Source organism: Methylobacterium sp. SyP6R, from assembly GCF_019216885.1.
In the GTDB taxonomy this organism is placed as follows: Bacteria; Pseudomonadota; Alphaproteobacteria; order Rhizobiales; family Beijerinckiaceae; genus Methylobacterium.
Window position 1 is genome coordinate 2364310 of sequence record NZ_JAAQRC020000001.1, and the last position, 56101, is coordinate 2420410.

57 protein-coding genes (2 of these 57 running past the window's edge) are annotated in these 56101 nt (G+C 69.1%); 17 read left to right on the plus strand and 40 right to left on the minus strand.

From position 1 onward, the window contains the following. Window positions 1–713 carry the 5' portion of an FAD-dependent monooxygenase gene (locus HBB12_RS10915; RefSeq protein WP_236989371.1) on the minus strand. 568 nt of this gene lie to the left of the window's left edge, so only the first 713 of its 1281 coding nucleotides appear in the window; it begins with the start codon at window positions 711–713; its stop codon lies beyond the left edge, outside the window. Window positions 714–839: 126 nt separating this feature from the next. Between HBB12_RS10915 and tesB the strand changes: the two genes are divergently transcribed. From tesB to pyrE, 4 genes are all read left to right on the plus strand, one after another. Further along, window positions 840–1718: an acyl-CoA thioesterase II gene (gene tesB / locus HBB12_RS10920; RefSeq protein WP_236989372.1), complete on the plus strand. Its 879-nt coding sequence runs from the start codon at window positions 840–842 to the stop codon at window positions 1716–1718. A gap of 254 nt (window positions 1719–1972) precedes the next feature. After that, window positions 1973–2311, plus strand: a complete 339-nt coding sequence (locus HBB12_RS10925) for a P-II family nitrogen regulator (RefSeq protein ID WP_048450383.1) — start codon at window positions 1973–1975, stop codon at window positions 2309–2311. Between the two features lie 177 nt (window positions 2312–2488). Then, window positions 2489–4003, plus strand: coding sequence for an ammonium transporter (locus tag HBB12_RS10930; protein WP_236989373.1), 1515 nt, complete (start codon window positions 2489–2491; stop codon window positions 4001–4003). 190 nt (window positions 4004–4193) lie between these two features. Then, complete coding sequence (gene pyrE, locus HBB12_RS10935; protein WP_236989374.1) at window positions 4194–4784, plus strand: orotate phosphoribosyltransferase; 591 nt, start codon at window positions 4194–4196, stop codon at window positions 4782–4784. A 10-nt stretch (window positions 4785–4794) separates the two neighbouring features. Here the strand turns inward: pyrE and HBB12_RS10940 are convergent, their stop codons facing one another. The 3 genes from HBB12_RS10940 to HBB12_RS10950 all read right to left on the minus strand — a co-directional run bounded on the left by HBB12_RS10940 (window position 4795) and on the right by HBB12_RS10950 (window position 6878). Then, window positions 4795–5343: a biotin transporter BioY gene (locus HBB12_RS10940; protein ID WP_236989375.1), complete on the minus strand. Its 549-nt coding sequence runs from the start codon at window positions 5341–5343 to the stop codon at window positions 4795–4797. Between the two features lie 255 nt (window positions 5344–5598). Beyond that, complete coding sequence (locus HBB12_RS10945) at window positions 5599–6207, minus strand: energy-coupling factor transporter transmembrane component T family protein (protein ID WP_236989376.1); 609 nt, start codon at window positions 6205–6207, stop codon at window positions 5599–5601. Next, window positions 6204–6878, minus strand: a complete 675-nt coding sequence (locus tag HBB12_RS10950; protein WP_236989377.1) for an energy-coupling factor ABC transporter ATP-binding protein — start codon at window positions 6876–6878, stop codon at window positions 6204–6206. The genes HBB12_RS10945 and HBB12_RS10950 overlap by 4 nt, the downstream gene beginning before the upstream one ends. A gap of 228 nt (window positions 6879–7106) precedes the next feature. On the opposite strand from HBB12_RS10950, the gene HBB12_RS10955 reads away from it, so the two are divergent. The 13 genes from HBB12_RS10955 to HBB12_RS11015 all read left to right on the plus strand — a co-directional run bounded on the left by HBB12_RS10955 (window position 7107) and on the right by HBB12_RS11015 (window position 25549). Next, window positions 7107–7598 carry a chemotaxis protein CheW gene (locus HBB12_RS10955; RefSeq protein WP_236989378.1) on the plus strand — a complete coding sequence of 164 codons (492 nt, stop codon included), beginning with the start codon at window positions 7107–7109 and terminating at the stop codon, window positions 7596–7598. A 7-nt stretch (window positions 7599–7605) separates the two neighbouring features. After that, on the plus strand, window positions 7606–9024 hold the full coding sequence (locus HBB12_RS10960; RefSeq protein WP_236989379.1) for a CheR family methyltransferase: 1419 nt from the start codon (window positions 7606–7608) through the stop codon (window positions 9022–9024). Then, complete coding sequence (locus tag HBB12_RS10965) at window positions 9024–9617, plus strand: chemotaxis protein CheW (RefSeq protein WP_236989380.1); 594 nt, start codon at window positions 9024–9026, stop codon at window positions 9615–9617. Before HBB12_RS10960 ends, HBB12_RS10965 begins: the two co-directional genes overlap by 1 nt. A 31-nt stretch (window positions 9618–9648) precedes the next feature. Beyond that, entirely contained in the window at window positions 9649–11325 is a 1677-nt protein-coding gene (locus tag HBB12_RS10970; RefSeq protein ID WP_236989381.1) for a methyl-accepting chemotaxis protein, read from the plus strand. Between the two features lie 25 nt (window positions 11326–11350). Then, window positions 11351–13618 (plus strand): hybrid sensor histidine kinase/response regulator, encoded by a 2268-nt coding sequence (locus tag HBB12_RS10975; RefSeq protein ID WP_236989382.1) that lies wholly within the window; start codon window positions 11351–11353, stop codon window positions 13616–13618. A 17-nt stretch (window positions 13619–13635) separates the two neighbouring features. Then, complete coding sequence (gene cheB / locus HBB12_RS10980; RefSeq protein ID WP_236992746.1) at window positions 13636–14688, plus strand: chemotaxis-specific protein-glutamate methyltransferase CheB; 1053 nt, start codon at window positions 13636–13638, stop codon at window positions 14686–14688. After that, window positions 14685–16424 carry a response regulator gene (locus HBB12_RS10985; RefSeq protein ID WP_236989383.1) on the plus strand — a complete coding sequence of 580 codons (1740 nt, stop codon included), beginning with the start codon at window positions 14685–14687 and terminating at the stop codon, window positions 16422–16424. The genes cheB and HBB12_RS10985 overlap by 4 nt, the downstream gene beginning before the upstream one ends. Window positions 16425–16432: 8 nt before the next feature. Then, a complete protein-coding gene (locus tag HBB12_RS10990; RefSeq protein ID WP_236989384.1) occupies window positions 16433–18355 on the plus strand; it encodes a response regulator in 1923 nt (640 codons plus the stop codon). 574 nt (window positions 18356–18929) lie between these two features. Beyond that, window positions 18930–20144, plus strand: coding sequence for an efflux RND transporter periplasmic adaptor subunit (locus tag HBB12_RS10995; RefSeq protein WP_236989385.1), 1215 nt, complete (start codon window positions 18930–18932; stop codon window positions 20142–20144). Between the two features lie 43 nt (window positions 20145–20187). Beyond that, window positions 20188–23355 (plus strand): efflux RND transporter permease subunit, encoded by a 3168-nt coding sequence (locus tag HBB12_RS11000; protein ID WP_236989386.1) that lies wholly within the window; start codon window positions 20188–20190, stop codon window positions 23353–23355. A 463-nt stretch (window positions 23356–23818) separates the two neighbouring features. Continuing rightward, window positions 23819–24757, plus strand: a complete 939-nt coding sequence (locus HBB12_RS11005; protein WP_236989387.1) for a helix-turn-helix domain-containing protein — start codon at window positions 23819–23821, stop codon at window positions 24755–24757. A 130-nt stretch (window positions 24758–24887) separates the two neighbouring features. Further along, window positions 24888–25148 (plus strand): prevent-host-death protein, encoded by a 261-nt coding sequence (locus tag HBB12_RS11010; RefSeq protein ID WP_236989388.1) that lies wholly within the window; start codon window positions 24888–24890, stop codon window positions 25146–25148. Further along, window positions 25145–25549, plus strand: coding sequence for a type II toxin-antitoxin system VapC family toxin (locus HBB12_RS11015; RefSeq protein WP_236989389.1), 405 nt, complete (start codon window positions 25145–25147; stop codon window positions 25547–25549). The genes HBB12_RS11010 and HBB12_RS11015 overlap by 4 nt, the downstream gene beginning before the upstream one ends. A 60-nt stretch (window positions 25550–25609) precedes the next feature. On the opposite strand, the gene HBB12_RS11020 is transcribed toward HBB12_RS11015, so the two are convergent. From HBB12_RS11020 to rpoB, 36 genes are all read right to left on the minus strand, one after another. Further along, window positions 25610–26881: an aspartate aminotransferase type Ic gene (locus HBB12_RS11020; RefSeq protein ID WP_236989390.1), complete on the minus strand. Its 1272-nt coding sequence runs from the start codon at window positions 26879–26881 to the stop codon at window positions 25610–25612. 98 nt (window positions 26882–26979) lie between these two features. Next, window positions 26980–27243 (minus strand): PepSY domain-containing protein, encoded by a 264-nt coding sequence (locus tag HBB12_RS11025; protein ID WP_236989391.1) that lies wholly within the window; start codon window positions 27241–27243, stop codon window positions 26980–26982. Window positions 27244–27372: 129 nt separating this feature from the next. Continuing rightward, the gene (rplQ, locus tag HBB12_RS11030) at window positions 27373–27795 is read right to left on the minus strand and encodes a 50S ribosomal protein L17 (RefSeq protein WP_236989392.1); all 423 of its coding nucleotides are present in this window, start codon (window positions 27793–27795) and stop codon (window positions 27373–27375) included. 144 nt (window positions 27796–27939) lie between these two features. Beyond that, window positions 27940–28977: a DNA-directed RNA polymerase subunit alpha gene (locus HBB12_RS11035; RefSeq protein WP_206289816.1), complete on the minus strand. Its 1038-nt coding sequence runs from the start codon at window positions 28975–28977 to the stop codon at window positions 27940–27942. 101 nt (window positions 28978–29078) lie between these two features. Further along, entirely contained in the window at window positions 29079–29963 is an 885-nt protein-coding gene (locus HBB12_RS11040) for an MBL fold metallo-hydrolase (protein WP_236989393.1), read from the minus strand. A 63-nt stretch (window positions 29964–30026) separates the two neighbouring features. Next, the gene (gene rpsK, locus HBB12_RS11045) at window positions 30027–30416 is read right to left on the minus strand and encodes a 30S ribosomal protein S11 (RefSeq protein ID WP_015928609.1); all 390 of its coding nucleotides are present in this window, start codon (window positions 30414–30416) and stop codon (window positions 30027–30029) included. Between the two features lie 141 nt (window positions 30417–30557). Beyond that, window positions 30558–30926, minus strand: a complete 369-nt coding sequence (gene rpsM / locus HBB12_RS11050) for a 30S ribosomal protein S13 (protein WP_236989394.1) — start codon at window positions 30924–30926, stop codon at window positions 30558–30560. A 213-nt stretch (window positions 30927–31139) separates the two neighbouring features. Next, entirely contained in the window at window positions 31140–31739 is a 600-nt protein-coding gene (locus HBB12_RS11055) for an adenylate kinase (RefSeq protein ID WP_236989395.1), read from the minus strand. Between the two features lie 185 nt (window positions 31740–31924). Beyond that, on the minus strand, window positions 31925–33262 hold the full coding sequence (gene secY, locus HBB12_RS11060; RefSeq protein WP_236989396.1) for a preprotein translocase subunit SecY: 1338 nt from the start codon (window positions 33260–33262) through the stop codon (window positions 31925–31927). Window positions 33263–33394: 132 nt separating this feature from the next. Continuing rightward, window positions 33395–33883: a 50S ribosomal protein L15 gene (gene rplO / locus HBB12_RS11065; protein WP_236989397.1), complete on the minus strand. Its 489-nt coding sequence runs from the start codon at window positions 33881–33883 to the stop codon at window positions 33395–33397. A gap of 10 nt (window positions 33884–33893) precedes the next feature. Beyond that, window positions 33894–34085 (minus strand): 50S ribosomal protein L30, encoded by a 192-nt coding sequence (rpmD, locus tag HBB12_RS11070; RefSeq protein ID WP_048431924.1) that lies wholly within the window; start codon window positions 34083–34085, stop codon window positions 33894–33896. Between the two features lie 12 nt (window positions 34086–34097). Continuing rightward, a complete protein-coding gene (gene rpsE, locus HBB12_RS11075) occupies window positions 34098–34679 on the minus strand; it encodes a 30S ribosomal protein S5 (RefSeq protein WP_203157579.1) in 582 nt (193 codons plus the stop codon). 157 nt (window positions 34680–34836) lie between these two features. Continuing rightward, complete coding sequence (gene rplR / locus HBB12_RS11080) at window positions 34837–35199, minus strand: 50S ribosomal protein L18 (protein WP_048444838.1); 363 nt, start codon at window positions 35197–35199, stop codon at window positions 34837–34839. A 10-nt stretch (window positions 35200–35209) separates the two neighbouring features. After that, on the minus strand, window positions 35210–35743 hold the full coding sequence (rplF, locus tag HBB12_RS11085) for a 50S ribosomal protein L6 (RefSeq protein ID WP_236989398.1): 534 nt from the start codon (window positions 35741–35743) through the stop codon (window positions 35210–35212). A 36-nt stretch (window positions 35744–35779) separates the two neighbouring features. Further along, a complete protein-coding gene (rpsH, locus tag HBB12_RS11090) occupies window positions 35780–36175 on the minus strand; it encodes a 30S ribosomal protein S8 (protein WP_048425827.1) in 396 nt (131 codons plus the stop codon). 16 nt (window positions 36176–36191) lie between these two features. After that, entirely contained in the window at window positions 36192–36497 is a 306-nt protein-coding gene (gene rpsN / locus HBB12_RS11095) for a 30S ribosomal protein S14 (RefSeq protein WP_165085704.1), read from the minus strand. A 41-nt stretch (window positions 36498–36538) separates the two neighbouring features. Beyond that, window positions 36539–37105, minus strand: a complete 567-nt coding sequence (rplE, locus tag HBB12_RS11100) for a 50S ribosomal protein L5 (protein ID WP_139035990.1) — start codon at window positions 37103–37105, stop codon at window positions 36539–36541. Further along, entirely contained in the window at window positions 37098–37415 is a 318-nt protein-coding gene (gene rplX, locus HBB12_RS11105) for a 50S ribosomal protein L24 (RefSeq protein ID WP_236989399.1), read from the minus strand. Before rplX ends, rplE begins: the two co-directional genes overlap by 8 nt. After that, a complete protein-coding gene (gene rplN / locus HBB12_RS11110; RefSeq protein WP_048425823.1) occupies window positions 37415–37783 on the minus strand; it encodes a 50S ribosomal protein L14 in 369 nt (122 codons plus the stop codon). The genes rplX and rplN overlap by 1 nt, the downstream gene beginning before the upstream one ends. A gap of 288 nt (window positions 37784–38071) precedes the next feature. Further along, on the minus strand, window positions 38072–38326 hold the full coding sequence (gene rpsQ / locus HBB12_RS11115; protein ID WP_139035991.1) for a 30S ribosomal protein S17: 255 nt from the start codon (window positions 38324–38326) through the stop codon (window positions 38072–38074). A gap of 14 nt (window positions 38327–38340) precedes the next feature. Continuing rightward, on the minus strand, window positions 38341–38556 hold the full coding sequence (rpmC, locus tag HBB12_RS11120; RefSeq protein WP_236989400.1) for a 50S ribosomal protein L29: 216 nt from the start codon (window positions 38554–38556) through the stop codon (window positions 38341–38343). Window positions 38557–38570: 14 nt separating this feature from the next. Beyond that, the gene (rplP, locus tag HBB12_RS11125; protein ID WP_139035992.1) at window positions 38571–38984 is read right to left on the minus strand and encodes a 50S ribosomal protein L16; all 414 of its coding nucleotides are present in this window, start codon (window positions 38982–38984) and stop codon (window positions 38571–38573) included. Between the two features lie 40 nt (window positions 38985–39024). Next, on the minus strand, window positions 39025–39756 hold the full coding sequence (gene rpsC, locus HBB12_RS11130; RefSeq protein ID WP_048431917.1) for a 30S ribosomal protein S3: 732 nt from the start codon (window positions 39754–39756) through the stop codon (window positions 39025–39027). 10 nt (window positions 39757–39766) lie between these two features. After that, a complete protein-coding gene (gene rplV / locus HBB12_RS11135; RefSeq protein WP_048431916.1) occupies window positions 39767–40150 on the minus strand; it encodes a 50S ribosomal protein L22 in 384 nt (127 codons plus the stop codon). 1 nt (window position 40151) lies between these two features. Next, a complete protein-coding gene (gene rpsS / locus HBB12_RS11140) occupies window positions 40152–40430 on the minus strand; it encodes a 30S ribosomal protein S19 (protein ID WP_048425817.1) in 279 nt (92 codons plus the stop codon). Between the two features lie 12 nt (window positions 40431–40442). Then, on the minus strand, window positions 40443–41279 hold the full coding sequence (gene rplB, locus HBB12_RS11145; protein WP_203157577.1) for a 50S ribosomal protein L2: 837 nt from the start codon (window positions 41277–41279) through the stop codon (window positions 40443–40445). Between the two features lie 26 nt (window positions 41280–41305). After that, window positions 41306–41602, minus strand: a complete 297-nt coding sequence (locus HBB12_RS11150; RefSeq protein WP_236989401.1) for a 50S ribosomal protein L23 — start codon at window positions 41600–41602, stop codon at window positions 41306–41308. Next, window positions 41599–42219, minus strand: a complete 621-nt coding sequence (gene rplD, locus HBB12_RS11155) for a 50S ribosomal protein L4 (protein ID WP_236989402.1) — start codon at window positions 42217–42219, stop codon at window positions 41599–41601. The genes HBB12_RS11150 and rplD overlap by 4 nt, the downstream gene beginning before the upstream one ends. Continuing rightward, a complete protein-coding gene (gene rplC / locus HBB12_RS11160; protein ID WP_236989403.1) occupies window positions 42219–42971 on the minus strand; it encodes a 50S ribosomal protein L3 in 753 nt (250 codons plus the stop codon). Before rplC ends, rplD begins: the two co-directional genes overlap by 1 nt. Before the next feature lie 47 nt (window positions 42972–43018). Further along, the gene (gene rpsJ / locus HBB12_RS11165; RefSeq protein WP_048465591.1) at window positions 43019–43327 is read right to left on the minus strand and encodes a 30S ribosomal protein S10; all 309 of its coding nucleotides are present in this window, start codon (window positions 43325–43327) and stop codon (window positions 43019–43021) included. Between the two features lie 80 nt (window positions 43328–43407). Then, the gene (gene tuf / locus HBB12_RS11170; RefSeq protein ID WP_048437545.1) at window positions 43408–44598 is read right to left on the minus strand and encodes an elongation factor Tu; all 1191 of its coding nucleotides are present in this window, start codon (window positions 44596–44598) and stop codon (window positions 43408–43410) included. A gap of 102 nt (window positions 44599–44700) precedes the next feature. Next, the gene (gene fusA, locus HBB12_RS11175; protein WP_236989404.1) at window positions 44701–46776 is read right to left on the minus strand and encodes an elongation factor G; all 2076 of its coding nucleotides are present in this window, start codon (window positions 46774–46776) and stop codon (window positions 44701–44703) included. A 58-nt stretch (window positions 46777–46834) separates the two neighbouring features. Next, on the minus strand, window positions 46835–47305 hold the full coding sequence (gene rpsG, locus HBB12_RS11180; RefSeq protein WP_048429407.1) for a 30S ribosomal protein S7: 471 nt from the start codon (window positions 47303–47305) through the stop codon (window positions 46835–46837). Window positions 47306–47424: 119 nt separating this feature from the next. Then, on the minus strand, window positions 47425–47796 hold the full coding sequence (gene rpsL / locus HBB12_RS11185; RefSeq protein ID WP_048429408.1) for a 30S ribosomal protein S12: 372 nt from the start codon (window positions 47794–47796) through the stop codon (window positions 47425–47427). 436 nt (window positions 47797–48232) lie between these two features. Next, the gene (gene rpoC, locus HBB12_RS11190; RefSeq protein ID WP_236989405.1) at window positions 48233–52438 is read right to left on the minus strand and encodes a DNA-directed RNA polymerase subunit beta'; all 4206 of its coding nucleotides are present in this window, start codon (window positions 52436–52438) and stop codon (window positions 48233–48235) included. A 147-nt stretch (window positions 52439–52585) separates the two neighbouring features. Then, window positions 52586–56101: the 3' portion of a DNA-directed RNA polymerase subunit beta gene (rpoB, locus tag HBB12_RS11195; RefSeq protein ID WP_236989406.1), read on the minus strand. It continues 609 nt past the right edge of the window; only the last 3516 of its 4125 coding nucleotides appear in the window; its start codon lies beyond the right edge, outside the window; it ends in the stop codon at window positions 52586–52588.

Sequence of the window (56101 nt, forward strand, 5' to 3'; positions counted from 1 at the left end):
CCGCCAAGAGAGCCATTCTGCGGCAGCGGCAGCACCGCGAACGGGCCGGAGGGCAGGAAATGCTCGATCGCCCGTCCCTCGTGGTCGCGCTCATGCGCCACCGTGGCGACGATGCCCGATTGCGGATAGGACCAGCCGACCCAGCCGATGCCGGCGGCCTCGCGCAGGCGCGATCGGGCGCCGTCCGCCGCCACGACGAGATCGGCCCGGATCGTCCGACCGTCGGGCAGGCGCGCGCCGATTTTGTCGGTCTCCGGCACGGCCGCCGAGACGGGGCTCGCCTCCAGCACCACGCCGGCAGCGGCGGCGGCGTCGCGCAGGGCGCTCAGCAGGCCGCCGCCTTCGATCATGTGGGCGAAGGGCTCGCCCGCGGCGACCTCGCCCTCGAAGGTCAGGAAGGTCGGCCGCACCGGGTCGGCGAGGCGGCTGTCGGTGATGACCATCTCGCGGATCGGCTGGGCACCGGAAGCGACCGTGTCCCATACGCCGAGGCGTTCCAGCATCCGCCGGGCGGCGGCCGCCACCGCGTAGGCGCGCAGGTCCCGCGGGGTGCCCATTCGGCCGAAGGCCGGATCGCAGACCGTGACCCGCACGGCCTCGCCGAGGGCCTGGCGCAGGGCGAGGGCCAGGGCCAGACCCGGCAAGCCTCCGCCCGCGACCACGATCTCCCGCGCCGCTCCCCGCCGCCCGCTCACGCCCACACCCTGCGCCATCTCGCGTTCGCCCGCTGCTCGTCCGGTGGGCCGCCTCATAGCACAAGGCGAGCGCTTGGCGTCGCTTGACGGCGCGCATCGGCCTGCGTCAGCTACGCACCCCTCCACCAGCCCGGATACACGCCCTTGCACGCGGTCGCCGACCTCCTCGACATCCTCGACCTGGAGCCGCTGGAGCAGAACCTCTTCCGGGGCCGCTCGCCGAAGGATCGCTGGCAGCGGGTCTATGGCGGCCAGGTGATCGGCCAGGCCCTCGTCGCCGCGACCCGGACGGTGCCGCCCGAGCGCCGGCCGCACTCGCTGCATGCCTATTTCCTGCTCGGCGGCGATCCGAAGGTGCCGATCGTCTACGAGGTCGACCGCATCCGCGACGGCCGCAGCTTCACCACCCGCCGGGTGGTGGCGATCCAGCACGGACGGCCAATCTTCTCGATGTCGGCCTCCTACCACGTCGAGGAACCGGGCTTCGACCACCAGGCCGAGATGCCGGCGGTGCCGATGCCGGAGGATCTGCCGGGCGAAGGCGCGCTCAAGGCCTCGATGCTGCCGCGGATGCCCGAGCCGGTCCGGGCCTATTTCGAGCGCGAGCGGCCGATCGAACTGCGCCCGGTCGAGCTCGCCCGCTACGGCTCGCGCGAGCCGGGCCCGGCGCGGTTCCACGTCTGGATCCGCGCCACCTCGCCCCTGCCGGACGATCCGGCGATCCACCAGGCGGTGCTCGCCTACGCCTCGGACATGACGCTGCTCGACACCTCGCTGGCGCCCCACGGCCGCACGGTGTTCGAGAGCGAGATCCAGCCGGCGAGCCTCGACCACGCCCTGTGGTTCCACCGGCCGTTCCGGGCCGACGAGTGGCTGCTCTACGCCCAGGACAGCCCGAGTGCGTCGGGCGGCTGCGGCTTCTCCCGCGGGCTGATCTTCACCCGCGACGGTACCCTCGTGGCCTCGGTCGCGCAGGAGGGCATGATCCGCGAGAAGCGTGTGCACCCCGAGCCGGAAGCCTGATCTGCTACGCCCACGATTTGGGCAATTGCCGCTTCTTTCACCGGCATTGCCATCCGGAGCGGCTTCATTATCCGCAATCGGCCCAGGAACCGGGCAGCTTGTCCGTAGGACCGTCGCCCGATCGTGGCACGTTCCTTGATTGATGCCTTTCGAGACCGGCGCCTGGGGGCCAACGGGTTCGCCTCGAACGCCGGTTCACACGTCGCCCCGGTCCGCCCGGGCGTCAGACGCCAAATCGAAAGGGGGCTCGTCCCATGAAGATCGTCATGGCCATCATCAAGCCGTTCAAGCTGGAAGAGGTCCGCGACGCCCTCACCAGCATCGGCGTGCACGGCCTGACCGTGACCGAAGTGAAGGGCTACGGCCGGCAGAAGGGACATACCGAGATCTATCGCGGGGCCGAGTACGCCGTCAGCTTCCTGCCCAAGCTCAAGATCGAGGTGGCGGTCGCCGTCGACCTGGTTTCGAACGTCGTCGACACCATCGCGGCCGCCGCCCGCACCGGCCAGATCGGCGACGGCAAGATCTTCGTGATGCCGCTCGAGAAGGCCGTGCGCATCCGCACCGGCGAGACCGACGTCGACGCCCTCTAAGTCGCAATTGCCGAGGCGCCCACCGGTTCGGCGATGAACATGATGCGGAAACAATAAGACAATAGGCAGAGTTGCGAACCGCAAATCTGCCGAGATCGCTTTCCACGCGGGGCCGTTACGGTGTCCCGCGACTCCTTACACGCCATTGCCTTCGATTCCATCGGGAGTTCCTCTTCCATGAAGCTTCGCAACGTCCTGGCTCTGGGCCTGGGAGGCGCCGCGCTGGCGCTCCTCCTGGTGGAGCCGTCCCTGGCGCAGACGCCGACCGTCGAGGCGGCGACGGCAGCGCCGGCCGCCGCGGCCGCGGCGCCGTTGCCCAACAAGGGCGACACCGCCTGGATGCTGATCTCGTCCGCGCTGGTGCTGATGATGTCGGTGCCGGGCCTGGCGCTGTTCTACGGCGGCCTGGTGCGCACCAAGAACATGCTGTCGCTGCTGACCCAGGTCTTCGCCATCGTCTGCGTCGCCTGCATCGTCTGGGTGTTCTTCGGCTACAGCCTCGCCTTCACCAATGGCGGCGGCCTCAACGATTTCGTCGGCGGCTTCTCGAAGGCGTTCCTGCGCGGCGTCGACGCCAACTCGGTCGCAGCGACCTTCTCGAACGGCGTCGTCATCCCCGAATACGTCTATATCTGCTTCCAGATGACGTTCGCGATGATCACCCCGGCGCTGATCGTCGGCGCCTTCGCGGAGCGCATGAAGTTCTCGGCCCTGCTGCTGTTCAGCACGCTGTGGCTGATCTTCATCTACTTCCCGATGGCCCACATGGTCTGGTACTGGGGCGGCCCCGACGCGGTCGGCAACGCCGCCAAGGCGCTGGCGGCGGCCACCGACGAGGCCTCCAAGAAGGCGGCCCAGGACGCGCTCGACGCCGTCAACGCCGATGCCGGCCTGCTGTTCAAGTGGGGCGCCCTCGACTTCGCCGGCGGCACCGTGGTGCACATCAACGCGGGCATCGCCGGCATCGTCGGCTGCCTGATGCTCGGCAAGCGCATCGGCTACGGCCGCGACCTGCTCGCCCCGCACTCGCTCACCATGACGATGATCGGCGCCTCGCTGCTGTGGGTCGGCTGGTTCGGCTTCAACGCCGGCTCCAACCTGGAGGCCAACGGCTCGGCGGCGCTTGCCATGATCAACACCTTCGTGGCCACCGCCGCGGCCGGCCTGTCCTGGCTCCTCGTCGAGTGGGCCGCCAAGGGCAAGCCGTCGCTGCTGGGCATGCTGTCGGGCGCGGTCGCCGGCCTCGTCGCCGTCACCCCGGCCTGCGGCTTCGCCGGCCCGATGGGCTCGATCGTGCTGGGCCTCGTCGCCGGCGCCGTCTGCTTCGTGATGTGCTCGACCGTCAAAAACGCGCTCGGCTACGACGACTCCCTCGACGTCTTCGGCGTGCACTGCGTCGGCGGCATCCTGGGCGCGCTCGCCACCGGCATCCTGGTCAACCCGGCGCTCGGCGGCGTCGGCGCCCCCGACTACGCGACGAAGCCCGGCGAGCTGGTGGCCGCGGCCTACGAGTTCGGCCCGGCCTTCCTGTCCCAGGCCAAGGCGGTCGGCTTCACCATCCTGTGGTCGGGCATCGGCTCGGCGATCCTCTACAAGATCGTCGACGTGGTGGTCGGCCTGCGGGTGACGCAGGACGAAGAGCGCGAAGGCCTCGACCTCGCCGATCACGGCGAGCGGGCCTACAACTACTGAGGATCGGGCGGGCCGGGGCGGCGATCGCCCCGGCTCGCCTCGACGACGAAAGGAGCCCCGGTGCGGTCGCGCCGGGGCTTTTTTCATGGAGGCGCAGGCCCATCGCCGGCGCCCGACAGGATTGCACCCGGGCGGGCGCGCTGCCACAAGCCCCGATTCAGTGACGCCCCAACGACCACTGAAGGCCACCATGACCCCCGACGACGTCCTCGCCGAATTCCGCTCCGCCGGTGCCCTGCTGGAGGGGCATTTCGTGCTCTCCTCCGGGCTGCACAGCGCGGTGTTCCTGCAGAAGATGGCGATCTTCACCGATCCGGTGCGCACGGCGCGGGTCTGCGGCGCGCTGGCCGAGCGGATCGAGGAGCGCTACGGCCGGGTCGATTACGTCGTCTCGCCGGCGATCGGCGGCATCGTGCCGGGCTACGAGACCGCCCGGGCGCTCGGCGCCAAGGCGATCTTCGTCGAGCGCGATCCCGGCAAGCCGTTCGCCCTGCGCCGCGGCTTCCAGATCCCGAAGGGCGCCCGCGCGGTGATGGTCGAGGACATCGTCACCACCGGCCTGTCGTCGCGCGAATGCCTGTCGGCCCTGACCTCCGAGCCCGGCGAGGTGGTGGGCGCCGCCTGCCTGATCGACCGCTCGGGCGGCAAGGCCGATCTCGGCATGCCGCTGGTCGCTCTCGTCACCCTCGACATCCCGAACTACCCGGCCGACCAGCTGCCGCCGGAGCTCGCCGCGATTCCGGCGGTCAAGCCCGGCAGCCGCGCCCTGCCGGGCGCCTGACACACTCCTCTCACGCCCGCGGCGGGAGCGTCGGATAGGCCCGGCGCACCGCCCGGGCGATCAGCACCACGAGGACCACCTTCACGGCGTCGCCCGGCAGGAACCAGGCCGAGCCGATCGCCGCCTTGGCGAGATCGACCCGGGCGACGGCCGCGATCCACGGGATGCCGACCGCGTAGGGGAGGACGATTCCGCCGAGGACGAGGATCAGCGCCTCCTTCCACACCGTGAGGCTGCGGAGCGAGCGCTCGTACAGGAGCCCGATCACGAACGCGGCGACCGGCCACATCAGCACGAAGCCGCCGCCGGGGCCCATGACGATGCCGAGCCCGCCCCGCCCCCCGGCCATCAGCGGCAGCCCGGCGCAGACCAGGACGACGAACAGGGCGAGCGCCGCCCCGCCCCGGGTCGCACCCGCGATCGCGCCGGCCAGCATCGCGCCCATCGATTGCGCGGTGATCGGCACGCCGACGACCGGCAGGACGACGGGCGGGAACAGTCCGAGGGCCGCCGTGAGGGCAGCAAAGAGCGCGACGAAGACGATGTCCCGGGTCGACATGGGAGTCCTTGGTGCGAGGGGGGAAAGCGCGAGGCTTCGTCCGACGGCGGTGTGTGAGTGAAACCCACCCGCGACCTCATCCTGAGGTGCCGGCCGATCGAAGATCGGTTGGCCTCGAAGGAGGGCTCCGGATAGCGCCGAGACTTCTGGAGCCCTCCTTCGAGGTCAGTCGACTTTCGATCGACTAACACCTCAGGATGAGGTCGCGGATGGAATGGCGCGGATGTCGGTGACTCCGCGCCACTGGAACGAGTCTCATCCCCCAGCCCCGTCCGGGTCGTAGGAGCGCGCATCGATCGCCGCCGCGATGTCGTCGCTCATCTTGAGCATCCGCACGACGACCGGGACGGTGAGCGCCACGAGGCTGCGCTCCAGGCCGCGCGCCCGCTGCGCCTCGCGCACCTCGGCGGTGACGGTGGCCAGCACCGGGATGAAGCGCAAGGTGAGCGCGATGGCGAGCCCCACCTTGGCGGGATCGACGCCCAGGGGCCCGAGCCAGGACAGGCCGCGTTGCAGCGCCTCGATCAGGTCGGCGGTGCGCGTCGTGAGCGTCACGAGGCTGGCGAGCAGGACCAGGGCGGCGAGGCGGGCGGCCACCAGCAGGCCGGCGAGCCAGCCGTCGAGGGCGAGCTGGACCAGGATCAGCACGGCCAGCATCCAGGCCAACGGCCGCAGCTGCGCCAGAACGAGGCGGGCCGGGATGCCGGCGAGCCGGTAGAGCAGCCCGGTGACGACGAGCGCCGCGATGGCGAGATCGACCCGCGGGAGGGCGAACAGACAAGTGCCGGCGACGATCAGCGCGAGGATCTTCGCCCCCGACGGGACGCGATGGACAGGGCCCTCCCCCGGAACATAGGGAGTCACGACATCCTCGCGACATAGGCCGGGAGCGCCACCGCGGGGCGGCCGTCGACCACGACGCGGCCGTCCTCGAACACCAGCACCCGGTCGAAATGCTCCAGGAAGGCGAGGTCGTGCGAGACCACGATCGCCCGCTGGGAAAGCCCGTCGATGGCCTGCGCGATCCGGCGCTTGTTGCGCAGATCCAGCAGCGTCGTCGGCTCGTCGAACACGATCACGTCGGGTGCCATCGCCAGCACGCCGGCGAGCGCCAGGAGCTGCTTCTGGCCGCCGCTGAGCAGGTGGGCCGGGTGGTCGCGCAAGCCGAACAGGTCGTAGCGGCGCAGGGCCTCCTCGGTCCGCCGGGCGATCTCGTCCTTGGGCAGCCCGAGATTCTTCAGCCCGAAGGCGAGATCCTCCGCCACCACCGGCAGCACGATCTGGTTGTCGGGGTTCTGGAACACGAAGCCGACCTTGCGGCGCACCGCCCTGCCGTCGCGGCGCGTGTCGAGCCCGTCGACCCGCACGATCCCCTGCGAGGGCAGGAGCAGGCCGTTGAGCAGGCGCGCGAAGGTGCTCTTGCCGCTGCCGTTGCCGCCCACCACCGCGATGCGCCGTTCCGTCAGGTCGAGGGTGAGGTCGCGGAGCACCACGCGCTCGCCGAAAGCGTGGGTGACCTGCCGGATCTCGATCATGGCGACCTCTCGGTCATGGCGATCTTTCGGTCATGGCGATCTTTCGGTCATGGACGACGCTGCCCCCTCACGGGTCGGGACCCGGGGCCGGGCGGCGCCTCATAGCACCTCCGGCGCGGGCCGACAGGACGCAAGGCTCAGGCGATGCGGAGGCTCCCGGCGGTTTGGAAACCGTCCCCGCCTGCCCTATCTGACGCATGGGCGGATCGGCCCGCGGGGGTACACAGCATGACGACCGGGACGGCCTACCTCTTGGTCGCGATCGCCGGGACGGAGTGCGCCCTGCCGCGCGAGGCGGTGCGGGAGATCCTGCCCCTGCCCCGGCTGTGGCGCCCGCCGGGGGCGCCGGGGGCGCTCGCCGGCTTCCTCAACCTCGCCGGCAGCGCCGTGCCGGTGGTCGATCTCGCGGTCCTGTTCGGCCTCGGCCAGCCGGCGACGGCCCGGGCGGTGCTCTACCGCCACCTGATCCTGCTCAAGAGCGAGTCCCCCATGGCTCTGCTCGTCGACCGGGTCGCGGACGTCGTGCGGATCGAACAGACCCAGGTGCGGCCGGTCGCCGACGGGGCGACGCTGAACGGCTGCGTCTGCGCCGAGATCCGGACCGGCGAGCGGCTGGTGCACGGGCTCGCGGTCGACCGCATCCTCCTCGCCGAGGAGCGCGACCGCGTCGCGGCGCAGACCCGGGAGGCGCAGGCGCGGCTCGCCGAGTGGGCGGCCTGAACCGGACATGCGGCCCCTGAAGGGCGCGGCCCCGACCGGAGACCCGGCCTTCGCGGCACTCAAGAGCCGCCTCGTCGCCCGCACCGGCCACCATTACTACGCCGACAAGGACGACCTCCTGTGGGAGCGGGTCGGCCGGCGCATGCGCGCCCGGGGCGTGCCCGATCCGGCCGGCTACCTGGCGGTGCTGGAAGGATCGGAGGGCGAGTGGGCGGCGCTCGAATCCGAGATCACCATCGGCGAGACGTTCTTCTTCCGCTACGCCGAGCAATTCGCGGCCCTGCGCGGCACGATCCTGCCCGAGCGCATCGCCGCCCGGGGCGCCGAGCGGCGGCTCCGGATCTGGAGCGCGGGCTGCTCCACCGGGCCCGAGACCTACTCGGTCGGGATCGTGCTGCACGAACTCCTCGGCGAGCGCCTGCCCGACTGGCGCATCGGGCTGACCGGCACCGACATCAACCGCGACGTGCTCGGAGTCGCCCGGCGGGCGGTCTACGGCACCTGGGCCCTGCGGACCCTCGGGGCGGAGGAGCGCGAGCGCTATTTCCGGCCCGGCCCGCGAGAGGGCACCTTCGCGCTGCGCCCTGAGTTCCGCGGCCTCGCCCGGTTCGAGCCGCAGAACCTGATGAGCCTCCTGGACGGCACCGCCTCCCTGGCGCTGACCGATTACGACCTCATCCTGTGCCGCAACGTCCTGATCTACTTCCACCCGGACGTGGTGCAGGCCCTGGTGCGGGCCCTGGCGCAGCGCCTGCGGCCCGGCGGCTGGCTGCTGCTGGGCCATGCCGAGCCGAACCCGGCCTTCGCGGAGTTCCTGCAAGCCGTCTCGCTGCCGGGCACCGCCGCCTATCGCCGCCGGGAAGACGGGCGGGAGGACAGGATGGCGCCGGACATAGGCCCGCCCCTGCCCGCCTGGCCCGAGCCGGTCCCGGACGCGGCCTGGATGCCGCTCCTGCCCCCGACGGGGCCGGTCCCGGAGCCGGCCCGGTTCGTGCCGGCGATGCCCGCGCCCGCCCCGGTCGCCGTGCCGGAAGGCCCCGTCACGGTGGTCCGGGCGCTCGCCGATGCCGGCGACCTGGAGGCGAGCTGGCAGGCCTGCCGGGCAGCCCTCCTGCAGGACCCGACCGATCCGCGCCTGCGCTACTACGAAGGATTGCTGGCCCGCGCCCGCGCCCGGCCGGACGAGGCGGAACGTGCCTTCCGCGGCGCGCTCTATCTCGATAAAGGGTTCGTGATGGCGCATTACCACCTCGGCCTCACCCTGATCGCCGCCGGCCGCCGCGAGGCCGGGCGGCGCGCCGTGGCCAATGCCCTGCGGCTCGCAGCAACCCTGCCGGCCGAGGCGACCCTGCCCGAGGGCGACGGGCTCACGGCCGCCGACCTCTCCGGCGCCGCCCGGCCGCTCCTCGGCGACGAGGCCGCCTGATGCCGCAATCCGCCCTTCCCGCCGGGCCGGCTTTGCCCGGCGAGTCCGCCCTGACCGCCGCCCGGATCGAGGCGATCCTGGATTCGCGCACCCGCAGCCTCGCCGCCCGCGGGACGGCGCCGGAGGCGCGGCCGACCCGGTCGCTGCTCGTCTGCCGGGCCGGCGCCGAGACGATCGGCCTGCCCCTCGACGGCGTCGCCGAGGTGTTTCCGTTCCGGCCCTGCACGAAGGTGCCGGGAGCGCCGGCCGCGCTCGTCGGCCTCACCGGGCGGGGCGGGGTGCTGGTCAGCGTGGTCGATCTCGCGGTGGCGCTGGGGACCGCGCCGGCCTCCCCGGAGGGCGCCGCCGGCCACGTCGTGCTCCTGCGCCGCGACGGTCCCCGCATCGGCCTCAGGGTCGATCGCGTCCTGTCCATGGCCGAGGCCGTGGTCGAGACCTCGGCCGAAGGGCTGGGCAGGCGGGCGGTGGCGGGCTATGCCCGCGCCGCGCTGACCGCCGACGACCATGGTGCCGACGCATCCGGCTTCGCGGTGATCGACCTCGCCTCTCTCCTGGCGCCGCTCCTCGCGGCCGAGCCCCCCGGGCCGGCCTGACCCCGCCATCCAGCCAAAGAGACCCTCTCGCGTGTCGCTCTCGATCGGGAACCGCATCCTCCTCGGCTTTTCCGCCGTCGTCCTGGTGATCGTGGCGCTCGGCGTCTACGCGGTCGGGCAGATCGGCGAGGTGCGCAACGCCACCGACATCATCGTCACCCGCGACCTGACGGTGATGCACCAGCTCGAGAACATCCGCGAGGCACAGCGCCGGATGAGCGACCTGCGCGACGAGGCGGCCACCCGCTACTATCTCCGCGCGCTCGGCCGCGAGCTGACTTCCAAGGAGGAGCCGACGGTGACCTGGCGGCGCATCGCCGCCTCCGCCGAGACGGCGCTCGCCGGCGCCATCACCACCGCCAACGACTACCGGGCGCAGTCGCTCTCGGCCGACCGCGCCGCCGCCTGGCAGCGCATCGCCGAGCTGCTGGTCGCGGCCGGGGCCGAGCTGCGCACCACCCGCACCGCCACCGAGCGCCAGTTCGAGGCGCTCAACGCCAACGACGTCCCGGCCATCCAGGCGTCCGAGACCGCCCTCGACCAGTCCGGGGAGAATTTCGTGCGCACCATGGGGGCGGCGCGCGACGCCCTCGACGGGGCGATCACCGCCGGCCAGCGCCGGGTCGGGGCGATCTACGAGGAGAGCCGGCTCTCGACCTTGGTGGCGCTCGCGATCTGCGTCGTCATGGCGGTCGTCATCACGGTGCTGATCCGCCGCTCGGTGGTGCAGCCCCTCGACGCCGTGATGGTCTTCGTCGGCAAGGTCGGCAGCGGCGACCTCACCGGCCGCATCGCCGAAACCAGCCGCGACGAGCTCGGGCGCCTGGGGGGCGTGCTCAACCAGATGGTCGAGGGCCTGCGCCAGCTCGCCAGCCAGAACCGCGCCTCGACCTCGAACCTCAACGCGGCGGCGGCCGAGATCCGCGCCTCGGCCCAGGAGCAGGCGGCGAGCGTCGAGGAGCAGTTCGCCGCCGTGCAGGAGACCGCCGCCACCGTCGACGAGATCACCCATGCGGGCGCCCAGATCGGCAAGCGCGCGCAGGAAGTGATCGCGACCGCCCAGGCCACCGCCCAGACCTCGAGCGCCGGGCTTCGCGCCGTCGACGAGACGGCGAAGGCCATGGACGCGATCCGCGAGCAGAGCGAGGCGGTGGCCGAGAATATCGTCGCCTTGAGCGAGAAGACGCAGGCGATCGGCGAGATCATCGCGACCGTCAACGACGTCTCGGAGCGCACGCATCTGCTCGCGCTCAACGCCGCCATCGAGGCGGCGGCGGCCGGCGAGAGCGGGCGCAGCTTCGCCGTGGTGGCCTCCGAGATGAAGGCGCTCGCCGACCAGGCCAAGGAGGCGACCGGCCAGGTGCGGGCCATCCTCGGCGACATCCAGCGCGGCATCAACGCCTCGGTGATGCTGACGGAGGAGGCGGTCAAGCGCGTGGCGGTCGGCAAGGAGCGCACCGACACCACCCATGCGACGATCGAGGAGATCACCGCCCGGGTGCAGGAGAGCGTGCAGACTTTCCAGCAGATCGTCGCCTCGACCAACCAGCAGCAGCTCGGCATCGAGCAGGTGATGGGTGCACTCCAGAACATCCGCCAGGCGAGCCAGCAGACCGCCGCCGGCACCCGCCAGGTCGAGGCCGCCGCCGCCAACCTGAGCGAACTCGCGAGCGCCCTCCTGGCACTCGCCGAGCGCTACCGGCTCTGAGCGACGAAGACAGCGCCACGCCCCGATGGACGACATCCGCCAGCTCCTCCTCGCGGCCTTCGACGCCGAGCACCGCGAGCACCTCGCGGCGATCCGGGCGGCCCTCGCCGCGGCCGAAGCGGGCCGGCCGGCGGACTGGAACGACGTCTTCCGCCGCGCCCACAGCCTGAAGGGGGCGGCCCGCGCCGTCGACCTGCCGGCGGTGGAGGAGATCGCCCATCGGCTGGAGGCCCTGTTTGACCGGGTGGTGCAGGGCCGTACTGGCCTCGACCGGGCCACCGCCGGGGTGGTCGAGCTCGCCCTCGACCGGATCGAGGGGCTGGTCGCGGGCCTCGCCGAGACCCCTGAGCCGGCGGCCCCCGCCGATGCCATCGCGGCGCTCGATGCCTGCCTGTCCGGCGCGCCGGTCCCGTCCGCCGAGCCCGCATCCAGGCCCGAGCCGGAACCCAGGCCCGAGCCGAAGCCGGCACCCGAGCCCCATGACGGCGCGATCTCCTACCTGCGCATCGCCAGCGACCAAGTCGAGAGCCTGTCGAAGGCGGTGCACGACCTCACCGCCGTGCTCCAGGGCCAGGAGGCGATCGGTGGGGCGGTCACGGGGCTCGAATCCGGCGCGCGCGCCTTGCGCCGCAGCGTCGACACGGTGCAGGGGCGCACCGGCGAGATGGTGGCGCTCGCCCGCCGCCTGCGCGAGGCCGGCGACCCGGCGGGCATCGCGCTCGACGGCTTCGTCGACCGGGTGCGCCGCCTCGACGGCGACCTGAGGGCGGTGATCCGCGGCATCTCGGGCCTCGCCCGGGTGCAGAGCCGCAGCACCGGCGCGGTCGACACCGCCCTGCGGCGCCTGCGCGACGATGCCGACCGGCTGCTCCTGGTCCCGGCCGAGACGGTGTTCGGCGGCTACGGCCGGATGGTGCGGGAGATCGCCCGCGAGGCCGGATTGCCGATCGAGGTGCGGCTCAACGGCCTCGACCTCCAGGTCGATCGCGGGTTGCTGCAAGCGCTGAAGGATCCGGTGCTGCACGCCCTGCGCAACACGATCAGCCACGGAGCGGAAAGTCCCGAGGCGAGGCGGAAGGCGGGGAAGCCCGAGGCGTTGTCCGTCACCCTGTCGGTGGCCTCGAAGGGCAGCCAGCTCGTGGTGACGATCCGCGACGACGGCCGCGGCCCGGACCTCGCCCGCATCCTCGAGACCGGGCGGCGCCAGGGCCTGGTGGCGCCGGGACCTGAGCCCGGCCCGGACGAGATCCTCGACCTCGTCTTCGCCCCGGGCTTCTCCACCGCGACCGCCGTCGACCGGATCGCCGGGCGCGGCATGGGCCTGTCGGTGGTGGCGGAAGCCGCGCGGTCCCTGCGCGGCCGGGCCTCCTTACGGCCAGCGGAGCCCTCCGGCACCGACGTGGTCATCACCGTGCCGCTCTCCGCCGCGCGCCAGCCGGTGCTGCTCGTCGAGGCGGCCCTGAGGCCGGGCGAGGCGCCCCAGACCTTCGGCCTGCCGAGCGGCGCGGTCGCCGGCCTCCTGCGCCTCACCGAGCGCGACCTCGCGTCCGTCGCCGGCGAGCCGGCGGCACGGATCAAGCAGGGGGGACGGGACGTTGTCGTGCCTCTCGTCCCCCTCGCCTCGCTCCTCGGATCCGGTGTCGCTCCCCTCCCCCTCCGTGACGGCCTCGTCCGCGCCGTCCTCCTGCGCTGCGGCCCCGCGCTCAGTGCGGTCGCCGTCGACCGGCTCCTCGACGTGCGGGTGCTCCTCGTCGGCCCGGCCCCGCCCTTCGGCGGCGATCCGGCGCTGATGTCGGGCACCGTCATGCTCGCCGACGAGATGCCCGCCCTGGTGCTCGACGCGGAAGGCTTGTGCGCCCGGGCGCGAACCGGCGGGCTGGTGGCGGCCGCCCCCGCGAGCCTCCCTGAGCGCCGCGCGAAGCGCGTACCGACTGTGCTGGTGGTCGACGATTCGATCACCACCCGGACCCTGGAGAAGAGCATCCTGGAGGCCCACGGCTACCGGGTCTTCGTCTGCGTCGACGGGCAGGACGCCCTCGACCGCCTGCGCCGGGATGGGGCGGACGTCGACCTCGTGGTCGCCGACGTGGAGATGCCGCGCCTCGACGGGTTCGGCCTGCTCCAGGCGGTCAAGGCCGATCCGGGCTTGACGCGGCTGCCCGTGATCCTGATGACCTCTCGCGGCGATCCCGCCGACATCCGCCGGGGCCTCGATCTCGGGGCCGACGCCTACATCACCAAGCAGAAGTTCGACCAGCGCGAGCTTCTCGACACGATCGGTCAGCTGCTGTGAGCACCCCCGTCCGCGTCATGCTGGTGGAGGATTCGCTGGTGGTGCGCCAGCTCCTCGCCCACATCGTCAGCCGCGACCCGCGGCTCGCCCTCGTCGCCGCGGTCGATTCCGGCGAGGAGGCCCTGCGCGAGATCCACCGGGTCCAGCCCGACGTGATCTCGATGGACATCCGCCTGCCGGGCATCGACGGGCTGGAGACCACCCGGCGGATCATGGCCGAGCGCCCGACCCCGATCGTGGTCGTGGCCGACGCGGTCGAGGATTCCTCGCTCAAGATCTCGATGAACGCCCTGCGGGCGGGCGCGCTCAGCGTGGTCGAGAAGCCGGTCGGCACCGGCCACCGCGCCTACGAGGCGATCGCCGACCAGATCTGCACGCAATTGCGCATCATGAGCCAGGTGCCGGTGATCCGGCGCCGGCCGATCGGCGCGGAACGCCTCACCCGCGGCGATGCACCCCGGGAGGATTTTCGAGGCACGATACCCGCGACCCAGGCGCCGAGCGTGCTGGCGGTCGCCGCCTCGACGGGGGGACCGCCCGCCTTCGCCAGGCTGCTCGGCGGCCTGCCGGCGGATTTCCCGCTCCCCGTGCTTCTCGTCCAGCACATGGGCGCGGCCTTCATGGAGGGCTTCGCCGACTGGCTGAACGGCGTCGTGCCGCTCACCGTCGTCATCGCCACCGAGGGCGTGCGGCCGCAACCCGGCCACGTCTACGTCGCGCCCGGCGACCGGCACCTGGCGCTCGGGCCCGGCGGTCTCCTGACCCTCGTCGACGAACCGCCGGTCGGCGGCCAGCGTCCTTCGGCCACCGTGCTGTTCCGCTCCGTCGCCCGCTCGGCCGGACCGCGTGGCTTCGGGGTGCTGCTGACCGGCATGGGCGAGGACGGCGCCCAAGGCCTCCTCGACATGCATCTGGCGGGAGCGGCCACCATCGCCGAGCACGAGAGCTCGGCCGTGGTCTACGGGATGCCGGCGGCGGCGGTGCGCCTCAAGGCGGCGGGCAGCGTGCTCCCCCTCGACCTGATCGCCCCGCGGATCCTGCGGGCCGTCCAGCCGGGCTTCCCGGCGTGACGGGCTCGCCCGCTTCCTCGTCCCGCATCCTGCTGGTCGAGGATTCCGAGACCCAGGCCCTGCAATTGCGCCTCTTCCTGGAGCGCAACGGCTTTGCGGTGACGCGCCACGCCACGGCGGAAGCGGCGCTCGAGGCGATGAATCACGGCCTGCCCGATCTGGTGGTGGCCGATTACCACCTGCCCGGGATGAACGGCGACGAGCTGACGCGTCAGATGCGGCTCGCCATGCGCACCCGGGCGACGCCGGTGCTGATGCTGACCGAGGCGAGCGGGCGGGACATCGAGCGCCAGGGCCTGGAGAGCGGCGCCGACGCCTACGTGCCGAAATCCGCCGACCGCGACCTCCTGCTGCTGCGCATCCGGGCGCTGCTACGTGAGCGCGCCGCCGTGCCGGCGGACGAGCCGGGCCGGACGGCGAATTTCCGCCGCGCCCGCATTCTCGTCGTCGACGGCTCGGCGACCTTCCGGGCCTATCTCTCGGCGCTGCTCGGCCAGGAGGGGCACGAGGTCGTCGCCGCCGACGGGCCCGACCAGGCGATGGCGGCGCTCGAGGCGCCGGGCAAGCATTTCGACTGCGTCACCGTCGACCTCCTGGGCACGGGCTTCGACGCCATCGCGCTGTGCCGCCGGATCGACGCACTCCGCGTTGCCGCCACCGGCGCCGGGGCACCGGGCTTCTCCCTCGTCGGAATCGGCTCGGCCGCCTCCTCCAGCAAGGACCTCTTGGTCGAGGCGTTCTCGGCCGGCGCCGACGACGTGGTGACGAAGGACGTCTCGCCGCGGGGAGCCGATGCCGATCTCCTGGCGATCCGGGTGCGCACGCTGGTGCGCCGTAAGCTCCTGGAGGAGGACGATCGCCGGGTCGCCGACGAGGTGCGCCGCCACGCGCTCGCCGCCGAGCGTGCCAAGGCCGAGGCCACCGCGGCGGAGGCGAAGGCGGCTCTCGCCGGCGCCCTGGCGCAGGCCAACCACGACCTCGAACAGGCCAATCACCGCCTCAAGGACACCCAGGCCAAGCTCGTCCAGGCCGCCAAGATGGCCTCCCTCGGCGAGTTGGTCGCCGGCATCGCCCACGAGATCAACAATCCGCTGGCCTTCATCCTGGCCCATCAGGGCACGGTCGAGCGGCTGATCGGCGAGGTGGCGGGCGCGGTGCCGGAGGGCGATCCGTCGCGGCGCGCCCTCGACAAGGCCCGCGACCGGGTCGGGTCGATGCGCCTCGGCCTGTCCCGGATCCAGGATCTCGTCGTCAACCTGCGCAAGTTCTCGCGCCTCGACGAGGGCGAGATGCAGACCGTCAACGTGCCGGACGCGATCGAGAACGTGCTGGCGCTGATCCAGCACAAGCTCGGCACGCGCATCGCCGTGCGCAAGGAGTTCGCCGGCGCGCCCGAGATCCGGTGCTCGCCGGCCCTGCTCAACCAGGTGGTGATGAACATCCTCGGCAACGCCGCCGACGCGATTCCCCATGAGGGCACCATCACGATCGAGACCGCGATCCGCGACGACCACGACGTGATCCGGATCTGCGACACCGGCCCGGGCGTGCCGGAGGATCTGCGCGAGCGTATCTTCGAGCCGTTCTTCACCACGAAGCCGGTCGGATCCGGCACCGGGCTAGGTCTCGCCATTGCCTACAGCGTCGTGCAGGCGCATAGCGGACAATTATCCGTGGAATCGTCGCCCGAGGGAGGGGCCTGCTTCGTGATCAGCATTCCGAGGCGGGCCGCATGAGCGTAGGCATGACGACCAGCGCGACGAAGCCGACTTTGCGCGGCACCATCCTGGCGGTCGACGACGAGCCGGACATCCTGGTCGCCCTCGAGGACCTGTTCGAGGACGAGTACCGGGTCATCACCACCAGCCGGCCGGCCGAGGCCCTGGAGCTGATCGCCGCCGAGCCCGACATCGACGTCATTCTCTCCGACCAGCGCATGCCGGGCCTGACCGGCGACGCCCTGCTGGCCCGGGCCCGGGAGATCTCGGATGCGCAGTCGATCCTGCTCACGGGCTATGCCGACATCTCGGCGGTGGTCTCGGCGCTCAATCGCGGCGGCATCACCGGCTATATCACCAAGCCGTGGGACCCGGCGCTGCTGCGCAACGCGGTGCGCAGCGCCTATGAGCGCCACCGCCTCGCCCGGGAACTCGCGACCGAACGCGCCCTGCTGCGCGGCCTCCTGGATCATTCGGGCGATGCGATCGCCTTCAAGGACACCGACGGTCGCTTCCTGCGCCTCAACGCCCGCATGGCGGAACGCCTGGGAGCCCCCTCGATCGAGGCCTGCCTCGGCCGCACCGAGGCGGCGATCCTCGGCCCTGCCTTGAGCTCCGCGGCGGAGGCGGCCGAGGCCGCCGACCGGTCGGCGGTCGAAGCCGGCGCGCCGACCGAGATCGTGGTCAAGGGCGGCGGCCCGGAGGGTGCGTCGGCGCCGGCCCGGGAATCCTGGAACCAGGTGACGCGGGTGCCGATCCGCGATCCCGCCGGGGCGGTGGTCCATCTCGCGGTGATCGCGCGCGACATCACCGAGCAGCGCCTGCTGGAACGACGCCTGCGCCAGGCCGACAAGATGCAGGCGCTGGGCACGCTGGCCGGCGGCGTCGCGCACGATTTCAACAACCTGCTCACGGCGATCCTCGGCAGCCTCGAACTCGCCCTGCCGAAGGTGGCGGGGGATGCCCGCCTCACGCGGCTGATGACCAATGCCGCTCAAGCCGCGCAGCGCGGCGCGGCGCTGACCAAGCGCCTCCTCACCTTCAGCCACCGCCGCGACCTCCAGGCCCGCGTCGTCGACCTCAACGCGGTGATCCGCGGCATGGACGACCTGCTCGGGCGCAGCTTGGGGGGCTTCGTGCAGGTCGAGCACGCCTTGAGCGACGATCTGTGGCCGGTGAAGGTCGATCCCGACCAGCTCGAACTCGCGATCCTCAACCTCTGCATCAACGGCCGCGACGCGATGCCCGAGGGCGGGATCGTCGCCCTCTCGACCCGCAACGAGACGGTGCGGGCCAGTTCCGATCCGAACCTGAAGCCCGGCGACTACGCGGTGATCGCGATCCGCGATACCGGCACCGGCATCCCGCCGGAAATTTTAGGGAGAGTGTTCGAGCCGTTCTTCACCACCAAGGGCGTCGGCCAGGGCACGGGGCTCGGCCTTGCCATGGTGTTCGGCCTCGTCCAGCAATCCGGCGGTACGATCCGGATCGAGAGCGAGGTCGGGCACGGCACCACGGTGCTGCTCTACCTGCCGCGCTCCCACGAGGCGGTGGAGGCGGCCCCCATCGCGGCAAGCGCCCCGGTCCCGGCGCCGCGCCGGGCCAGGATCCTGGTGGTCGACGACGATCCCCAGGTCCGCCACGTCACGGCCTCGTTCCTCAACGGCTTCGGCTACGACGAGACCGCGGTGCCGAGCGGCGAGGCGGCGCTCGAACGGCTCGCGGCCGAGCGGTTCGATCTCGTCGTCGCCGACCTGGCGATGCCCGGCATGAGCGGCCTCGACCTCGCCGAGGCGGTGCGCCGGAACTGGCCCGCCCTGCCGTTCCTGCTCGTCACCGGCCACGCCGAGGCGGCGCGGATCCCGGCGGATTTCTCGGTGCTGGAAAAGCCCTTCCCCTCCGCCGACCTGGCGGCGCGGGTGGCAGGCCTGCTCGCGCCGGGGGGCTGACCCCTCGGGCCGGCGCCCGATCATGGTGTCGCACGGATGTACACGGCACCGGCGTGAAGCTCGCCGGCCCTGGAGTTCTCCCATCCTCCACCTCATCCCGAGGTATTGGCGATCGCAGATCGAGTGACCTCGAAGGAGGACTCCAGATAGCCCTGAAACTTCTGGTGCCCTCCTTCGAGGCTCGCTTCGCTCACACCTCAGGATGAGGTGGGGAATGGGAAGGGCCGGAGCCGCAAGCGAGCGATCCTGTCGCGCGCCCTGACGTTGTCATCGGCCGGCATCTCAAGTCTTTGATTTTGCCGCATTTTCTGAGACGACCCGGCATCCGCGTCGTCGGAGAATGCTTTAGCCGCCTCATCTTCTCTCGCACCTTCGATCTAGTACGGTCGAACTAATGCGGCCGAGTGTATCGCCGGCGGCACAGCAGGTCCGGAACTGTTCGGGCTTGCGATTCATTCACGCTTGCGTCAGCAACTTTTGCTAAGTGTTGCGTGCGCGTTGCCGAACGGTCATCCCCGCCGTGCCGCAGCCCTGAGCCCGCCGACGAAGAAGCGTGACGGACATGCCCCGGACCTTGAGACCGATCAGCCAAGTCGTGATCCTGGCCGTCCTGGCCGCCGGGGCGGTCGTCGCCTACCCTTACCTGCGCCCGAGTCACCGCCAGGAGCCGATCACCGCCTTCGCGGACGTGCCGGCCCGGCTGCCCGCCGGCAAGGCCTTCACCCTCACCGCGTCCCAGCTCGCCACGGTGTCGAGCGAGCCGGTGGTCAAACGCCAGTTCTTCGAGGAGATCGCCACCGAGGGCAAGATCGGGGTCGATGAGTACCAGGCGACGCCGGTCTTCTCGCCCTATCCCGGCCGCGTCATCGCGATCTTCGCCCGCACCGGCGAGCAGGTGAAGCGCGGCCAGCCGCTGTTCTCGGTCCAGGCCAACGAGATGGTGCAGGCGCAGAACGACTACCTCGCCGCCCTCAACGTGCTGAACAAGAGCCGCTCGCAGCTCACCTTCGCGCAGGCCGCCGAGAAGCGCCAGCGCGACCTGTTCGAGACCCGGGCCACGACCTTGCGCGAATTGCAGGTGGCCCAGAACGACCTGACGTCGGCCACCAACGACAACCGCACCGCCGAGGTGGGCCTGGAGGCGGTGCGCAACCGTCTGCGCATCCTGGGGCTTCGCGACGAGGAGATGGCGGCCCTCTCGCGAGGCTCGGCGATCAACCCCGACACGCCGATCAACGCGCCGCTCAGCGGCACGATCATCCAGCGCAAGATCGGCCCGGGCCAGTATGTCGGCTCGAGCGGCGAGCCGTCCTACATCATCGGCGATCTGTCGAAGGTCTGGCTCATCGCGCAGCTGCGCGAGGCCGACGCCGCCAAGGTCGAGATCGACGAGAAGATCACCTTCCGGGTCCCGGCCCACCCGGAGAAAACCTTCGAGGGGCGGATCAACTTCATCGGCACCTCGGTCGACCCCGCGACCCGGCGCATCACCGTGCGGGCCGAGATCGACAACCGCCAGGGCCTGCTCAAGCCCGAGATGTATGCGAGCGTCCGCATCATCAACGAGCGCGAGAGCCTGTCCCACGCCGTGCCCCGCGCCGCGGTCATCCTGGAGGGCAACAAGGCCAGCGTCTGGGTGCTGCGGGCCGACAACTCGGTCGAGAGCCGGCCGGTCCGGGCCGGCATCGTCGACGGCTCGACCGTCGAGATCCTCGACGGCCTCCGGGAAGGCGAGCGGGTGATCTCCCGCGGCTCGCTCTTCATCGACCGGATGTCGACCCAGAGCTGACGCTCTTTCCCCTCGCTCCCTTCAGCATTTCGGATCAACGGCCATGACCGGCATCGTCGGCCTCGCCCTGCGCCAGCGCGCCCTCGTCGTCCTGGCCTTCGTGGCCCTGATGCTCGGCGGACTCGCGGCGTTCCAGAGCCTCAACATCGAGGCCTATCCCGACCCGACGCCGCCGATGGTGAACGTCATCACCCAGGCGCCGGGCCTCTCTGGCGAGGAGATCGAGCGTTACATCACGGTGCCGATCGAGGTCATCACCTCCGGCCTGCCCGACCTGAAGCAGGTCCGCACCGTCTCGCTCTACGGCCTGTCCGACGTGAAGCTGCAATTCGGCTTCGCCAACAGCTACCGCGAGGCCGAGCAGCAGGTGCTCAACCGGCTCGCCCAGCTCGACACCCTGCCGAACGGCGCCAAGCCCACCATCTCGCCGGTGAGCCCGATCGGCGAGATCTTCCGCTACAAGCTCGTCGCGCCGGACGGCTACAGCGTGCTCGACCTGAAGACGCTCCAGGACTGGGTCCTGCGCAAGCGCTTCCGCGCCGTGCCGGGCGTCATCGACGTGATCGGCTGGGGCGGCAAGACCAAGACCTTCGAGATCGGCGTCGACCTCGACCGGCTGATGGCCCACGGCCTCACCCTCTCGGGCGTGGTCAAGACCCTCAACGACAGCAACCTCAATGTCGGCGGCAACCGCATCACCCTGGGGAGCCAGTCGGCGGTGGTGCGCGGCGTCGGCCTGATCCGCTCCGTCGACGATATCGGCGAGACGGTGCTGGCGCAGTCGGGCGGCGCGCCGGTCCTGGTGAAGGACGTGGCCACCATCACCATCGGCCACCAGCCGCGGCTCGGCATCGCCGGGATGAACGAGGACGACGACATCGTCCAGGGCATCGTGCTGATGCGCCGGGGCGAGCGCTCGACCCCGTCGATCGAGGCGGTGAAGGCCGAGGTCGCCAGGATCGAGGCCGCCGGCATCCTGCCGCCCGGCGTCAGGATCGAGCGCATCTACGACCGCGCCGACCTCATCGCCGTCACCACCCACACCGTGCTGCACAACATGCTGGTCGGCATCCTGCTGATCCTGGTGGTGCAGTGGCTCTTCCTCGGCAACCTGAGGAGCGCCTTGATCGTCGTGGCGACGATCCCCTTCGCGCTGTTCTTCGCCGTCATCATCTTGGTGGTGCGGGGCGAATCCGCCAACCTGCTGTCGGTCGGCGCGCTCGATTTCGGCCTGATCGTCGACGGCACGGTCATCATGGTCGAGGCGATCTTCCGCCGCCTCTCGGGCCACGGGCCGCCGCTCTCGCCGGGGCTGGCCGGGGCCAAGGGCATGCCGAGGAAGCTCGGGCTGATCGCGCTCGCCTCCTCCGACGTCAGCCGCTCGATCGTGTTTGCGGCGGTGATCATCGTCACCGGCTTCCTGCCGCTCTTCACCCTGTCGGGCGTCGAGGGCAACATCTTCGGGCCGATGGCCCAGACCTATGCCTATGCGCTCCTGGGCGGCCTCATCGCCACCTTCACGGTGACGCCGGTCCTCTCGGCCTACCTGCTGCCGGGCCATATCCACGAGGTCGAGACGATCCTGGTCCGCGCCCTCGACCGGGCCTACCGGCCGGTGATCCGGGCGGCCCTCGCCCACCGCACCCTGACCTTGGGCGTCGCCGGCCTGATCTTCGCCGGCGTTGCCGTCGAGGGGCGCAATCTCGGCCTCGAATTCCTGCCCAAGCTGGAAGAAGGCAACCTCTGGATCCGCGCCACCATGCCGGCGACGATCTCGCTCGAGGAGGGCAACCTCTACGTCAACCGCATCCGCCGGGTGATCGCCGAGGTGCCGGAGGTCGAGCGGGTGGTGTCGCAGCATGGGCGGCCCGACGACGGCACCGACGCCGCCGGCTTCTTCAACGGCGAATTCTTCGCGCCGCTCAAGCCCGCCGAGCAATGGCGCGAGGGCATGTCGAAGGATGCGATGACCGGCGCCCTGCTGGAACGGCTGCGCACCGAGTTCCCGGGCGTCGAGTTCAACCTGTCGCAATACCTTCAGGACAACGTCGCCGAGGCGGTGTCGGGCATCAAGGGCGAGAACTCGTTCAAGGTGTTCGGGCCCGATCTGCAGAAGCTCACCGACGTGGCGCGGGAGGTCGAGGCGGTCCTCAAGCGCGTCCCCGGCGTCACCGATCTCGGCGTCTTCACCTCGCTCGGCCAGCCGACGGTGCAGATCAACGTCGACCGCATCCGGGCCGCCCGCTACGGTCTGACGCCGGGCGACATCAACACGACCGTCCGCACCGCGATCGGCGGCGACTCGGCGGGCGAGCTCTACGATACCGGCAGCGAGCGCCACTATCCGATCATCGTGCGGCTGGCCTCGCAGTACCGCCAGAGCGTGCGGGCCATCCGCGAATTGCGCATCGCCGGCCAGACCCAGAGCGGCGTGACCGTCCAGATCCCGCTCAACGCCGTCGCCGATGTCGAGCTGGTGTCGGGCCCCGCCTACATCTACCGCGAGGGCCAGGAGCGCTACCTGCCGGTGAAGTTCAGCGTGCGCGACCGCGACCTCGGCAGCACCATCATCGAGGCCCGGGAGCGGGTGGCGCGGGAGGTGAAGCTCCCGCCGGACTACCGGCTGGAGCTGGTCGGCGAGTTCAACAACATGCAGGGGGCGCTCGCTCGCCTCTCGGTCACGGTGCCGCTGGCGATCCTGCTGATCGCCGTGCTGCTGTTCGTGAATTTCGGATCCCTCGTCGACACACTGCTGGCGCTCTCGGTGATCCCGATGGCGGTGGCCGGCGGCGTGGTGGCGCTCGCCGTCACCGAGACGCCGTTCTCGGTCTCGGCGGCGATCGGCTTCATCGCGCTGCTCGGTATCGCGGTGATGGACGGCATCATCGTGCTCACCCACTACAACGGCCTGATCGCGCGCGGCGAGGAGCGGGAAGAGGCGATGCTGAAGACTTGTTATACCCAGATGCGCCCGGTGGTGATGACCTGCGTCGTCGCCGGCGTCGGCCTCCTGCCCGCCGCCTTCTCGGCCGGCGTCGGCTCGCAGGTGCAGAAGCCGCTGGCGCTGGTGGTGGTCGGCGGCATGAGCCTGGCGCCGATCCTGATCCTGATCATCCTGCCGGTCCTGATCCTGCTGTTCTCCCGGCGGCGGCCGGCGCCGGTCCACGTTCCGGCGGAGCCGGGTGTGCCGGCTTCGGCGGCGGTACATTGAATGGGAGGCGATCGCGTCGCCCGATCGGTGCCTGATCGCGTCGCGACACAGCACATGACGGAGATTTCTGGCGGTATCGCAAGGTCGTTCCACCTGCGACCTCATCCTGAGGTGTTAGCCGATCAAAGATCGGCTGACCTCGAAGGAGGGCTCCAGGGATCACAGCGTCCTCTGGAGCCCTCCTTCGAGGTCAGTCCATCTCCGATGAACTGACACCTCAGGATGAGGTCGCAGATGGGAAAAGGCCGATCAAAGCGGGCTTGGCGCGAATCTCGTGCAACGTGGGACTGCGATCGAGCGCCGATCCAGGCCTCATCGTAGGAAGTTTTCTGCGGCGAGCCGGTATCCGCGTCGTCGGACAATGATTGGGGAGCAGATGATGGCCGAGTGTGGCCCGAATGATTCTGGCCGGCTGCGCGATAGGAGCTAACATCGTCCGGCATCGCAACACCGCGGACCTGCCGTGCCCCTCGTTCCCCGGTCCCTCTTCACGACGGACAGCGTCCCCGAGCGCGACCGTTTCGCGGCCTGGCGCAGCCTGTTCTCGGCTCACGACCTCGACGCCGACCCGGTCGGGTTCTCGGGCAGCATCGAGACGGTCGTGGTGGGCGCGATGGCCCTGCGCGTCATGAACGCCGCGCCCCAAGGCCCGTCCCGCTCCCGATCGCAGATCCGGCGCGACGGCCAGGACGGATTCATCCTGCATCTGAGCCGGCACGCCTACCGCGTCGAGACCGAGCACGGCACGACGGACGTTCCGGCCGGCGCGGTCAGCCTCAACGACCTGTCGCAGCCCTATCGCCGCAGCCGGGTGCCGGAAACGGGCTCGCTGATCCTCGCCTTGCCGCGTTCGTCCGTCGCCGCCGTGCTGCCCGACGAGGAGGCGTTGCACGGGCTGATCCTGCAGGGCGGGACCGGGCGCCTCCTCGCCGATCACCTGCGGAGCCTCGCCGCGAACGGCCACGGGCTCACGACCGTGGAGGCGGCCCATGTCGCCCAGGCCACGCTCCACATGGTCGCGGCCTGTGCGCGCCCGAGCCTGGAGGCGGCGGACCGTGCCAGCACGTCGCTCGATGCCGTCCGGCTGAAAAGCGCGAAGCAGTTCCTTCGCGGCCACCTCGGCACGCCGCTCCGGATCGACGCGATGGCGAAGGCGCTCGGCATGTCGCGCTCGCAGCTCTACCGCCTGTTCGAGCCGGAGGGCGGGATCGCGCGCACTCTCGCGCGTCAGCGGCTGGCGGCGATCCGGACGGCGCTCGACGATCCGCTCGAACGGCGGTCCATCGGCGAGATCGGAGAGGCCTACGGCTTCGGCAACGGCGCGCGTCTCAGCCGTGCGTTCCGTCAGGTCTATGGCGTGGCCCCGCGCGACTACCGGGCGGCCTCCGGCAGGACCTCTTGAGCCAAAGCCGCCCGGACCGCGACCGATATCGCTCCCTGCCAGCCGGCTCGCCCCGAGACTGCCTTGTCTCGACTGACTTGAGGGGCGACCTTGTGGAGAGGTCGTCCATGACGCAACAGGAGATGTCGCTTTGGCCGATCAGCACCGGAACAACGCTCCGCTCGAGCGAGTCGGCCTACGGACGTTCCGGGCGCAGATGAAGGCTTATCTCGACCAGGCCCGGCAGGGCCGGTCCTTCGCCGTCACCTCGCACGGCGTCGTCATCGCTGAACTCCGTCCCCCGTCGCTTCCAGAACCGCCGCGCCGCCGGCCGGGCGCGCTCAAGGACAGGATCCGCATGGCCGAGGATGTCGCCGAGGCATCCACCGCGCGGCAGGGCGACGACGAGTGAGGCTGCTCCTCGGAACCCCCGCCCTGCTCTGGTGGCTGAGCGACGATCCCCGCCTCGGCGAGCGGGCCCGGGACCGCATCGCGAATCCCCGCAACACGGTGCTGGTCAGCGCGGTCTCGCTCTGGGAGATCACCCAGGCGATCCGCCTCGGCACCCTGTCGGCCGATATCCGGGAGATCCTGCAGGCGGTCGAGGACGGCAGCTTCACCTGGCTCGACCTGCGCCCGGAGCATTGTCGGGCGCTGCGCAAGCTGCCGCGGGGGGCGGAGGACCGCGAGCCGTTCGGCTCGCTGCTCATCGCCCAGGCCATGGCCGAGCAGGCGACGCTGGTCTCCGACGATCCCGACGTGCCCCGCGTGATGATGCGGTTCATCCAGTGCGCGGACCGGCGCAAGGACTGATCGGGCCCGGGCCCCGAACCGCCCCGGACGGGGAGCGGTTCGAGACCCGGCGGGCGGCGCTCACGCCGCGACCTGGCCGCTCCCGCCGTTCTCCCGGCTCTCGGCGGCGGCCAGCAGCACGCAGGTCGCCACGACCTCGGCCGCCGCCTCGACCTCGGCGGGCTTCGGGTAGGACGGGGCGAGGCGCAGCAGCCGGTCCTGCGGGTCGCGGCCATAGGGGTGGGTGGCGCCGGCCGGCGTCAGCGCGAGCCCGCAGGCGGCAGCGAGCTTGACCACGCGGGTGGCGCAGCCCTCCGGCACTTCGAGCAGGATGAAGTACCCGCCCTCCGGCTCGCTCCAGCGCGCGACGCCGGTGCCGCCGAGATGGCGGTTCAGGGTCTCGGTGACGGCGCGGAACTTCGGAGCCAGCAGCCGGCGATGGCCGTCCATCAGGGGGTCGAGCCCGGCCTGGTCGCGCAGGAAGCGGATGTGGCGCAGCTGGTTGAGCTTGTCCGGCCCGATGCTGCGCTTGCCGGCATTCGCCAGATACCAGCGGATATTGGCCTCCGACGAGGCCAGCATCGCGAGGCCCGCGCCCGCCAGGGTCACCTTCGAGGTCGAGGCGAAGACGATCGCCCGGTCCGGATGGCCGGCTTCCGCGCAGGCCTCCAGGACGTTGCGGAGATTGGGGCGTCGCTCGGTCAGGTGGTGCAGCGCGTAGGCATTGTCCCAGAACAGCCGGAAATCCGGCGCGCCGGTCTCCATCCGGGCGAGCCGCTCGACGGTGGCGTCGGAATAGGTCTCACCGCCCGGGTTCGAATATTGCGGCACCGCCCACATCCCCTTCACCCGGGGATCGCGGGCCTCCCGCTCCACCACGTCCATGTCCGGCCCGTCGGCGGTCATCGGGACCGGGATCATGCCGATGCCGTAGGTCTCGCACAGGGCGAAGTGGCGATCGTAGCCCGGCACCGGGCAGAGGAAGCGGATCTCCTCCTCCTTCGACCACGCCTGCGCCCCGCCGGGCACGCCCTTGAGCAGCGCGTAGACGATGCAATCGTGCATGAGCGCGAGGCTCGAGTTGTTGCCGACGGCGATCCGCTCCGGCGGGGCGCCGAGCACCGGGGCGAACAGGGCCCGTACCTCGGCCAGGCCCTGCACGCCGCCGTAATTGCGCGCATCCTCACCGGCTTCCGTGCGGTGGTCGCGGTTGCCGGGGAGGGCCGCCAGGCCCTCCGACAGGTCGAGCTGCTCGGGCGAGGGCTTGCCCCGGGTCATGTCGAGCTTGAGGCCGCGCTCCTGCAGAGCGGCGTAGCGGGCCTGGAGGTCGGCGAGCGAAGGAATGGCGGTCATCGGACAAGATCGCTGGTGGACGGAGAGGCGCGTCACCTTTGCGCCTCCCGCCCGCCGGAATCCAGCCTTTCGCGCGTCGATCGCCCGGCGAGATGCCCTTACTTGCCGGCCTTCTCGGACAGGATGGCGCCGGTGCGGGGATCGGCCTTGAACTTCATCGGCTTGCCGTCCTTCATCCCCTCCCCTTCCCAGTGGCCGTCATCGGCCTCGATCTCGGAGATCTGGGTATAGCCGGCGGCCTCGACCTTCTGGATCACCTGGCCGATCGGCATCCAGTCGGCGCCGACCTTGTCGGCGAGAGCTGCCGTACCCGTGCCGGCGAGGATCAGGGCGGCGAGAGCCGGGATGGTCAGCTTGGTCATGGAGCCACGTCTCCTTTCGCGTGCGGCGGATGCCGTTGGGAGATCGCGCACCGGCTCGCGCGGTTCCCGCGCAAAAGGAAAGGCGGCCCGCGAGGGCCGCCTTCGAAGGCATCGAGAGGTTTGGGCGGATTACTCCGCCGGGGTCTCGTCGGCGACCTGGACCGGGCCGGAATCCTTGCCGCGGGCGTCGACGTCGCGGTCGACGAACTCGATCACCGCCATCGCGGCGTTGTCGCCGTAGCGGAAGCCGGCCTTCATGATGCGGCAATAGCCGCCCGGACGGCCGGCGTAGCGGGGGCCGAGCACGTCGAACAGCTTCTTGACCATCACCTCGTCGCCGCGAAGCGCCGCGATCGCCTGACGGCGGGCGTGCAGGTCGCCGCGCTTGCCCAGCGTGATGAGCTTCTCGACCACGGGACGCAGGTCCTTGGCCTTCGGCAGGGTGGTGATGATCTGCTCGTGCTTGATCAACGCGGCCGACATGTTCGAGAACATCGCCTTGCGATGCTCGACGGTACGGTTGAAGCGACGACCCCGGAAACCGTGACGCATGGCTCTCTCCTTTGGTTCTCGGCCGCCGTGCCACGGGTCGGCCGTCCTTTGTGGTGAGTGCGGATTCCCGCCACTCCCGATGCGCCATCATCGAGGGCGCATCGGGAGTGGCGGCGCGGGTTAACCCCGCGCCGCCGGTTGGGCCTAGTAGTGCTCCTCGAAGCGCTTGGCCAGGTCCTCGATGTTCTCCGGCGGCCAGCCGGGCACGTCCATGCCGAGGTGCAGGCCCATGGCGGCGAGCACTTCCTTGATCTCGTTGAGCGACTTGCGGCCGAAGTTCGGGGTGCGCAGCATCTCCGCTTCGGTCTTCTGGATGAGGTCGCCGATATAGACGATGTTGTCGTTCTTGAGGCAGTTGGCCGAGCGGACCGACAGTTCGAGCTCGTCGACCTTCTTGAGCAGGGCCGGGTTGAAGGGCAGCTGCGGCGCCAGCGGCGCGGCCTCTTCCTTGCGGGGCTCCTCGAAGTTGACGAAGATCTGGAGCTGGTCCTGGATGATGCGGGCGGCGTACGCCAGCGCATCCTCGGGCGAGACCGCACCGTTGGTCTCGACCGTCATGGTCAGCTTGTCCTTGTCGAGATCCTGGCCCTCGCGGGTGTTCTCGATGCGGTAGGACACCTTGGTGACCGGCGAGAACAGCGCGTCGACCGGGATCAGGCCGATCGGCGCATCCTCGGGCCGGTTGCGCTCGGCCGGGACGTAGCCCTTGCCGGCCGACACGGTGAACTCCATGCGGATCTCGGCCCCGTCGTCCAGGGTGCAGAGCACCAGGTCGGGGTTGAGGATCTGCACGTCGCCGACCGTCGCGATGTCGCCGGCAGTGACGAGGCCCGGGCCGGTCTTGCGCAGGGTCATGCGCTTCGGGGTGTCGCTCGACGAGCGGATCGCGATCGTCTTGATGTTGAGGACGATGTCGGTGACGTCCTCGCGCACGCCAGGAATCGACGAGAACTCGTGCAGCACGCCGTCGATATGCACGGAGGTGACGGCCGCGCCCTGGAGCGAGGAGAGGAGCACACGGCGCAGGGAATTGCCGAGGGTGGTGCCGAAGCCGCGCTCCAGCGGCTCGGCCACCACGGTGGCGATCCGCTTCGGGTCGTGCCCGGGGGTGACCTCGAGCTTGTTCGGCTTGATCAGCTCTTGCCAGTTCTTCTGAATGACCACGTTCGCACCTCTCGCCAACTTACACCGGGGCAACCCCGAAGGGCCCCTCCCCTCGCGGTCTCTCCCGCGCCCGGGAGACACCGCCGTCCTGATCTCTCACACGGTCGAAGCAGGGGCGGTCAGGACGCCGCGCTCCACTGCTCCGGGACCCAGGCGAAGCCGGCGCCGTCGCGCCGGACCCTGCCGAGGGCCGGAAACTCGAGATGCATCCCGGCGACCAGGAGGCGGTCGGCCGCCGCCCGGTCGAGGATGCGCTTGCGCGTGGCGGCTGCCATCGCGCCGTCCACGTCAAAGGACAGGGTCGCCTCTGCCTTGGCGAACTGGATCGCCGGCATGTGCACCACGTCGCCCCAGATCAGCAGGCTCGTATCGCCCGACTCGATCCGGTAGGCGGTGTGGCCGGGCGTGTGGCCGGGCGCCAGGATCGCCTCGATTCCCGGCAGCACCTCGCCCTCGCCCGCCCGGCGGATCCGGTCGCCGTACGCCGCCACGAGCGCGTGGGCGCGGCGGAAGCCGGCCCTCGCCGATTCAGGCGCCCGCGCCTCGGCCCCGTCGGCGAGCCAGTAGGCGGCCTCGTCCTCCGGGATCACCACCTCGGCATTCGAGTAGAGCGCAGCGCCGTCCGGTCCCATCAGCCCACCGATATGATCGGAATGCAGGTGGGTCACCAGGACGGTACCGATCGCCTCCGGTGCCACGCCGCAGGCGGCAAGGGCCTTCGGCAAATGCCCGAGCGAAGCGGGACCGCCTGCGCCCATCCCGGCATCGACCAGGACCGGAGCCGGTCCGCCGAGGATCAGGAAGGCATTGACGGTGATCCGCGGGGCGTCCGGCGAACGGAAGCCCTCGACCTGGAGCCGGCCGGCCTCGTCGGCGGGGATGCCCCGCACCAGCCCGATCGACGCGTCGAGATGACCGTCGTTGAGGGCGACCACAACGCGATTGCCCAGCGTCCAGGGGAGGACGCCGGGCCGGACGCTATCGGCGGTGAAGGGGTTCGACACGCAATCCTCTTCGCGGACCGTCGGCCGGGAGGCCTCTGGCGAAGCCTCCCGGCCGGTGGACGATCAGACGCGGCGGCGCTTGCGCGGGCGGCAGCCGTTATGCGGGATCGGGGTCACGTCGCGGATCGACGTCACCGTGAAACCCGCCGCCTGGAGCGCGCGCAGAGCCGACTCGCGGCCCGAGCCGGGGCCCGAGACCTCGACCTCGAGGGTGCGCATGCCGTGCTCGGCGGCCTTGCGGCCGGCATCCTCGGCCGCGACCTGAGCGGCGTAGGGAGTCGACTTGCGGGAGCCCTTGAAGCCCATGGCGCCGGCGGACGACCACGAGATCGTGTTGCCCTGGGCGTCCGTGATGGTGATCATCGTGTTGTTGAACGAGGCGTTCACGTGAGCGACGCCCGACACGATGTTCTTGCGTTCGCGACGACGGACGCGGGTTGCTTCCTTGGCCATACTGTCTTTCGATCCTTCAGGCGCGCCCGTGGTGCCAGGCGCTCGGGACGTCTCTTACGAGTCGCTGTGGCGGCGCTCGCGCGCCGCCGGTGTCGGGCGAGACCGGAGACCGGCCCCGCCGATCTCTTAACCCGACGCGGCTTACTTCTTCTTGCCGGCGATCGGCTTTGCCTTGCCCTTGCGGGTGCGGGCGTTGGTGTGGGTGCGCTGGCCGCGGACCGGCAGGCCGCGACGGTGACGCAGGCCGCGGTAGCAGCCGAGATCCATCAGGCGCTTGATGTTCATCGCGACTTCGCGGCGCAGGTCGCCCTCGACGACGTAGTCGCGGTCGATCGTCTCGCGGATCTGCAGCACCTCGGCGTCGGTGAGCTGGTTCACGCGACGCTCGGCCGGGATACCGACCTTCTCGGTGATCTCCTCGGCCTTCTTGGCACCGATGCCGTGGATGTACTGGAGCGCGATGACGACGCGCTTGTTGGTCGGGATGTTGACGCCGGCGATACGGGCCATGGTGTTCCTGCTCTCCATCGCGCCCAGGGCATCATGCCCGGACGGCTGTTCGTCTGGTGTCGCGCGCGTCCGGTGGAGGCCGGCCCCTGCACGCTCGTCCCGACGGCAAATCGGCCCGGAGCGGCCTCCAGAGAGGCACGCCGGGCCGTCCGGGTCTGAACGAAGGAGCGCCCACTAGCGCGGGCGCAATCTCTTGTCAACTCGCAGCCGGCGTCAAACCGACACGGTCTGGAACGGGGCAAGCAGCGTCTCGAGCTGCTTGGTCACCTCGTCGATCGGCGCCATGCCGTCGACCTGGCGCAGCAGGCCGGTACCGGCATAATGCGCCGAGAGCGGCGCGGTCTGGGTGCGGTAGGCTTCGAGCCGGGTCTTGAACACCTCCGGCGTGTCGTCCTTGCGCACCGGCTCGCCGCGGGCCTCGGTCTCTGCGGCACGCTTGGCGATGCGCCCGACGAGGGCGTCCTCGTCGACCCTGAACTCGACCACCGCGTCGAGCGCCAAGCCCTTCTCGGCCAGCATCGTCTCGAGGGCGACGGCCTGGGCCACCGTGCGGGGGAAGCCGTCGAGGATGAAGCCGCCGCGGGCGTCCTTCTCCTCGATCCGGTCGGCGACGATGCCGATCACGATGTCGTCGGAGACGAGCGCGCCGCTCTCCATCAGGGCCTTGGCCTTGAGGCCGACCGGCGTGCCGGCCGCCACCGCGGCCCGCAGCATGTCGCCGGTCGAGAGCTGCGGGATTCCGAACCGCTCGACGATCCGCGCCGATTGGGTGCCTTTCCCGGCGCCGGGCGGGCCGAGCAGAATGATCCGCATAACCTGTCACTCCCCTCCACCGCATCCCACACGGGATCCTTCGTCCCGGGGCGCGGCCTCTGTCTGCTTGTTGTAGCCCGGGACCCTGTCCGGCCGGAATCCGACCATGCGCCAAGGCCCTGCCCCGACGCAAGGGCGCCGGGCCGGTTGTATCCGGCCCGGCTGGCACATCGCTTGCGTTGTCCTCAGCGCCGGCGAGCGCCGCGCAGCTTCGCCTTCTTCACCAGGCCCTCGTACTGGTGCGCCAGCAGATGGCCGTGGACCTGCGCCACCGTGTCCATGGTCACCGAGACCACGATCAGCAGCGACGTGCCGCCGAAGTAGAACGGCAGCGAAGCGTAGGAGACCAGGATTTCCGGGATGAGGCAGATCACCGTCAGGTACGCGGCGCCGATCACCGTGATCCGCGACAGCACCTTGTCGATGAACTCGGCGGTGCGCTCGCCCGGCCGGATGCCCGGAATGAAGCCGCCATGCTTCTTCAGGTTGTCCGCCGTCTCCTGCGGGTTGAACACCACGGCGGTGTAGAAGAAGGCGAAGAAGATGATCAGGGCGGCGTAGAGCAGCATGTAGAGCGGCCGGCCGTGGCCGAGATAGGTCGCCATGGTGGCGATGATCCCGGTGCCGTTCGGATCGGTCTGGAAGCTCGCCGCGGTGGCCGGGAGCAGGAGCAGCGACGAGGCGAAGATCGGCGGGATGACGCCCGAGGTGTTGAGCTTGAGCGGCAGGAACGAGGTCTGGCCCTCGTACATCCGGTTGCCGACCTGGCGCTTGGGGTAGTTGATCAGGAGGCGGCGCTGGGCGCGCTCCATGAACACGATGAAGTAGACGACGGCGGCGGCCATCACCACGACGCCGAGGATCACCACGGTCGAGAGCGCGCCCTGGCGGCCGAGCTCCAGGGTGCCGGCGATCGCCTGCGGCAGGTGCGCGACGATGCCCGCGAAGATGATGAGCGAGGAGCCATTGCCGATGCCGCGCGAGGTGATCTGCTCGCCGATCCACATCAGGAACAGCGTACCGCCGGTCAGCGTGATGACGGTCGAGACCAGGAAGAACGGCCCGGGATCCTGAACGATGCCGCCGGAGCTCTGCAACCCGACCGCGATGCCCCAGGCCTGGAAGATCGCCAGCACCACCGTGAGGTAGCGCGTGTACTGGTTGAGCACCTTGCGGCCCGACTCGCCCTCCTTCTTCAGCGCCTCGAGCGACGGCACCACCGAGGTGAGCAGCTGCACGATGATCGACGCCGAGATGTACGGCATGATGTTGAGCGCGAAGATCGCCATGCGCTCGACGGCACCGCCGGAGAACATGTTGAACAGGCCGAGCACGCCGCCCTGGGCATTGGCGAAGCTCTGGCGCAAGGCGTCGGGATCGATGCCGGGCAGCGGGATGTAGGTCCCGAGCCGGTAGACGATCAGGGCGCCAAGCGTGAACCAGATGCGCTTCTTGAGTTCTTCGGCCTTGGCGATGGCGCCGAAATTGAGGTTGGCGGCGAGCTGCTCGGCTGCAGAGGCCATGGGTTACGTGTCCTCGGGTCGGGTTCCGCGGCGTCGCGGTCGGGGACGCGCGGAGCGTCCCCCAAAACACGAGCGGCGGCCTCGCGCTGGAAGCACGGGCCGCCGCCGATGATCGGTGACTTAAAGTGTGGCTTACGCCGACGCAACAGCCTCGTCGGCGGTCGCGAGCGACTGGGTCACCGAGCCGCCGGCCTTCTCGATCGCCTCGACGGCCGACTTGGACGCGCGGGAAACCTGGAAGGTCAGCTTGGCGGTCAGCTCGCCGACGCCGAGGATCTTCACGCCGTCGCGGGCCTTGGAGACCACGCCGGCGGCGATCAGCGCCTCGAGGGTCACGGGCGCCGAGCCGTCCAGACGGCCGGCATCGACGGCTTCCTGGATGCGCCCGATATTGACCGCGTTGAGATCGGTCGCGCCCGGGTTGTTGAAGCCGCGCTTGGGCAGGCGACGATGGAGCGGCATCTGGCCGCCCTCGAAGCCCTTGATGGCGACGCCGGAGCGCGCCTTCTGACCCTTCACGCCGCGGCCGCCGGTCTTGCCCTTGCCGGAGCCGATACCACGGCCGACGCGCATCCGATTCTTGGTTGCGCCTTCGTTGTCACGGATTTCGTTGAGCTTCATGATGCCCTCCTCACGCCGCGTCGTCGAGAACGCGCACGAGGTGATGCACCTTCGCGATCATGCCGCGGACAGACGGGGTGTCCTCGAGCGTGGCGATGCGGTGCATCTTGTTCAGCTTCAGGCCGATCAGCGTCTGACGCTGGCTGGCCTCGCGGCGGATCGGCGAGCCGATCTGCTGCACGCGGACGGTCTTCTCAGCCATCTCGTGCCTCCCTTACGCTGCGTCGGCGGAATCGGCCGAGGGGGCCGAATCGGCGTCGCGACGACGGGCCTGCAGGGCCGAAACCTTGAGACCGCGGCGGGCCGCGACCGAACGGGGCGAATCCTCGTTCTTGAGCGCGTCGAAAGTGGCGCGCACGAGGTTGTAGGGGTTCGAGGAGCCGAGCGACTTCGCCACGACGTCCTGCATGCCTAAGGTCTCGAAGACGGCGCGCATCGGGCCGCCGGCGATGATGCCGGTACCGGCAGGAGCCGCTCGCAGGATGACCTTGCCGGCGCCGTGACGGCCCTGCACGTCGTGGTGCAGCGTGCGGCCCTCGCGGAGCGCCACGCGGACGAGACCGCGCTTGGCGGCTTCCGTCGCCTTGCGGATGGCCTCGGGAACCTCACGGGCCTTGCCGTGACCGAAACCGACGCGACCCTTCTGGTCGCCGACGACGACGAGGGCAGCGAAGCCGAAGCGACGGCCGCCCTTCACCACCTTGGCGACGCGGTTGATGTGGACGAGCTTGTCCACGAACTCGCTGTCGCGCTCCTCGCGGTCGTCGCGGCGACGACCCTCACGCTCACGTGCCATGTGTATTGTCCATCGACTGACGCGGGCGGCGGTCCCGCTCGCTGTGTGTCATTCCGCCGTCAATGAGAGAGGGAGCCTCATCGGCCCCCTCGCCTCATGGGACATCGTGCCGATCCCGAAGGGGCGGCGCTGAACCAGCGCCCTCCCCTCTTACGGATCAGAAGTCCAGGCCGCCCTCGCGGGCCGCGTCGGCCAGGGCCTTGACCCGGCCGTGATAGAGGTAGCCCGAGCGGTCGAAGATCACCTGGGTGACCCCGGCCGCCTTGGCGCGCTCCGCCACCAGCTTGCCGACCTCGGTCGCGGCGGCCTTGTCGGCGCCGGTCTTGAGGCGGGCCCGCAGGTCCTTGTCGAGACTCGAGGCGGCGGCCAGCGTGTGGCCGGTCGCATCGTCGATGACCTGGACGTAGATCTGCTTGGAGGAGCGGAACACCGAGAGCCGCGGACGACCGTTGGCCGCCTTGCGGATCGCCCGCCGGACGCGCGCGCGGCGCCGATCGAGCAGTTCGATTTTGCGAGACATCCGGCGGTCCTTACTTCTTCTTGCCTTCCTTGCGGAAGATGAACTCGCCGGCGTACTTCACGCCCTTGCCCTTGTAGGGCTCGGGGCCGCGATAGTCGCGGATTTCCGCCGCGACCTGGCCGACGCGCTGCTTGTCGATGCCGGTGACGACGATCTCGACCGGCTTCGGCGTCGCGATCGTGATCCCCTCGGGGATCGCGTACTCGACGTCGTGGCTGTAACCGAGCGACAGCTTGAGAACCTTGCCGGCGACGGCGGCGCGGTAACCGACGCCGCTGATCTCCAGCTTCTTCTCGTAGCCCTTGGTCACCCCCTCGACCAGGTTCGACACCTGGGCGCGGGAGAGGCCCCACATCGCGCGGGCCTCCTTGGTCTGCGACCGGGGCTGGACCGAGATCGCGCCGTTCTCCTGGGTCACCGACACCTGGTCGGGAACGCGGAAGCTCAGCTCGCCCTTCTGGCCCTTGATCTTGACGTTCTGGCCGTCGACGGTGGCGGTCACGCCGGCCGGGACGGTCACGGGCTTCTTGCCTACGCGGGACATGCTCGTCTTTCCTTTTCGGCTGTCAGGGTCTGCAGGTCAGAAGACCTTGCAGAGCACCTCGCCGCCGACGTTGCGCTCGCGCGCCTCGTGGTCGGCCATGACGCCCTGAGGGGTGGAGACGATGGTGATGCCCAGGCCGTCGGCGACGCGCGGCAGGGTATCGACCGACGAGTAGACCCGGCGGCCCGGCTTGGAGACGCGCTCGATCGAGCGGATCACCGGCTGGCCGTCGAAGTACTTGAGCTCGATGGCGAACTCGGTGCGCCCGTTGCCGTAATCGGTCGTGGCGTAGTCGCGGATGTAACCCTCGGACTTCAGCACGTCGAGGACGCGGGCCCGCAGCTTGGAGCCGGGGGTCTGCACGACATTGCGACGACGCATCTGGCCGTTGCGGATGCGGGTGAGCATATCGCCCACGGGATCGTTGATCATCTGTGGCGCGCTCCCCTTACCAGCTGGACTTGACCAGGCCGGGGATCAGACCCCGAGACCCCAGGTCGCGCAGGGCGACGCGGGAGATGCCGAGCTTGCGGTAGTAAGCCCGGGGACGGCCGGTCATCTCGCAGCGGTTGCGGATGCGGGTCGCGCTGGAGTTGCGGGGCAGCTCCGCCAGCTTGAGGCGCGCCTCGAAGCGCTCCTCCATCGACAGCGACTCGTCGTTGGCGGTCGCCAGCAGCGCCTCGCGCTTCGGCGCGTAGCGCTTCACGAGCTCCCGCCGCTGCTTGTTCTTCTCGATCTTGCTCGTCTTAGCCATGTTCTAGCTCTCCAGTGTCCGCGTATGGGGGCGGTGAGCCCTCACTGCCGGAACGGGAAGTTGAAGTGCTTCAGGAGCGCCCGGGCCTCGGCATCGGTCTTGGCGGTGGTCGCCACGACGATGTCCATGCCCCAGGTGTTCTGGGCCTTGTCGTAGTTGATCTCGGGGAACACCAGGTGCTCCTTGATCCCGAGGGCGTAGTTGCCGCGGCCGTCGAACGACTTCGGGTTCAGGCCGCGGAAGTCACGCACGCGCGGCAGCGCGATGGTGATCAGGCGGTCCATGAACTCGTACATCCGCTGCTTGCGCAGCGTGACCTTGCAGCCGATCGGCATGTTTTCGCGGACCTTGAAGGTCGCGATCGCCTTGCGGGCCCGGGTGATGACCGGCTTCTGGCCGACGATCAGGCCGAGATCCTCGGCCGCCACGGTGGCCTTCTTGGAGTCCTGGGTCGACTCGCCGACGCCCATGTTGACGACGATCTTCTCGATCGCCGGCACCTGCATCGGGTTGGTGTAGCCGAACTCTTCGATCAGCTTCGGACGCACCACTTCCTCGTAGTGCTTCTTGAGCCGCGGGGTGTACCCGTCCTTCAGATCCTCAGCCATCGATCAGATCTCCCGAGCGCTTCGCGAAGCGAACCTTGCGCCCGTCTTCCAGAATGCGAAAACCAACCCGGGTGGGCATGCCGTCCTTGGGGTCGGCGACCGCCAGGTTCGACAGGTGGATCGCCGCCTCCTTGGAGATGATCCCGCCCTCGGAGGTCTGGGTCTGGCGCGTGTGGCGCTTGACCATGTTGATCCCCCGGACCAGGGCCCGATCTTCCTTCGGCATCACCTGGATGACCTCGCCGGTGCGACCCTTGTCGCGGCCGGTCAGGACGACGACCTTGTCGCCCTTCTTCACCTTCGCAGCCATTACAGCACCTCCGGCGCCAGCGAGATGATCTTCATGTGGTTGCGAGCACGCAGCTCGCGCGGCACGGGTCCAAAGATACGCGTACCGATCGGCTCCTTCTGGTTGTTGATCAGCACGGCCGCGTTGCGGTCGAAGCGGATCACCGAACCGTCGGCCCGACGGACGTCCTTGGCGGTGCGAACGACGACCGCCTTCATGACGTCGCCCTTCTTCACGCGGCCCCGCGGAATAGCCTCCTTCACCGACACCACGATGATGTCGCCGACGCCGGCATACTTGCGCTTGGAACCGCCGAGCACCTTGATGCACATCACGCGACGTGCGCCGGAATTGTCGGCGACGTCCAGATTCGTCTGCATCTGGATCACGGCCTAACGCCCTTTCCTTGTTTCAGGCAGGTCTCCGTCGGGCACGATTGCCCGGCGGACGGCAGCCTGATGGGGATCTCGCGTCCCCGTCCATTAAAAGACCGCGCAGCAACGCGATTGCCTCGCGCTGGCGCGGTCAACGAACGCAATGAGGAGCGTCACACGCCCTTCATGTTTCGGTGGAGGCCGGCCGATTACACCGGATCGGCTCTCATGGCAAGGCACCGAGGCACCGAAAGGCGCTCGGTCCTGAGCCCGGCGAGAGGGGCGCCCAGGAGGCGCCCCGTCTTACGCCTCGGCGGTCGCGACGGCCTCGCCCTCGACCAGCTTCCAGGTCTTGAGCTTGGAATAGGGCCGCGACTCCTCGATGAACACCTGCTGGCCGACCTTGGCCACGTTGTTCTCGTCGTGGGCGTGGTAGTTCTTCGACCGGCGGATGGTCTTCTTCATCACCGGATGGGTGAAGCGACGCTCCACCTTCACGACGACGGTCTTGTCCTGCTTGTCGCTGACGACGACGCCCTGCAGCACGCGCTTCGGCATGGTCCTAGACTCCCTTAGCCCTGTGCCGCCTGCAGCGTCTTCTGGCGCTGCAGCGTGCGGACGCGGGCGATGTCGCGGCGCACTTCGCGCACCCGGGCGACGTTCTCGAGCTGACCCGTGGCCCGCTGGAAGCGCAGGTTGAACTGCTCCTTCTTCAGGTTCAGGAGCTCGTCGCCGAGCTGATCCGGCGACAGCGCGCTCAGGTCAGACAGCCTCTGGCTCGACTTCATCTCGAATATTCTCCTCAGTCGGCGATGCGCTGGATGAAGCGCGTGCGGACCGGCAGCTTGGCGGCACCCAGGCGCAAAGCCTCGCGGGCGATGTCCTCGGCCACGCCGTCGATCTCGAACATGATGCGGCCCGGATGCACGCGGGCGGCCCAATACTCGGGCGCGCCCTTGCCGGAGCCCATGCGGACCTCGGTCGGCTTCGCGGTCACGGGGACGTCGGGGAAGATCCGGATCCAGACCCGGCCCTGACGCTTCATCTCGCGGGTGATCGCGCGGCGGGCCGCCTCGATCTGACGCGCGGTGATCCGCTCCGGCTCCATGGCCTTGAGGCCGTAGGAGCCGAAGTTCAGATCGGTTCCGCCCTTCGCGAAGCCGTGGATGCGGCCCTTGAACTGCTTGCGGAACTTCGTCTTCTTGGGTTGCAGCATGGCAGCCTCTCAAAACTGAAGGGCGGGGGAAGCGCGGCCCTTAGGCCGCGTCCCGTCCGCCGCGCTCGCCGCGCTCGCGGTCACGACGTCCGCCGGAACGGCCGCCCTCCTCGTGCGCGCGCTTGTCCTGGGCCATCGGGTCGTGTTCGAGGATCTCGCCCTTGAACACCCACACCTTGATGCCGCAGGTCCCGTAGGTGGTGAACGCCGTGGCCGTGCCGTAATCGACGTCGGCCCGCAGGGTATGCAGGGGCACGCGACCCTCGCGGTACCATTCGAGCCGGGCGATCTCGGCGCCGCCGAGGCGACCGGAGCAGTTGATGCGGATGCCCTCGGCGCCCAGACGCATCGCCGACTGCACGGCGCGCTTCATGGCGCGACGGAAGGCGACGCGACGCTCGAGCTGCTGGGCGATCGAGTCGGCCACCAGGGTGGCGTCGATCTCGGGCTTGCGCACCTCGACGATGTTGATGGTCACGTCGGCCTTGGTCATCGAGTTGACGAGCTTGCGCAGCTTCTCGATGTCCGCACCCTTCTTGCCGATCACCACGCCCGGGCGACCCGAGTGGATGGTGACGCGGCACTTCTTGTGCGGGCGCTCGATGACGATCTTGGAGACCGCGGCCTGCTTGAGCTGCTTGAGCAGCGCTTTGCGGATCGCGACGTCCTCGTGCATCAGGCGCGCGTACTCGCCCTTGTTGGCGTACCAGCGCGAGTCCCAGGTCCGGTTGATGCCGAGACGCAGACCGATCGGATTGACTTTCTGACCCATCGATCCCTCCTCAGGCGGCTTCGGCCGGGACTTCGCGCACCACGATGGTGAGGTTCGCGAACGGCTTCAGGATGCGGGCGCCACGGCCGCGGGCGCGGGCGTGGAAGCGCTTCAGGACGAGCGCCTTGCCGACATAGGCCTCCTTCACGACGAGATCGTCCACGTCCAGGTCGTGGTTGTTCTCGGCGTTGGCGATGGCGCTCTCGAGGCACTTGCGGACGTCGACCGCGATCCGCTTGCGCGAGAACTGCAGGTCGGCGAGCGCGGTCGAGACCTTCTTGCCGCGGATGAGCTGAGCCACGAGGTTCAGCTTCTGCGGGCTGACGCGCAGCATGCGCGCCACGGCCTTGGCCTCGTTCTCGGGGAGCGCGCGGGGTGCTGCTGCCTTGCCCATCTTAGCGCCTCTTCGCCTTCTTGTCGGCCGCGTGACCGTGGAAGGTGCGGGTCGGCGAGAACTCGCCGAACTTGTGACCGACCATTTCCTCGGAGACGTAGACCGGAATGTGCTTCTGCCCGTTGTAGACCCCGAAGGTCAGGCCAACGAAATGCGGAAGGATCGTGGAGCGACGGCTCCAGATCTTGATCACCTCGTTGCGGCTCGCGCCGCGCGCGGCGTCCGCCTTCTTGAGGAGGTAGCCGTCGATGAACGGCCCCTTCCAGATTGAACGTGCCATGGGACGACGCCCTTACTTCTTGCGGTTGTGGCGGCTCGACACGATGAACGTGTCGGTGCGCTTGTTCGAGCGGGTCTTCTTGCCCTTGGTGGGGACACCCCACGGCGTGACCGGATGACGACCGCCCGACGTACGACCCTCGCCGCCGCCGTGCGGGTGGTCGACCGGGTTCATCGCGACGCCGCGGTTGTGCGGGCGCTTGCCGAGCCAGCGATTCCGACCGGCCTTGCCGAGCGAGATGTTCATGTGGTCGGGGTTCGAGACCGCGCCCACGCTGGCGTAGCACTGACCGTGCACCAGGCGCTGCTCGCCCGAGTTCAGGCGCAGCGTGACGTAGCCCTGGTCGCGGCCGACGATCTGGGCGTAGTTGCCCGCGGACCGGGCGATCGCCCCGCCCTTGCCGATCTTCAGCTCGACGTTGTGCACGATCGTGCCGACCGGCATGTTGCCGAGCGGCATGGCGTTGCCGGGCTTGATGTCGACCTGCTCGCCCGACACCACCTTGTCGCCGGCCTTCACGCGCTGCGGCGCGAGGATGTAGCTCTGCGCCCCACCCTCGTAGGACACCAGCGCGATGAACGCCGTACGGTTCGGATCGTACTCGATCCGCTCGACGGTGCCGACCTTGCCGGCGTGCTCACGCCGCTTGAAGTCGATGTTGCGCAGGGTCCGCTTGTGACCACCGCCGCGAAAGCGGACGGTGATGCGGCCGAGGTTGTTGCGGCCGCCGGTGGACGACTTGCCCACCGTCAGCGACTTGACCGGCTTGCCCTTGTAGAGTTCCGAACGGTCCACGATCACGAGCTGGCGAAGGCTCGGCGTGACCGGCTTGAATGTCTTCAAAGCCATTGGCTTGTTCCTTTACGCCGTTCCCCTCAGAGCCCGGTCGTGACGTCGATGCTCTGACCCTCTTCGAGGGTCACGATCGCCTTCTTCACGTCCGAGCGCTGGCCGCGCTGACCGCGGAACATCTTGGCCTTGCCCTTGGTGACGAGCGTGTTGACGCTCTTCACCTTGACCTCGAACAGCTTCTCGACCGCTTCCTTGATCTGCGGCTTCGTCGCCTTCGGGGCCACCCGGAACACAACCTTGTTGAGCTCCGAGAGGTTCGTCGCCTTCTCGGTGATGACCGGGGAGACGATCACGTCGTAGTGGCGCGGATCAGCGCTCATTTGAATCGCGCCTCCAGCGCATCGACGGCGGCGCGGGTCAGCACGAGCTTCTCGCGGCGCAGGATGTCGTAGACGTTGATGCCCTGCACCGGCAGGACGTCGATCTGCGGCAGGTTGCGGGCCGCACGGGCGAAGTTCTGGTCGAGCTCGGCGCCGCCGATGATCAGGGCGTTCGAGAGCGACAGCTTGCCGAACCGCTCCTTGAGCGCCTTGGTCTTGCCCTCGTCGAGGCGGGCATCGTCCATGACGATCAGCTCGGCGCTCTTGACCTTGGCCGAGAGCGCGTGGCGGAGCGCGAGCGCCCGGACCTTCTTGGGCAGGTCGTGGGCGTGCGAGCGGGTGACCGGACCGTGGGCGCGGGCGCCGCCGCGGAACTGCGGGGCCGAGGCCGCGCCGTGACGGGCGTTACCGGTGCCCTTCTGCTTGTACAGCTTCTTGGTCGTACGGGCGATCTCGCCGCGCTGCTTGGTCTGGTGGGTACCAGCCTGGCGCTTGGCGAGCTGCCAGCGGACGCAGCGCTGCAGCAGGTCGGCGCGGGGCTCGAGGCCGAAGATGGCCTCGTCGAGCTCGAGCGAGCCGGCCTCGGCACCGTCGAGCGTGGTGATCTCGAACTTCATCACGCGTTCTCCTCGGTGGCCGGAGCCGCGGGAGCCTCGACCTGGGCCTCGCCGTTGGTCTCCTGCGGAGCCGCGGACTGCTCGCGGAACTTGCCCGGCATCGGCACGTCCGCCGGCAGCTTGCGCTTCACGGCGTCACGGACGAAGATCCAGCCGCCGTCGACACCCGGGACCGAGCCCTCGACGAGGATCAAGCCGCGCTCGACATCGGTGCGCACGACGCGCAGGTTCTGGGTCGTGACCCGCTCGACACCGAGATGGCCCGGCATCTTCTTGTTCTTGAAGGTCTTGCCCGGGTCCTGACGGCCGCCGGTCGAACCGATCGAACGGTGCGAGATCGACACGCCGTGGGTGGCCCGCAGACCGCCGAAGTTCCAGCGCTTCATGCCGCCGGCGAAACCCTTACCGGTGGTCGTGCCCGTCACGTCGACGAACTGACCCTCCAGGAAGTGGTCCGCAGTGATCTCGGCACCGACCGGGATCATCGCGTCCTCGGTGACGCGGAACTCGGCCAGCTTCCGCTTCGGCTCGACCTTCGCGACGGCGAAATGGCCGCGCTGGGCCTTCGTCACGTTCTTGACCTTGGCCTTGCCGACGCCCACCTGGAGCGCGACGTAGCCGTTCTTCTCGACCGTGCGGTGGGCGACCACCTGGCACTGATCGACCTTGAGCACCGTGACCGGAACATGCTCGCCGGCGTCCGTGAAGACGCGGGTCATGCCGACCTTCTGTGCAATGACTCCTGAGCGCATGGTTCTCCCCCGCGCAGCCTAGTGAAGCTCTAAGAACCCGAAGGTCCTCAGAGCTTGATCTCCACGTCGACGCCGGCGGCGAGGTCGAGCTTCATCAGCGCGTCCACGGTCTGAGGCGTCGGATCGACGATGTCGAGCACGCGCTTATGGGTGCGCATCTCGAACTGCTCGCGCGACTTCTTGTCGATGTGGGGCGAGCGGTTGACGGTGAAGCGCTCGATCCGGGTCGGCAGCGGGATCGGCCCGCGCACGGTGGCACCGGTCCGCTTCGCCGTCGAGACGATCTCGCGGGTCGACGAATCCAGGATGCGATGATCGAACGCCTTCAGGCGAATACGGATGTTCTGGCCGTTCATGTGATGTCTACCTCGCGACGGGATGGGGCGGGCACGAGGCCCGCCCCGTCACCTGTCCGCTCGTGGAAGCGCCTGGACGCTTACTCGGTGATGGAGGCGACGACGCCGGCGCCGACGGTGCGGCCGCCCTCGCGGATGGCGAAGCGCAGCTTCTCCTCCATGGCGATCGGAACGATCAGCGTCACGTCCATCGTCACGTTGTCGCCCGGCATCACCATCTCGGTGCCCTCGGGCAGCTGGCACACGCCCGTCACGTCCGTCGTCCGGAAGTAGAACTGAGGACGGTAGTTCGTGAAGAACGGCGTGTGGCGCCCGCCCTCCTCCTTCGTCAGGATGTACGCCTCGGCCTTGAACTTCGTGTGCGGCTTCACCGAACCCGGCTTGCACACAACCTGCCCACGCTCCACGTCCTCGCGCTTGGTGCCGCGCAGGAGAACGCCGACGTTGTCGCCCGCCTGGCCCTGGTCGAGCAGCTTGCGGAACATCTCGACGCCGGTCACCGTCGTCGTCGTCGTCGGGCGGATGCCGACGATCTCCACCGACTCGCCGACCTTCACGATCCCGCGCTCGACCCGGCCCGTCACCACCGTGCCGCGGCCCGAAATCGAGAACACGTCCTCGATCGGCATCAGGAACGGCAGGTCGATCGGACGCTCAGGCTGCGGGATGTAGGCGTCCACCGTCTTCATCAGCTCGAGGATCGCCTCGTGGCCGATCTTCGGCTCGCGGTTCTCCAGCGCGCACAAAGCCGAGCCCTTCGTGATCGGGATGTCGTCGCCCGGGAAGTCGTACTTCGAGAGAAGCTCGCGCACCTCCAGCTCGACCAGCTCGAGGAGCTCCGGATCGTCGACCATGTCGACCTTGTTCATGAACACAACCAGCGCAGGAACGCCGACCTGGCGCGCCAGAAGGATGTGCTCGCGGGTCTGCGGCATCGGGCCGTCGGCCGCCGACACCACCAGGATCGCGCCGTCCATCTGCGCCGCACCCGTGATCATGTTCTTCACGTAGTCGGCGTGCCCGGGGCAGTCGACGTGCGCGTAGTGCCGGTTCGGGGTCTCGTACTCGACGTGCGCCGTCGAGATCGTGATGCCGCGCGCCTTCTCCTCCGGCGCCTTGTCGATCTGGTCGTACGCCGTGAACGTCGCGCCGCCAGACTCGGCCAGGACCTTCGTGATCGCCGCGGTCAGCGAGGTCTTGCCATGGTCAACGTGACCGATGGTGCCGATGTTGCAGTGCGGCTTCGTCCGCGAAAACTTTTCCTTGGCCATCGCCAAAACTCCGTCGATCGAATGCGTGCGGTTTAGTCTTGAGGGGCACCCGCCATGGCGGGCACCGAAGCTAGGAGCAAGCCCGATATCGGGCCCAACTCATCAAGCGTACTTGGCAACCACCTTCTCGGCCTCGCCGCGCGGGACCTCTTCGTAGTGGTCGAACTGCATCGTGAAGTTCGCGCGCCCTTGGGTGAAGGAACGCAGCTGATTCACGTAGCCGAACATGTTGGCGAGCGGCACCATCGCGTTGATGACGTTCGCGTTGCCGCGCATGTCCTGGCCCTGGATCTGGCCGCGGCGGGAATTCAGGTCGCCGATGACCGAACCGGTATAGTCCTCCGGGGTCACGACCTCGACCTTCATCACCGGCTCGAGCAGGACCGAGCCGCCCTTCTGCAGGGCCTCGCGGAGCGCCGCCCGCGAAGCGATCTCGAAGGCCAGCGCCGAGGAGTCGACCTCGTGGTAGGCGCCGTCGACCAGCTCCACCTTGATGTCGACCACCGGGAAGCCCGCCAGAATACCGGCGGTCAGCACGCTGTTGAGGCCCTTCTCGACGCCCGGGATGTACTCCTTGGGCACCGAGCCGCCGACGATCTTCGACTCGAACGCGTAGCCGGCGCCCGGCTCGTTCGGCTCGACCACGAACTTCACCCGCGCGAACTGACCGGTACCACCGGTCTGCTTCTTGTGGGTGTAGTCGATCTCGGTGCGCTTCGTCAGCTTCTCCCGGTACGCGACCTGCGGCTGGCCGATATTGGCCTCGACCTTGTAGGTGCGCTTCAGGATGTCGACCTTGATGTCGAGGTGAAGCTCGCCCATCCCCTTGAGGATGGTCTGGCCCGATTCCTGGTCGGTGGAGACCCGGAAGGACGGATCCTCGGCGGCGAGCTTCGAGAGCGCGATGCCGAGCTTCTCCTGGTCCGCCTTGGACTTGGGCTCGACGGCGATCTCGATGACCGGCTCCGGGAACTCCATCTTCTCGAGGATCACGGCCTTGGTCGGGTCGCACAGCGTGTCGCCGGTGCGGGTATCCTTGAGACCCGCGAGCGCCACGATGTCACCGGCGAACGCCTCCTTGATGTCCTCGCGGTTGTTCGCGTGCATCAGGAGCATGCGGCCGACCCGCTCCTTCTTGTCGCGGGTCGAGTTGATGACGTTCGCGCCCGAATCGACCTTGCCCGAATACACGCGGCAGAAGGTGATCGTGCCGACGTGGGGATCGTCCATGATCTTGAAGGCGAGCATGGAGAAGGGATCGGAGTCGAGCGGGCGGCGAACCACCTCTTCCTCGGTCTTGTAGTCGATGCCCTTGATCTCGCCGCGGTCGGCAGGAGACGGCAGGTAGTCGACGACGCCGTCGAGCAGGGGCTGCACGCCCTTGTTCTTGAACGCCGAGCCGCACATCACCGGGTGGAAGGCGCGGCGCTGCACCGCCGTCCGCACCAGCTTGCGCATGGTGTCCTCGTCCGGCTCGGTGCCGTCGAGGTAGGCGGCCATGGCGTCGTCGTCCATCTCGACGCAAGCCTCGACCAGCTTGGTGCGGTACTCCGCAGCCTGGTCGGCGAGGTCAGCCGGGATCTCCTCCTCGGAGTAGTTGGCGCCGAGCGCCTCGCCCGACCACACGATCGCCTTCATCTTGATCAGGTCGACGACGCCCTTGAACGAGCTCTCGGCGCCGATCGGCAGCTGCAGGCACACCGGCTTGCCGGCGACGCGGTCGATGATGTCGGCCACGCACTTGAAGAAGTCCGCGCCGATCTTGTCCATCTTGTTGACGAACACGATGCGCGGCACGTCGTACTTGTCGGCCTGGCGCCAAACCGTCTCGGTCTGCGGCTCGACGCCCTGGTTGCCGTCGAGCACGCAGACGGCGCCGTCGAGCACGCGGAGCGAGCGCTCCACCTCGATGGTGAAGTCGACGTGGCCGGGGGTGTCGATGATGTTCAGGCGCTTGTCGCGCCAGAAGCAGGTGGTCGCAGCCGAGGTGATCGTGATGCCACGCTCCTGCTCCTGCTCCATCCAGTCCATGGTGGCGGCGCCCTCATGGACCTCGCCGATCTTGTGGGACTTGCCGGTGTAGTAGAGGATCCGCTCGGTCGTCGTGGTCTTGCCGGCATCGATGTGGGCCATGATGCCGAAGTTGCGGTAGTCCTCGATCGCGTGCGTGCGGGGCATCGGGGGGCTCCTGAAGAAGTGGGCCGCCGCGCTGTAGAAGGCGGCGGCGAAGCGGCTTTTACCAGCGGTAGTGCGAGAACGCGCGGTTGGCCTCGGCCATCCGGTGGGTGTCCTCGCGCTTCTTTACGGCGTTGCCGCGGTTGTTGGCGGCGTCGAGCAGCTCGGCCGACAGGCGCTCGACCATGGTGCGGTCGTTGCGCGAGCGGGCGGCCTGGATCAGCCAGCGGATCGCCAGCGCCTGGCGGCGCTCGGTGCGGACCTCGACCGGGACCTGGTAGGTCGCGCCGCCGACGCGACGGGAACGCACCTCGATCGCCGGGGCGACGTTGTCGAGGGCGGCGCGGAACACCTCGATCGGGTTCGCCTTGGCGCGGGCCTCAATGATGTCGAACGCGCCGTACACGATGGTCTCGGCGACCGACTTCTTGCCCTCGTACATCACCGAGTTCATGAACTTGGTGAGGACGACGTCGCCGTACTTGGCGTCGGGGATGATCTCGCGCTTCTCGGCGCTGTGGCGGCGGGACATCGCTCGCTCCGTCTCTAAGGTCTAAAAATCAACTGTTGTGCCCCAACGCAGGCCGCCTGGAGCCCAACGGGCCGGCGACATCCTTGCGGGACAGGCGATCGTTCGTCTCGGTCGTCGTCTTACTTCGGACGCTTGGCGCCGTACTTCGAGCGACGCTGCTTGCGGTTCTTGACGCCCTGGGTATCGAGCACGCCGCGCAGGATGTGGTAGCGCACGCCCGGAAGATCCTTCACGCGGCCGCCGCGGATCATCACCACGGAGTGCTCCTGGAGGTTGTGACCCTCGCCCGGGATGTAGCCGATGACCTCGAAGCCGTTGGTCAGGCGGACCTTGGCGACCTTACGAAGCGCCGAGTTCGGCTTCTTCGGGGTCGTGGTGTAGACGCGGGTGCAGACGCCACGCTTCTGCGGGCAGGCGTCAAGAGCCGGCACCTTGTTGCGGGCCTTCTGCGCCTTCCGCGGATTGGCGATCAGCTGGTTGATCGTCGGCATGCCATTCCTCTCGCAACGCGTCGCCGTCCTGGCGACCGTCGTTTCTCAAATCTCGTCTGAACGACCGTCGCTCCGGAATGGAGCGCAACGCAAATCGCGCCCCAGGCTGAAACCAGCCTTTGGCGCGCCATGCGAGCAGAGGACCACCGGAGGACGAGCCCCAGCGATCATGCCGGTCTGACACGTGTCAGTCGCTTGAAGTTCGGTCGCGTTTAGGAGACTTGGATCGAGGCACGAGGGGCACGTCGATCAGCTGTCGCCTACGGCCAGCCGTTCAGTAGGAGGGGCTATTACGGGCTCGTCACGCGATCGTCAAGCAGAAACTTTCCCTTAAAGCTTGGCTGCTTACGCGAAAAGGCCGGCGCCCCCGCGAGGGAGCGCCGGCCTTTTTTGTCGTCGGGTCGGCGGGCGCTGGCGCCCGCCGGACTCCCCTGCCCTATTCGGCGGCGGGGAGGTGCTCGGCGACCGCCGCGCCGCTCTCGGCCGACTTCTGGGCCATGATCAGCCCGTCGCGGCGGCGCGCGATCGACTTGATGTCGGAGATCATTGCGCCGGTGCCCGCCGGGATCAGCGAGCCGACGATGACGTTCTCCTTCAGGCCCTCGAGGTTGTCGACCTTGCCGTTGACCGCCGCCTCGGTGAGGACGCGGGTGGTCTCCTGGAACGAGGCCGCCGAGATGAACGAGCGGGTCTGCAGCGAGGCCTTGGTGATGCCGAGCAGGACCGGGACGCCCTGGATCGGCTTTTTGCCCTCGGCGAGCAGCTTCTCGTTGAACTCGGCCAGCTCCATTCGGTCGATCTGGTCGCCGGTCAGGATCTCGGAATCGCCGCCGTCGGTGATCTCCACCTTCTGCAGCATCTGCCGGACGATGACCTCGATGTGCTTGTCGTTGATCGACACGCCCTGGAGCCGGTAGACCTCCTGGATTTCGTTGACGAGGTAGGCTGCAAGCTCCTCCACGCCCTTGATCGCCAGGATGTCGTGCGGCGCCGGGTTGCCGTCGACGATGAAGTCGCCGAGCTCGACCACGTCGCCGTCCTGCAGGTGGATGTGCTTGCCCTTCGGGATCAGGTACTCCACCGGCTCGGAGCCGTCATGCGGGGTCAGGCTCAGGCGGCGCTTGTTCTTGTAGTCGCGCCCGAACGAGATCGTGCCGGACTTCTCGGCGATGATCGCCGCGTCCTTCGGCCGGCGCGCCTCGAACAGCTCCGCCACCCGCGGCAGACCGCCGGTGATGTCGCGGGTCTTGGCGCTGTCGGTCGAGACGCGGGCGAGGATGTCGCCGGCCTTGACCCGGGTGCCCGGATCGACGCCGATGATTGCCTCGACCGGCAGGATCGAGCGGGCATCCGAGCCGCGCGGCAGCTTCTGCACCCGGCCGTTCTGGTCGTGGATCGCGAGCGCCGGACGCAGGTCCGCCGTCCGCGCCGAGCCGCGCCAGTCGATGACGACGCGCTTGGCGATGCCGGTCGATTCGTCGGTCGTCTCGGTGATCGACTGGCCGTCGATCAGGTCCTCGTAGGCCACGATCCCGTCGATCTCGGTCAGGATCGGCCGGGTGTAGGGATCCCACTCGGCGATGCGCTGGCCGCGCTTGATCGCGTCGCCCTCGTCGACACGGACGCGGGCGCCGTATTGCAGACGGTGGACCGCCCGCTCGGTGCCGTCCGGCCCGACGATCACCACCGCCACGTTGCGGCCGATGGCGACGAGGTCGCCGTCCGAGTTGCGGGCGAGGCCGCGGTTGCGGATCCGCACCGTGCCCTCGAAGCTCGACTCGATGAAGGACGAGTCGGCGATCTGGGCCGCGCCGCCGATGTGGAAGGTGCGCATCGTGAGCTGGGTGCCCGGCTCGCCGATCGACTGCGCCGCGATGACGCCGACGGCCTCACCCATGTTGACGGGCGTGCCGCGGGCGAGGTCGCGCCCGTAGCAGGTGGCGCAGACGCCGTTCCGGGTCGCGCAGACCAGGACCGAGCGGATCTTCACCTCCTGGATGCCGGCCTTGGTGATCGGCTCGAGGTGCTTCTCCTCGATCGTCTCACCCTTGGCGACGATGATCGAGCCGTCATTGGCGATCAGGTCCTCGGCCGTGGCGCGGCCGAGGATGCGGGTCGCCAGCGAGGCCACGACCTGGCCGGCATCGATGATCGCGCGCATCCGGATGCCGCTCTCGGTGCCGCAATCCACCTCGCGGATCACCGCGTCCTGGGCCACGTCGACGAGGCGGCGGGTCAGGTAGCCGGAATTCGCGGTCTTGAGCGCGGTGTCCGCGAGGCCCTTGCGGGCGCCGTGCGTCGAGTTGAAGTACTCGAGAACGTCGAGGCCTTCCTTGAAGTTCGAGATGATCGGGGTCTCGATGATCTCGCCCGAGGGCTTGGCCATCAGACCGCGCATCGCCGCGAGTTGCTTCATCTGCGCCGGCGAGCCACGGGCGCCCGAGTGGCTCATCATGTAGATCGAGTTGACCTGCTTGTCGGCGCCGTGCTCGTCCTTCTGCACGGACGAGATGCGGTTCATCATCTCGCCGGCGAGACGGTCGGAGCACTTGGCCCAGGCGTCCACGACCTTGTTGTACTTCTCGCCCTGGGTGATCAGACCGTCCTGGTACTGCTGCTCGTAATCCTTCACGAGCGTGCGGGTCTCGTCGACGATCGACCACTTGTTGTCCGGCACCACCATGTCGTCCTTGCCGAACGAGATGCCGGCGCGGAAAGCGTGGATGAAGCCGAGACCCATGATGCGGTCGCAGAAGATCACCGACTCCTTCTGACCGCAATGGCGGTAGACGGTGTCGATCATCGCCGAGATCTCCTTCTTCGTCATCAGCTTGTTGACGACGTCGAAGGGGACGCGCTTGTGGCGCGGCAGCACGCTGGACAGGATCACGCGGCCCGGCGTGGTGTCGTAGATGCGGCTGACCTCGTTGCCCTCGGAATCGAGGCCGCGCCAGCGCCACTTGATCTTGGTGTGCAGCGTCACCGTGCGGGCCGCGAGCGCGTGCTCGAGCTCGCCGAAATCGCCGAAGACGCCCTTCATCGGGTTCTTCGGATCGTTCGGCTTGTGCTCACCCGGCGAGCCGTCGGCGACGATCGACAGGTAGTAGAGGCCGAGCACGATGTCCTGCGACGGCACGATGATCGGCGCGCCGTTGGCCGGATGCAGGATGTTGTTCGTCGACATCATCAGGACGCGCGCTTCCAGCTGCGCCTCCAGCGACAGCGGGACGTGCACGGCCATCTGGTCGCCGTCGAAGTCGGCGTTGAACGCGGCGCAGACCAGCGGATGCAGCTGGATCGCCTTGCCCTCGATCAGCTTCGGCTCGAACGCCTGGATACCGAGGCGGTGCAAGGTCGGCGCCCGGTTCAGCATCACGGGATGCTCGCGGATCACCTCGTCCAGGATGTCCCAGACCTCCGGCTTCTCCTTCTCGACGAGCTTCTTGGCCTGCTTCACCGTGGCCGAGAAGCCCTTGGCGTCGAGGCGCGCGTAGATGAAGGGCTTGAACAGCTCGAGCGCCATCTTCTTGGGCAGCCCGCACTGGTGCAGCTTCAGCTCCGGGCCGACCACGATGACCGAGCGGCCGGAATAATCGACGCGCTTGCCGAGCAGGTTCTGGCGGAACCGGCCCTGCTTGCCCTTCAGCATATCGGCGAGCGACTTCAGCGGGCGCTTGTTGGCGCCCGTGATGACGCGGCCGCGACGGCCGTTGTCGAACAGCGCGTCGACCGCCTCCTGCAGCATCCGCTTCTCGTTGCGGATGATGATGTCGGGCGCGCGCAGCTCGATCAGCCGCTTGAGGCGGTTGTTGCGGTTGATGACGCGGCGGTAGAGGTCGTTGAGGTCCGAGGTCGCGAAGCGGCCGCCGTCGAGCGGGACGAGCGGGCGCAGGTCCGGCGGGATCACCGGCACGACGGTCAGGATCATCCACTCGGGCCGGTTGCCCGACATCTGGAACGCCTCGATGATCTTGAGGCGCTTCAAGAGCTTCTTGGGCTTCAGCTCGGAGGTGGTGGTGGCGATCTCCTCGCGCAGGTCGGCCGCGATCTTGTCGAGGTCGAGCTCCTGGAGGATGCGCCGGATCGCCTCCGCGCCGATCATGGCGGTGAAGCTATCCTCGCCGTACTCCTCCTGCGCGCGCAGGTACTCCTCCTCCGAGAGGAGCTGACGCTCCTTCAGCGGGGTGAGGCCCGGCTCGATGGTGACGTAGGACTCGAAGTACAGGATGCGCTCGAGGTCCTTGAGCGCCATGTCGAGCAGCAGGCCGATGCGGCTCGGCAGCGACTTCAGGAACCAGATATGGGCGACGGGCGCGGCGAGCTCGATATGGCCCATGCGGTCGCGACGGACCCGCGCGAGGGTGACCTCGACGCCGCACTTCTCGCAGATCACGCCCTTGTACTTCATGCGCTTGTACTTGCCGCACAAGCACTCGTAATCCTTGATCGGCCCGAAGATTCGGGCACAGAACAAGCCGTCACGCTCGGGCTTGAACGTGCGATAGTTGATGGTCTCGGGCTTCTTGATCTCGCCGTAGGACCAGGACAGGATCTTCTCAGGCGACGAGATCGAGATCTTGATCTGGTCGAAGCTCTGAGGCTGAGCCTGCTGGTTGAAAAGATTCATGACCTCTTGGTTCATGATCTGCTCCTTGGCTGACGGGGCGCCGCGAAGGGCCGGGCGAAGGGCCTGGGAATTCGGGCCGCCGTCGGATGAAACGGGTTTCGGCGGCCGGGGCCCTCGCTCTGAGGGCCCCGCCGCCGTCGTCAGGTTGGGATCGGGTCGCGCTTACTCGGCCGCCTCGGGAGGCGCCTCGAGCTGGTCGTTGGCCGCGCGCTTGGAGGACAGGAGCTCGACGTTGAGGCCGAGCGACCGCATCTCCTTCACCAGCACGTTGAAGCTCTCCGGAATGCCCGCCTCGAAGGTGTCGTCGCCGCGCACGATGGCCTCGTAGACCTTGGTGCGGCCGGCGACGTCGTCGGACTTCACCGTCAGCATCTCCTGCAGCGTGTAGGCGGCGCCGTAGGCCTCGAGCGCCCACACCTCCATCTCGCCGAAGCGCTGGCCGCCGAACTGCGCCTTGCCGCCCAGGGGCTGCTGGGTGACGAGCGAGTACGGACCGATCGAGCGCGCGTGGATCTTGTCGTCCACCAGGTGGTGCAGCTTCAGCATGTAGATGTAGCCGACCGTGACCTTGCGGTCGAAGGGTTCGCCGGTGCGCCCGTCATAGAGCGTCGACTGGCCCGACCGGTCGAGACCGGCCATCTCCAGCATGGTCTCGATGTCGGCTTCCTTGGCGCCGTTGAACACCGGGGTGGCCATCGGGACGCCGCGGCGCAGGTTGTTCCCGACCTCGGCGAGATCCTGGTCGGTCAGGCCGGCCAGCTCGGACTCGCTGTAGATCGCCTTCATCCGCTCGCGCAGGGGCTCGATGTCGTGGGTGCGCAGGTACGCATCCACGGCCTGCGAGACCTGACGGCCGAGGCCCGCGGCGGCCCAGCCCAGATGGGTTTCGAGGATCTGCCCGACATTCATCCGGCTCGGCACGCCGAGCGGGTTGAGCACGATGTCGGCGTGGGTGCCGTCCTCCAGGAACGGCATGTCCTCGATCGGGACGATGCGCGACACGACGCCCTTGTTGCCGTGCCGGCCCGCCATCTTGTCGCCGGGCTGGATCTTGCGCTTCACCGCCACGAAGACCTTGACCATCTTCATGACGCCGGGGGGCAGCTCGTCGCCGCGCTGCAGCTTCTCGACCTTGTCGAGGAAGCGCTGCTCGAGGCGCTTCTTCGACTCGTCGTACTGCTTCTGCATCGCCTCCATCTCGGTCATGAGACGGTCTTCGACGACGGCGAACTGCCACCATTGCGAGCGGGGATAATCCGCCAGCAGCTCGCGGGTCAGCAGGGTCTCCTTCTTGAAGCCCTTCGGGCCTGCGACCGGCGACTGGCCGACCAGGAGATCGCCGAGACGCGCATAGGTGTTGCGGTCGAGGATCGCCTGCTCGTCGTCGCGGTCCTTGGCGAGGCGCTCGATCTCCTCGCGCTCGATGGCCTGGGCGCGCTCGTCCTTGTCGACGCCGTGGCGGTTGAACACCCGGACCTCGACGATCGTGCCGGTGACGCCCGGCGGCACCCGCAAGCTGGTGTCGCGCACGTCCGAGGCCTTCTCGCCGAAGATGGCGCGGAGGAGCTTCTCCTCCGGCGTCATCGGGCTCTCGCCCTTCGGGGTGATCTTGCCGACCAGGATGTCGCCCGCGTGGACCTCGGCGCCGATATAGACGATGCCGGCCTCGTCGAGGTTCTTGAGCGCCTCTTCCGAGACGTTCGGGATGTCGCGGGTGATCTCTTCCGGACCCAGCTTGGTGTCGCGGGCCATCACCTCGAATTCCTCGATGTGGATCGAGGTGAACACGTCATCCTTCACGATCCGCTCGGAGAGCAGGATCGAGTCCTCGAAGTTGTAGCCGTTCCACGGCATGAACGCGACGAGCACGTTGCGGCCGAGCGCCAGCTCGCCGAACTCGGTCGAGGGACCGTCGGCGATGATGTCGCCCTTCTTCACCACGTCGCCGACGCGCACGAGCGGCTTCTGGGTGATGCAGGTCGACTGGTTCGAGCGCTGGAACTTCTGCAGCCGGTAGATGTCGACGCCGGGCTTCGAGGCGTCGGCCTCGTCGGTGGCGCGGATGACGATACGGGTCGCGTCGACCTGATCGATGACGCCGGCGCGCCGGGCGCCGATGGCGGCCCCCGAATCGCGCGCGACCACCGCCTCCATGCCGGTGCCGACGAAGGGCGCGTCGGCGCGGACCAGCGGCACCGCCTGGCGCTGCATGTTCGATCCCATCAGCGCGCGGTTGGCGTCGTCGTTCTCGAGGAACGGGATCAGCGCCGCGGCGACCGACACGAGCTGCTTGGGGCTCACGTCCATCAGGTCGACCCGCTCGGGGCCGACGACGATCACCTCGCCCGCCCGCCGGCAGACCACCAAGTCTTCCGTGAGCTTGCGGTTCTCGTCCATCTGCGCGTTGGCCTGGGCGACGTGGTACTTCGCCTCCTCCATGGCGGAGAGGTAGGCGACCTCGTCGGTGACCACGCCGTCGCGCACGCGGCGGAACGGGGTCTCGATGAAGCCGTACTTGTTGACGCGCGCGAAGGTGGCGAGCGAATTGATCAGGCCGATGTTGGGGCCTTCCGGCGTCTCGATCGGGCAGATCCGGCCATAGTGGGTCGGGTGCACGTCGCGCACCTCGAAGCCGGCGCGCTCGCGGGTCAGACCGCCCGGGCCGAGCGCCGAGAGACGGCGCTTGTGCGTCACCTCGGAGAGCGGATTGGTCTGATCCATGAACTGCGACAGCTGCGACGAGCCGAAGAACTCGCGCACCGCGGCCGCCGCCGGCTTCGCGTTGATCAGGTCCTGCGGCATCACGGTGTCGATGTCGACCGACGACATCCGCTCCTTGATGGCGCGCTCCATGCGCAGGAGACCCAGACGGTACTGGTTCTCCATCAGCTCGCCGACCGAACGCACCCGGCGGTTGCCGAGATGGTCGATGTCGTCGATCTCGCCCTTGCCGTCGCGGAGATCCACCAGCGCCTTGACGACCGCCAGCATGTCCTCGCGCCGCAGCGTCCGCACGGTGTCGGCCGCGTCGAGGTCGAGGCGCATGTTCATCTTCACCCGGCCGACGGCCGAGAGGTCGTAGCGCTCCGCGTCGAAGAACAGCGAATGGAACATCGCCTCGGCGGTCTCGAGCGTCGGCGGCTCGCCCGGGCGCATCACCCGGTAGATGTCGAACAGCGCACCCTCGCGGGCCGAGTTCTTGTCGACGGCGAGCGTGTTGCGGATGTAGGGGCCGATATTGACGTGGTCGATGTCGAGGACCGGGATCTCCTCGATGCCGACGTCGGTCAGGCCCTTGAGGACCTTCTCGCTGATCTCGTCGCCGGCCTCGGCGTAGATCTCGCCGGTCTTGTAGTTGACCATGTCCTCGGCGATGTACTGGCCGATCAGGTCCTCGTCGGTGGCGCGCAGCGCCTTCACGCCCTTCTCGGCGATCTGGCGGGCGTTGCGGGCGGTCAGCTTCTTGCCGGCCTCCAGCACCACCTCGCCCGAATCGGCGTCGATCAGGTCGGCCGAGGCCTTGAAGCCCTTCAGCCGCTCGGCATCGTAGGGCACGCGCCAGTCGTGCCCGTCACGCACGTAGGTGACGCGGTTGTAGAAGGTCGACAGGATCTCCTCGCCGTCGAGGCCGAGCGCGAAGAGCAGCGAGGTGACGGGGATCTTGCGCTTGCGGTCGAT

Excerpts from the sequence above, each read along its gene's own strand:
- HBB12_RS10925 (WP_048450383.1), top strand. The coding sequence starts at position 1,973 with ATGAAGATCGTCATGGCCATCATCAAGCCGTTCAAGCTGGAAGAGGTC.
- HBB12_RS10930 (WP_236989373.1), top strand. The coding sequence starts at position 2,489 with ATGAAGCTTCGCAACGTCCTGGCTCTGGGCCTGGGAGGCGCCGCGCTG.
- pyrE (WP_236989374.1), top strand. The coding sequence starts at position 4,194 with ATGACCCCCGACGACGTCCTCGCCGAATTCCGCTCCGCCGGTGCCCTG.
- HBB12_RS10940 (WP_236989375.1), bottom strand. The coding sequence starts at position 5,343 with ATGTCGACCCGGGACATCGTCTTCGTCGCGCTCTTTGCTGCCCTCACG.
- HBB12_RS10950 (WP_236989377.1), bottom strand. The coding sequence starts at position 6,878 with ATGATCGAGATCCGGCAGGTCACCCACGCTTTCGGCGAGCGCGTGGTG.
- HBB12_RS10955 (WP_236989378.1), top strand. The coding sequence starts at position 7,107 with ATGACGACCGGGACGGCCTACCTCTTGGTCGCGATCGCCGGGACGGAG.
- HBB12_RS10960 (WP_236989379.1), top strand. The coding sequence starts at position 7,606 with ATGCGGCCCCTGAAGGGCGCGGCCCCGACCGGAGACCCGGCCTTCGCG.
- HBB12_RS10965 (WP_236989380.1), top strand. The coding sequence starts at position 9,024 with ATGCCGCAATCCGCCCTTCCCGCCGGGCCGGCTTTGCCCGGCGAGTCC.
- HBB12_RS10975 (WP_236989382.1), top strand. The coding sequence starts at position 11,351 with ATGGACGACATCCGCCAGCTCCTCCTCGCGGCCTTCGACGCCGAGCAC.
- cheB (WP_236992746.1), top strand. The coding sequence starts at position 13,636 with ATGCTGGTGGAGGATTCGCTGGTGGTGCGCCAGCTCCTCGCCCACATC.
- HBB12_RS10990 (WP_236989384.1), top strand. The coding sequence starts at position 16,433 with ATGACGACCAGCGCGACGAAGCCGACTTTGCGCGGCACCATCCTGGCG.
- HBB12_RS11000 (WP_236989386.1), top strand. The coding sequence starts at position 20,188 with ATGACCGGCATCGTCGGCCTCGCCCTGCGCCAGCGCGCCCTCGTCGTC.
- HBB12_RS11020 (WP_236989390.1), bottom strand. The coding sequence starts at position 26,881 with ATGACCGCCATTCCTTCGCTCGCCGACCTCCAGGCCCGCTACGCCGCT.
- HBB12_RS11025 (WP_236989391.1), bottom strand. The coding sequence starts at position 27,243 with ATGACCAAGCTGACCATCCCGGCTCTCGCCGCCCTGATCCTCGCCGGC.
- rplQ (WP_236989392.1), bottom strand. The coding sequence starts at position 27,795 with ATGCGTCACGGTTTCCGGGGTCGTCGCTTCAACCGTACCGTCGAGCAT.
- rpsK (WP_015928609.1), bottom strand. The coding sequence starts at position 30,416 with ATGGCCAAGGAAGCAACCCGCGTCCGTCGTCGCGAACGCAAGAACATC.
- rpsM (WP_236989394.1), bottom strand. The coding sequence starts at position 30,926 with ATGGCCCGTATCGCCGGCGTCAACATCCCGACCAACAAGCGCGTCGTC.
- HBB12_RS11055 (WP_236989395.1), bottom strand. The coding sequence starts at position 31,739 with ATGCGGATCATTCTGCTCGGCCCGCCCGGCGCCGGGAAAGGCACCCAA.
- secY (WP_236989396.1), bottom strand. The coding sequence starts at position 33,262 with ATGGCCTCTGCAGCCGAGCAGCTCGCCGCCAACCTCAATTTCGGCGCC.
- rplO (WP_236989397.1), bottom strand. The coding sequence starts at position 33,883 with ATGAAGCTCAACGAAATCCGTGACAACGAAGGCGCAACCAAGAATCGG.
- rpmD (WP_048431924.1), bottom strand. The coding sequence starts at position 34,085 with ATGGCTGAGAAGACCGTCCGCGTGCAGCAGATCGGCTCGCCGATCCGC.
- rpsE (WP_203157579.1), bottom strand. The coding sequence starts at position 34,679 with ATGGCACGTGAGCGTGAGGGTCGTCGCCGCGACGACCGCGAGGAGCGC.
- rplR (WP_048444838.1), bottom strand. The coding sequence starts at position 35,199 with ATGTCTCGCAAAATCGAACTGCTCGATCGGCGCCGCGCGCGCGTCCGG.
- rplF (WP_236989398.1), bottom strand. The coding sequence starts at position 35,743 with ATGTCCCGCGTAGGCAAGAAGCCCGTGACCGTCCCGGCCGGCGTGACC.
- rpsH (WP_048425827.1), bottom strand. The coding sequence starts at position 36,175 with ATGATCAACGATCCCGTGGGCGATATGCTCACCCGCATCCGCAACGGC.
- rpsN (WP_165085704.1), bottom strand. The coding sequence starts at position 36,497 with ATGGCTAAGACGAGCAAGATCGAGAAGAACAAGCAGCGGCGGGAGCTC.
- rplE (WP_139035990.1), bottom strand. The coding sequence starts at position 37,105 with ATGGCTGAGGATCTGAAGGACGGGTACACCCCGCGGCTCAAGAAGCAC.
- rplX (WP_236989399.1), bottom strand. The coding sequence starts at position 37,415 with ATGGCTGCGAAGGTGAAGAAGGGCGACAAGGTCGTCGTCCTGACCGGC.
- rpsQ (WP_139035991.1), bottom strand. The coding sequence starts at position 38,326 with ATGCCGAAGCGCGTGCTGCAGGGCGTCGTCGTCAGCGACAAGCAGGAC.
- rpmC (WP_236989400.1), bottom strand. The coding sequence starts at position 38,556 with ATGAAGTCGAGCCAGAGGCTGTCTGACCTGAGCGCGCTGTCGCCGGAT.
- rplP (WP_139035992.1), bottom strand. The coding sequence starts at position 38,984 with ATGCTGCAACCCAAGAAGACGAAGTTCCGCAAGCAGTTCAAGGGCCGC.
- rpsC (WP_048431917.1), bottom strand. The coding sequence starts at position 39,756 with ATGGGTCAGAAAGTCAATCCGATCGGTCTGCGTCTCGGCATCAACCGG.
- rplV (WP_048431916.1), bottom strand. The coding sequence starts at position 40,150 with ATGGGCAAGGCAGCAGCACCCCGCGCGCTCCCCGAGAACGAGGCCAAG.
- rpsS (WP_048425817.1), bottom strand. The coding sequence starts at position 40,430 with ATGGCACGTTCAATCTGGAAGGGGCCGTTCATCGACGGCTACCTCCTC.
- rplB (WP_203157577.1), bottom strand. The coding sequence starts at position 41,279 with ATGGCTTTGAAGACATTCAAGCCGGTCACGCCGAGCCTTCGCCAGCTC.
- HBB12_RS11150 (WP_236989401.1), bottom strand. The coding sequence starts at position 41,602 with ATGAGCGCTGATCCGCGCCACTACGACGTGATCGTCTCCCCGGTCATC.
- rplD (WP_236989402.1), bottom strand. The coding sequence starts at position 42,219 with ATGAAGTTCGAGATCACCACGCTCGACGGTGCCGAGGCCGGCTCGCTC.
- rplC (WP_236989403.1), bottom strand. The coding sequence starts at position 42,971 with ATGCGCTCAGGAGTCATTGCACAGAAGGTCGGCATGACCCGCGTCTTC.
- rpsJ (WP_048465591.1), bottom strand. The coding sequence starts at position 43,327 with ATGAACGGCCAGAACATCCGTATTCGCCTGAAGGCGTTCGATCATCGC.
- tuf (WP_048437545.1), bottom strand. The coding sequence starts at position 44,598 with ATGGCCAAGGAAAAGTTTTCGCGGACGAAGCCGCACTGCAACATCGGC.
- fusA (WP_236989404.1), bottom strand. The coding sequence starts at position 46,776 with ATGCCCCGCACGCACGCGATCGAGGACTACCGCAACTTCGGCATCATG.
- rpsG (WP_048429407.1), bottom strand. The coding sequence starts at position 47,305 with ATGTCCCGCCGCCACAGCGCCGAGAAGCGCGAGATCATCCCCGACGCC.
- rpsL (WP_048429408.1), bottom strand. The coding sequence starts at position 47,796 with ATGCCGACGATCAACCAGCTGATCGCCAATCCGCGGAAGGCGCAGAAG.
- rpoC (WP_236989405.1), bottom strand. The coding sequence starts at position 52,438 with ATGAACCAAGAGGTCATGAATCTTTTCAACCAGCAGGCTCAGCCTCAG.